The 57,671-nt window shown below is 73.4% G+C and carries 45 protein-coding genes (2 of these 45 cut by a window edge); 32 read left to right on the top strand and 13 right to left on the bottom strand.

Annotated elements, in window-relative coordinates:
• Nucleotides 1-1,311: the 5' portion of a PAS domain S-box protein gene (locus ACSRUE_RS22830; protein WP_441292846.1), read on the bottom strand. Its footprint begins 1,224 nt before the window's first position; the window shows 1,311 of its 2,535 coding nt (coding positions 1-1,311); it begins with the start codon at nt 1,309-1,311; its stop codon lies off the left edge, out of view.
• Between the two features lie 327 nt (nt 1,312-1,638).
• Between ACSRUE_RS22830 and ACSRUE_RS22835 the strand changes: the two genes are divergently transcribed.
• The gene (locus tag ACSRUE_RS22835; protein ID WP_441292847.1) at nt 1,639-2,142 is read left to right on the top strand and encodes a hypothetical protein; all 504 of its coding nucleotides are present in this window, start codon (nt 1,639-1,641) and stop codon (nt 2,140-2,142) included.
• An 8-nt stretch (nt 2,143-2,150) separates the two neighbouring features.
• Here the strand turns inward: ACSRUE_RS22835 and mug are convergent, their stop codons facing one another.
• Nucleotides 2,151-2,663 carry a G/U mismatch-specific DNA glycosylase gene (gene mug, locus ACSRUE_RS22840; RefSeq protein ID WP_441293118.1) on the bottom strand — a complete coding sequence of 171 codons (513 nt, stop codon included), beginning with the start codon at nt 2,661-2,663 and terminating at the stop codon, nt 2,151-2,153.
• A 241-nt stretch (nt 2,664-2,904) separates the two neighbouring features.
• Here mug and ACSRUE_RS22845 point away from each other — a divergent pair, with 241 nt between their 5' ends.
• From ACSRUE_RS22845 to ACSRUE_RS22890, 10 genes are all read left to right on the top strand, one after another.
• Nucleotides 2,905-6,081, top strand: a complete 3,177-nt coding sequence (locus ACSRUE_RS22845; protein WP_441292848.1) for a hypothetical protein — start codon at nt 2,905-2,907, stop codon at nt 6,079-6,081.
• 163 nt (nt 6,082-6,244) lie between these two features.
• A complete protein-coding gene (locus ACSRUE_RS22850) occupies nt 6,245-7,687 on the top strand; it encodes a sigma 54-interacting transcriptional regulator (RefSeq protein ID WP_441292849.1) in 1,443 nt (480 codons plus the stop codon).
• Between the two features lie 59 nt (nt 7,688-7,746).
• A complete protein-coding gene (locus tag ACSRUE_RS22855; RefSeq protein ID WP_441292850.1) occupies nt 7,747-10,971 on the top strand; it encodes a hypothetical protein in 3,225 nt (1,074 codons plus the stop codon).
• Between the two features lie 346 nt (nt 10,972-11,317).
• Nucleotides 11,318-11,704: a Uma2 family endonuclease gene (locus ACSRUE_RS22860; RefSeq protein WP_441292851.1), complete on the top strand. Its 387-nt coding sequence runs from the start codon at nt 11,318-11,320 to the stop codon at nt 11,702-11,704.
• An 841-nt stretch (nt 11,705-12,545) separates the two neighbouring features.
• Nucleotides 12,546-13,424, top strand: coding sequence for a hypothetical protein (locus ACSRUE_RS22865; protein WP_441292852.1), 879 nt, complete (start codon nt 12,546-12,548; stop codon nt 13,422-13,424).
• A gap of 19 nt (nt 13,425-13,443) precedes the next feature.
• The gene (locus tag ACSRUE_RS22870; protein ID WP_441292853.1) at nt 13,444-16,776 is read left to right on the top strand and encodes a hypothetical protein; all 3,333 of its coding nucleotides are present in this window, start codon (nt 13,444-13,446) and stop codon (nt 16,774-16,776) included.
• Nucleotides 16,777-16,834: 58 nt separating this feature from the next.
• On the top strand, nt 16,835-17,437 hold the full coding sequence (locus ACSRUE_RS22875) for a hypothetical protein (RefSeq protein ID WP_441292854.1): 603 nt from the start codon (nt 16,835-16,837) through the stop codon (nt 17,435-17,437).
• Between the two features lie 137 nt (nt 17,438-17,574).
• Nucleotides 17,575-18,498, top strand: coding sequence for an MYXO-CTERM sorting domain-containing protein (locus tag ACSRUE_RS22880; RefSeq protein WP_441292855.1), 924 nt, complete (start codon nt 17,575-17,577; stop codon nt 18,496-18,498).
• Nucleotides 18,499-18,694: 196 nt separating this feature from the next.
• A complete protein-coding gene (locus tag ACSRUE_RS22885) occupies nt 18,695-20,164 on the top strand; it encodes an alpha-amylase family glycosyl hydrolase (protein WP_437766324.1) in 1,470 nt (489 codons plus the stop codon).
• Nucleotides 20,165-20,208: 44 nt separating this feature from the next.
• Nucleotides 20,209-21,051: a glutathione S-transferase family protein gene (locus tag ACSRUE_RS22890; RefSeq protein ID WP_441292856.1), complete on the top strand. Its 843-nt coding sequence runs from the start codon at nt 20,209-20,211 to the stop codon at nt 21,049-21,051.
• 50 nt (nt 21,052-21,101) lie between these two features.
• Here the strand turns inward: ACSRUE_RS22890 and ACSRUE_RS22895 are convergent, their stop codons facing one another.
• Nucleotides 21,102-22,142 carry a phosphatase domain-containing protein gene (locus ACSRUE_RS22895; RefSeq protein ID WP_437766326.1) on the bottom strand — a complete coding sequence of 347 codons (1,041 nt, stop codon included), beginning with the start codon at nt 22,140-22,142 and terminating at the stop codon, nt 21,102-21,104.
• Between the two features lie 502 nt (nt 22,143-22,644).
• Here ACSRUE_RS22895 and ACSRUE_RS22900 point away from each other — a divergent pair.
• Both ACSRUE_RS22900 and thpR read left to right on the top strand, forming a co-directional pair.
• Nucleotides 22,645-22,872: a M2 family metallopeptidase gene (locus ACSRUE_RS22900; RefSeq protein ID WP_441292857.1), complete on the top strand. Its 228-nt coding sequence runs from the start codon at nt 22,645-22,647 to the stop codon at nt 22,870-22,872.
• 27 nt (nt 22,873-22,899) lie between these two features.
• Complete coding sequence (gene thpR, locus ACSRUE_RS22905; protein WP_437766328.1) at nt 22,900-23,487, top strand: RNA 2',3'-cyclic phosphodiesterase; 588 nt, start codon at nt 22,900-22,902, stop codon at nt 23,485-23,487.
• Between the two features lie 64 nt (nt 23,488-23,551).
• Here thpR and norR read toward each other — a convergent pair whose 3' ends face one another.
• Entirely contained in the window at nt 23,552-25,129 is a 1,578-nt protein-coding gene (gene norR, locus ACSRUE_RS22910) for a nitric oxide reductase transcriptional regulator NorR (protein WP_441292858.1), read from the bottom strand.
• Nucleotides 25,130-25,460: 331 nt separating this feature from the next.
• On the opposite strand from norR, the gene ACSRUE_RS22915 reads away from it, so the two are divergent.
• On the top strand, nt 25,461-25,919 hold the full coding sequence (locus tag ACSRUE_RS22915) for a globin domain-containing protein (protein WP_441292859.1): 459 nt from the start codon (nt 25,461-25,463) through the stop codon (nt 25,917-25,919).
• Between the two features lie 28 nt (nt 25,920-25,947).
• On the opposite strand, the gene ACSRUE_RS22920 is transcribed toward ACSRUE_RS22915, so the two are convergent.
• Nucleotides 25,948-26,361, bottom strand: a complete 414-nt coding sequence (locus tag ACSRUE_RS22920; protein WP_441292860.1) for a secondary thiamine-phosphate synthase enzyme YjbQ — start codon at nt 26,359-26,361, stop codon at nt 25,948-25,950.
• Between the two features lie 64 nt (nt 26,362-26,425).
• Complete coding sequence (gene pdxH, locus ACSRUE_RS22925; protein ID WP_441292861.1) at nt 26,426-27,013, bottom strand: pyridoxamine 5'-phosphate oxidase; 588 nt, start codon at nt 27,011-27,013, stop codon at nt 26,426-26,428.
• 226 nt (nt 27,014-27,239) lie between these two features.
• On the opposite strand from pdxH, the gene ACSRUE_RS22930 reads away from it, so the two are divergent.
• The 9 genes from ACSRUE_RS22930 (at nt 27,240) to ACSRUE_RS22970 (ending at nt 40,154) form a co-directional block, all read left to right on the top strand.
• Nucleotides 27,240-28,790, top strand: coding sequence for a serine/threonine-protein kinase (locus ACSRUE_RS22930; protein ID WP_441292862.1), 1,551 nt, complete (start codon nt 27,240-27,242; stop codon nt 28,788-28,790).
• A 128-nt stretch (nt 28,791-28,918) separates the two neighbouring features.
• Nucleotides 28,919-29,962 carry a hypothetical protein gene (locus ACSRUE_RS22935; protein WP_441292863.1) on the top strand — a complete coding sequence of 348 codons (1,044 nt, stop codon included), beginning with the start codon at nt 28,919-28,921 and terminating at the stop codon, nt 29,960-29,962.
• Nucleotides 29,963-30,875: 913 nt separating this feature from the next.
• Nucleotides 30,876-32,369, top strand: coding sequence for a PQQ-dependent sugar dehydrogenase (locus ACSRUE_RS22940; protein ID WP_441292864.1), 1,494 nt, complete (start codon nt 30,876-30,878; stop codon nt 32,367-32,369).
• Between the two features lie 245 nt (nt 32,370-32,614).
• Entirely contained in the window at nt 32,615-32,806 is a 192-nt protein-coding gene (locus tag ACSRUE_RS22945) for a hypothetical protein (RefSeq protein ID WP_441292865.1), read from the top strand.
• 41 nt (nt 32,807-32,847) lie between these two features.
• On the top strand, nt 32,848-35,025 hold the full coding sequence (locus ACSRUE_RS22950; RefSeq protein WP_441292866.1) for a hypothetical protein: 2,178 nt from the start codon (nt 32,848-32,850) through the stop codon (nt 35,023-35,025).
• A 167-nt stretch (nt 35,026-35,192) separates the two neighbouring features.
• Nucleotides 35,193-36,701: an FAD-binding oxidoreductase gene (locus ACSRUE_RS22955; protein WP_441292867.1), complete on the top strand. Its 1,509-nt coding sequence runs from the start codon at nt 35,193-35,195 to the stop codon at nt 36,699-36,701.
• Nucleotides 36,702-36,705: 4 nt separating this feature from the next.
• On the top strand, nt 36,706-37,245 hold the full coding sequence (gene ruvC, locus ACSRUE_RS22960; protein ID WP_441292868.1) for a crossover junction endodeoxyribonuclease RuvC: 540 nt from the start codon (nt 36,706-36,708) through the stop codon (nt 37,243-37,245).
• A gap of 295 nt (nt 37,246-37,540) precedes the next feature.
• A complete protein-coding gene (locus tag ACSRUE_RS22965) occupies nt 37,541-38,239 on the top strand; it encodes a LolA family protein (protein ID WP_441292869.1) in 699 nt (232 codons plus the stop codon).
• A gap of 481 nt (nt 38,240-38,720) precedes the next feature.
• Nucleotides 38,721-40,154, top strand: a complete 1,434-nt coding sequence (locus ACSRUE_RS22970; protein WP_441292870.1) for a PrsW family glutamic-type intramembrane protease — start codon at nt 38,721-38,723, stop codon at nt 40,152-40,154.
• 48 nt (nt 40,155-40,202) lie between these two features.
• On the opposite strand, the gene ACSRUE_RS22975 is transcribed toward ACSRUE_RS22970, so the two are convergent.
• Nucleotides 40,203-40,760 (bottom strand): serine O-acetyltransferase, encoded by a 558-nt coding sequence (locus ACSRUE_RS22975; protein WP_441292871.1) that lies wholly within the window; start codon nt 40,758-40,760, stop codon nt 40,203-40,205.
• Nucleotides 40,761-40,978: 218 nt separating this feature from the next.
• Here ACSRUE_RS22975 and ACSRUE_RS22980 point away from each other — a divergent pair, with 218 nt between their 5' ends.
• The 6 genes from ACSRUE_RS22980 (at nt 40,979) to ACSRUE_RS23005 (ending at nt 47,397) form a co-directional block, all read left to right on the top strand.
• Nucleotides 40,979-41,686 (top strand): response regulator, encoded by a 708-nt coding sequence (locus tag ACSRUE_RS22980; protein WP_441292872.1) that lies wholly within the window; start codon nt 40,979-40,981, stop codon nt 41,684-41,686.
• Between the two features lie 177 nt (nt 41,687-41,863).
• Complete coding sequence (locus tag ACSRUE_RS22985) at nt 41,864-42,640, top strand: energy transducer TonB (RefSeq protein WP_441292873.1); 777 nt, start codon at nt 41,864-41,866, stop codon at nt 42,638-42,640.
• Between the two features lie 57 nt (nt 42,641-42,697).
• The gene (locus ACSRUE_RS22990) at nt 42,698-43,408 is read left to right on the top strand and encodes a MotA/TolQ/ExbB proton channel family protein (protein WP_441292874.1); all 711 of its coding nucleotides are present in this window, start codon (nt 42,698-42,700) and stop codon (nt 43,406-43,408) included.
• Nucleotides 43,359-43,820 carry an ExbD/TolR family protein gene (locus ACSRUE_RS22995; RefSeq protein ID WP_441292875.1) on the top strand — a complete coding sequence of 154 codons (462 nt, stop codon included), beginning with the start codon at nt 43,359-43,361 and terminating at the stop codon, nt 43,818-43,820. The genes ACSRUE_RS22990 and ACSRUE_RS22995 overlap by 50 nt, the downstream gene beginning before the upstream one ends.
• A 10-nt stretch (nt 43,821-43,830) precedes the next feature.
• Nucleotides 43,831-44,262: an ExbD/TolR family protein gene (locus ACSRUE_RS23000; protein ID WP_441292876.1), complete on the top strand. Its 432-nt coding sequence runs from the start codon at nt 43,831-43,833 to the stop codon at nt 44,260-44,262.
• Between the two features lie 252 nt (nt 44,263-44,514).
• Nucleotides 44,515-47,397 carry a carboxypeptidase regulatory-like domain-containing protein gene (locus tag ACSRUE_RS23005; protein ID WP_441292877.1) on the top strand — a complete coding sequence of 961 codons (2,883 nt, stop codon included), beginning with the start codon at nt 44,515-44,517 and terminating at the stop codon, nt 47,395-47,397.
• On the opposite strand, the gene ACSRUE_RS23010 is transcribed toward ACSRUE_RS23005, so the two are convergent.
• On the bottom strand, nt 47,387-47,746 hold the full coding sequence (locus ACSRUE_RS23010; RefSeq protein WP_441292878.1) for a hypothetical protein: 360 nt from the start codon (nt 47,744-47,746) through the stop codon (nt 47,387-47,389). The two genes, ACSRUE_RS23005 and ACSRUE_RS23010, sit on opposite strands and share 11 nt — an antisense overlap.
• 10 nt (nt 47,747-47,756) lie before the next feature.
• Here ACSRUE_RS23010 and ACSRUE_RS23015 point away from each other — a divergent pair, with 10 nt between their 5' ends.
• Nucleotides 47,757-48,911, top strand: a complete 1,155-nt coding sequence (locus ACSRUE_RS23015) for a T9SS C-terminal target domain-containing protein (protein WP_441292879.1) — start codon at nt 47,757-47,759, stop codon at nt 48,909-48,911.
• A 129-nt stretch (nt 48,912-49,040) separates the two neighbouring features.
• Here ACSRUE_RS23015 and ACSRUE_RS23020 read toward each other — a convergent pair whose 3' ends face one another.
• Complete coding sequence (locus ACSRUE_RS23020) at nt 49,041-49,688, bottom strand: hypothetical protein (RefSeq protein WP_437707773.1); 648 nt, start codon at nt 49,686-49,688, stop codon at nt 49,041-49,043.
• Between the two features lie 206 nt (nt 49,689-49,894).
• On the opposite strand from ACSRUE_RS23020, the gene ACSRUE_RS23025 reads away from it, so the two are divergent.
• Together ACSRUE_RS23025 and ACSRUE_RS23030 are read left to right on the top strand one after the other, a co-directional pair.
• Nucleotides 49,895-51,283 carry a sigma 54-interacting transcriptional regulator gene (locus ACSRUE_RS23025; protein ID WP_441292880.1) on the top strand — a complete coding sequence of 463 codons (1,389 nt, stop codon included), beginning with the start codon at nt 49,895-49,897 and terminating at the stop codon, nt 51,281-51,283.
• Nucleotides 51,284-52,244: 961 nt separating this feature from the next.
• The gene (locus ACSRUE_RS23030; RefSeq protein WP_437766350.1) at nt 52,245-53,549 is read left to right on the top strand and encodes a GRAS family protein; all 1,305 of its coding nucleotides are present in this window, start codon (nt 52,245-52,247) and stop codon (nt 53,547-53,549) included.
• Nucleotides 53,550-53,668: 119 nt separating this feature from the next.
• Here ACSRUE_RS23030 and ACSRUE_RS23035 read toward each other — a convergent pair whose 3' ends face one another.
• From ACSRUE_RS23035 to gltB, 4 genes are all read right to left on the bottom strand, one after another.
• A complete protein-coding gene (locus tag ACSRUE_RS23035) occupies nt 53,669-54,079 on the bottom strand; it encodes a hypothetical protein (RefSeq protein ID WP_441292881.1) in 411 nt (136 codons plus the stop codon).
• Nucleotides 54,080-54,239: 160 nt separating this feature from the next.
• Nucleotides 54,240-55,235, bottom strand: a complete 996-nt coding sequence (locus ACSRUE_RS23040; protein WP_441292882.1) for an MDR/zinc-dependent alcohol dehydrogenase-like family protein — start codon at nt 55,233-55,235, stop codon at nt 54,240-54,242.
• Nucleotides 55,236-55,244: 9 nt separating this feature from the next.
• The gene (locus tag ACSRUE_RS23045) at nt 55,245-56,684 is read right to left on the bottom strand and encodes a glutamate synthase subunit beta (protein ID WP_441292883.1); all 1,440 of its coding nucleotides are present in this window, start codon (nt 56,682-56,684) and stop codon (nt 55,245-55,247) included.
• On the bottom strand, nt 56,677-57,671 hold the 3' end of the coding sequence (gene gltB / locus ACSRUE_RS23050; protein WP_441292884.1) for a glutamate synthase large subunit. 3,613 nt of this gene lie beyond the right edge of the window; only the last 995 of its 4,608 coding nucleotides appear in the window; its start codon lies off the right edge, out of view; it ends in the stop codon at nt 56,677-56,679. The genes ACSRUE_RS23045 and gltB overlap by 8 nt, the downstream gene beginning before the upstream one ends.

Genomic DNA, 57,671 nt, shown 5'->3' on the forward strand with positions numbered 1-57,671 from the left:
ATGCCGGCCCGACTCGGCGTGCGCGAGCGTGATCGCGCCGAGGACGCGGCCGCGCGCCGCCAGCGGCACGACCAGGTACGACCGGAGGCCGAGCTCGCGCGCCATCCGGAGGTGCTCCTCGTCCCGCGCGTTCTCGACGAGCAGGGAGTCCGGGATCTCGGACGCCCACTCGACCTCGCCCGTCCGGAGCACCTTCGGCACACCGCGGCTCGCCGCGGGATCGACAGGATAACTCTGCTCGATCCGGCGGACGAGCTCCGCCTTCCGAGGGTCGGTGTGCTGGACGGCGACGCGCTGGATCGCGCCGTCCTGGCCCTGGATGTCCACGGCGCACCAGTCGGCGAGCAGCGGAACGACGAGCCGGGCGAGCTGCCCGAGCGTCTCGCGGAAGTCGAGCGAGGACGAGAGGATCTCGCCCGCGCCGGCGAGGAGGCTGACGTTGGCCTCGGCGCGCTTGCGCTCGCTGATGTCGAGCACGTAGGTGAGGTTGCGCCGCTGCGTCTCGATGCGGGCGGACCCGACGAGGACCGCCACGCGCTTGCCGTCCTTGCGGATGTACTCCTTCTCGAACTGCCTCGTGACGCCGTGGAGGCTCAGCTCGTTGATCGCGTCGTGGTGGACATGCTCGTACTCCGGCGGGGAGAGCTCCTGCCAGCTGAGAAGCCCCGCCCTGAGGTCCTCGCGGGTGTAGCCGATCATCGAGAGGAAGCAGTCGTTCGCCTCGATGACGCGCCCCTCGTAGTCGCTGAAGAGCAGGCCCATCATGCTGGTGTCCATGATGCGCCGGAACACCTCGTCGCTCGCCTGGCGCTCCAGCTGGCGGAGCGCGGCCTCCTGCCGCTTGATCTGTTCGGCCCTCCGGTGCAGCTCGACGAAGACCGCCACCTTGGCGCGGAGGATGTCGGGATTGAACGGCTTGACGACATAATCGACCGCGCCCTCGCGGTAGCCGCGATACCGTCGGTCCTCGTCCTCCGGCAGCCCGGAGATGAAGATAATCGGCGTGTGCCTCGCCCGATCGAGCCCCCTCACGCGGGCGGCCGTCTCGAAGCCGTCGATTCCGCGCATCTTCACGTCCATGAGGATCAGCGCGAACTCCTCGCGGTTGAGGTGCTCCAGCGCCTCCTCGCCGGATTGCGCGGTGACGAGCCGCTGGCGCAGCGGATCGAGCACGGCCTCGAGGGCGAGGAGGTTCGCGCGGTGATCGTCGACGAGCAGGATGCTCGCCACGGGCTCGGACGGGAGGGGAGCGCCCGGCTGGACCGAGGACTTCACCTGAAGCGGGCTCAGCCCTGGCTTTCGGTCGGGCATGACGAAGACGGTTAACGGCGCCCGGACCTTCTGGCAAGCGAAAGCGGCGCGCGCGCGGCGAGGGCCATTCTCCGCCATTCTCCTGCTCGAAGCGGGTATCTCCGGCTCGCCGCGGCACCTCCAGCGCGCAGCGACAACGCCTCCAGCGCGCAGCGACAACGCCGCCAGCGCGCAGCGACAACGCCGCGTGGGATCGGGCTCCGCGCCGCCACGCTGTGGCGATCCGTCACGCGCGCCGAACGGAGCGGACCGTCGTGGATGCGACGCCGCGGCCGGCGGCGCATGGCTGGCATGGGGCCTGCTGGACGTGCCGCAGAGGGAGCACGTATGCGATTCGGACTCAAGCTGGCTTCATTCGTGGGAGCGCTCGCGGGCGCGCTGCCGTCGCCGGCGGCGGCGGCCGACGGAGCGGGGCTCTTCGCGCTCCCGCCGAGCCGGCTCGACGCGGCGGACGGCGCGGGGGTGCCGACCTCCGAGCCGCCTGTGATGTCCGGAGCGACGTTCGTCCATCGGATGGCGCGCGCGATGATGGCTGTGCTGTCGCCGCCTCCGTCGGAGCTCCGCGTGGCGCCCCTCGTGGGCCGAGGCGGCGGCGGAGGGCTCCGCCTCGTCCTGCCCGTGTGCGAGGACGGCTGTTCGCGTTACGCGTCCCGCGCCGTCCTCCTCGTCGCGCAGAGCGCGCCCGACTCGCCGTTCGCGTGGCTCGCCGCGGTGACCAACCGCGGCGGGCGATCGCCCGAGGGGCCGCCCGGCCTCGCGGCCGTCCGGGAAGAGGCCCGCCGCGCGCGCGCGAAGGTGCCTCAGGAGGAGGCGAGCGCGCTGCCCGAGTAGGCGCCCGCTCACCGCGAGGCCCGGGTCGACGTGACCGCCTCGTGGAGGGCGCGGAACATCGCCGCGAGCCTGTCCGGCTGGTAGCTGGCGTTGAGCCCGCTGGGGTTCGGCAGCACCCAGAGCCGCGTTGCGCCGAGCGTCTCTGGCTGGGGGCCGGGCGCGGCGCGGGGCCTGCCGAAGGCGCCTCGATAGGCGCCGATCCCGAGCACGGCGAGGAAGCGGGGGCGGTAGCGCCGCACCGTGGTCTCGAGCCGCCGCCCGCCCGCGGCGAGCTCCTCGGCGGACAGCTCGTCGGCCGACGCGGTCGCGCGCTCGACCACGTTGGTGATCCCGACCCCCAGCTCGAGCAGCTCGCGCTCCTCGGACGGGGAGAGCACGCGATCGGTGAATCCGCCGGCGTGCAGCGCCGGCCAGAACCGGTTGCCGGGGCGGGCGAAGTTGTGCCCGACGGCGGCGCTGTAGAGGCCCGGGTTGATGCCGCAGAAGAGGACGTCGAGGTCCGGGGCGAGGACGTCCGGCACCGTCTTGCCGGCGGCGGCGACGAGCTCGTCGCGGGTGGGTCGTCGGGGGCGGGGAGGGGAGTGCACAGGCTTTCCGGGCGGGCGCCGGGCGCCGCGGCTGCAGCTTACGACGCCGCCGCGCGAAGGCGCGCGGGAGCCGGGGACGGCGGGCGCGGCCGCCGTGGGGGGAGGGCGCGGGGGCGAGAACGTGGATCGACGCTGGACGGGGGCGCGACAACGGATACCGTCGTGCTTTCCCCGGATGCTGGTGCGCTCGCTCGGTCTGATCTCGGCTCTCCTCGCGGCCGCCTGCGCGCGTGCGCCCGAGCCGAGCCCCGCGAGCGGCGCGGGGGCTGCGCGGGCCGCGCGTGCGCCGGGCGCGGCCGGCTCCGCCAGCGCTGCCCCGGCGGGGGCGCGTTATTTCCTGGCGCTCTCCGAGGGCGTGTTCCGGGCAACGCACGACGGACCGGCCGCGGCCGTCGCGGCGCGCGTCGTCGCGGAGGGCGCGCGGCTCGAGCTCGGCGGAGACGGGCGCGTCGCCGCGGCGGCGTGGGAGGCGGATCTGTGGGCGTCCGGCGAGCCCGTCGTCGGATCGCTCGCGATCGCGCCCCACCTCGGCGGGGGCTTCCTGCACTGGACCCGGCGCAGGGCGTTCCGCTCGCGCGGCTTCACGGGGCCGCTCGCCGAGGTGGCGCTCGGCGGCGGCGGCGGCGCGGTGCGGGGCGCCCGCAACGGCCTGCGAGGCGTCGTGGTCTTCACGGAGCGGGGACCGCGGGAGCTCCTGCCGGGCGAGGCTCGGGGCCGGGCGCTCGACATGCCGGCCATCCAGGATCTGGCCGCGCTGGACGCCGCGCGCGCGGCGCGCCTCGACGTCTTCGGCCGCGCCGCGACGACGGCGGACGGCGGCAGGACGTGGATCGACGCCGGCCAGCGGCTCGGGCTCGCCGCGCGCGCCCTGAGCGTCGCCCCGGACGCGCTCTCGCTCGACACGGCGCTCGGGCGCGTGGCCGTCCTCCCGGACGGCTCGCTCGGCCGGCCCGACGGCGACCTCCGCTCGAGCTGGCCGAGCGGGTCGTTCCAGCTGCTCTTCGCGGGCGCCCAGGCCGCCTCGCGCGACGCCCCCGTCCTCGACGATCTCGCGCCGCTCGCGGCGGCCGTCTCCGCGGGCGCGCTCTTGCCCGACGGGACCGCGCTCGGGGTGTTCGAGGGCGGCGTCGCGCGGATCGACGTGAGCACGGGCGCGGTGCGCGAGCGGTTCTCCGGCTGGCTCCCGGACGGGCTGGGCTGCGTGCCGGTGCCCGCGAAGGAGGGGCCGCTCTTCCTCTGCGTGTGGGACGATTACGACGGCTACGGCAGCTACGTCCTGCGCTCCGAGCGCGGCGAGGCGCCGCGGATGGAGCGCGCCTTCAGCGACGAGGGGTTCTTCGTGGCCGACGACGGCGGCGCGCTCGGCTACGTCGGCGGCTGCGCTGCGTCGCCGCGGGTCGCCAGCGACGAGGAGCGAGATCGCCGCTACGGCGAGGTCGTGATCCACCCGAGGATCTGCGTGCGGCGCGGCCCGGACGACTGGGTCGAGCACGCGGTCGAGCTCGGCGAGTCGCAGGCGCTGGTCGGCTGGGCGCCGCGCCGGGACGGGAGCGCGATCGCGCTGCTGAGGGGCGAGCGCGACGCGCGGCTGCCAGCGCCCGCCGGGGCGCCGCGGGGCCGCGACGAGGGGGGCGCGCGGGTCGTGGAGCTCCGCGGGCACCTCCCCGGCTGGTACTGGACGCCGCCCCCGCGCGACGGGACACGGGTGCTCGTCGACAGGCGCTTCCGCGCGCGCGAGGACGGCGGGGTCGACGGGTGGCTGTCGTCGGTCGAGTGGTCCGATGCCGTCGGGCAGGGGAGCCAGGGCGTCACGATCGCGGACGACGGGACGGTCTCGCCGCACGCCCTGCCGCCCGATCCGGCGGGGATGGTGGTGACCGGCGACCACGGCGTGCTCGTCACGGCCGGCGCGGAGCTCTACGAGACGCTCGATCACGGCCGCACGTGGCGCGCCGCCGGGCGCTCGCCGGTGCCCCCGCCGTCGTTCCAGGGCGGGTGCTCCGCGCTCGGCTGTGCGTTGAGCGGCGTGGTGCGGCTCGGCTGGGGCGCGGGCGAGCCGTCGCCGGCCACCGCCGCCGCGCCGGGCTGCGGGGCGGCGGTGGCCGGCCGCGCGGGCGCCGCCGGGGTGGACGCGGCGGCTTGCCCGGGCGGCGTCGGCCCGATCGACGGGCCGCCGGAGGCGCTGCCGTCGCTCTCCTGTGCGCCGATCGAGCTGCCGGCGCTGCGCCCGCGCGCCGCGCTCGAGGCTGGCCCGGGGCGATGGACCGTGCCGACGTCGTATGGCGAGACGCTCGATGTCGTCGCCGACGCGCCGGCGCCTGGGCGCGCCGCGCGGCCGGCCGAGGAGGCGCCGCCCGCCGAGGAGGCCGCGCCCGAGGAGGCGCCGCCCGGCGGCGCGGCGTCGGGCAAGGGCGGCGCCGCGCCGGGAAAGCGAGGCCCGAAGGTCGCGGCGGTCCGGACGCACAGCGTGCTCTACCTCCCGCCGTTCGATCTGCGCGGCGAGGCGCTGCGGCTGAACGCGACCGAGCTCGCGCCGAGCGGCGGGAAGCGCAGCGCGTCGATCCCGCTGCTCGCTGCGAGCGGCGAGGTCGGGCTGCTCGTCCTCGCCGCCGAGGGGGGCGAGCTGCTGCTCGGCCCGCAGGGCGCGCGGGCGCTCCCGGCGTTCGAGCCGCGCCGAGGTTACGCGGACTCCGCGCCGGGGCGGGCCCCGGGTCTCCTGCTCGGTCCGGGCCGCGCGCTCGTGCTCGGTGAGCTCCGGCGCCGCGTGGCCGTCGAGGAGCACACGCCGGAGCCCCGGCGGCCTGCGCGCCTCGTGGCGCTCGACCGCGAGGAGCTCCGGGGCCGGCCGATGACCCTCGCGTGGCGCGACGACGGCGAGGCCGGCGTGCTGGTGCTCGACGGCGCGGCCCCCGAGATCGCGGGCGCGGCGGTGCTGGACCGCATGGGGGGGACCGTGGGCGAGGTGGTCGCGCTCGCGCCCTGGGCGACGCTGACCGCCGCCAGCGACGCGCGCTGCCGCGCCCAGCGGGGCGCGTGGCGCGCGCTCGTGGCGCTCGATCCGGAGCGCGCGCTGCGCCTCGATCCGAGGGCGCTGCCCGCGATCGCGCTCGGGAACCAGGGCCTCGCGCAGGTGCGCTGGGGGCGCGAGCGCGTCTGCCTCGAAGCGCTGCACCTCGCCGCCTCCGACTCGAGGCGGCGCGGTGAGCGCGCGGAGGACGCGGCGCTGATCGCGCGGTGGACGGCCGCGCGGGGGCAGGGGGCCGGCGCCGGCGCAGGACAGGGCGCCCTGCGAGCGCAGGCGACGACGCAGCGCCTCGTGTGCTCCGTGGGCGCGCGGCCCGAGGACGGCTGAGGCGCGGCGTGGATGTGGGTCAGCCGCTCCGAAGACCCCTCCGCGAGCACGATCGGCTCGGACGAATGATGCGCCCGGCGGACGGATAGGTTGGTACCATCACCATGTCCAAATGCACGGCGACGGGACAGAGCGGTCGAAGGACATCGATAGTACAGCGTCAATGCAATTTCGTGCTCCGTTCTCCCGGCAGACCAGCGCCGGGGCGGGGCTCGTGTTGCTCTACGCCGACAACTACGAGCAATTTCGTCCTGCGTACCCCGTGCTCGAGCAAGGCTCGGTCCTCGGCCGCGATCCGACCGCGGATGTGTCCGTGCCGACGCGCAGCGCTTCGCGCCATCATGCCCGGATCGAGCGGCGGGGCGGCGTCTGGCGGCTGACCGACCTCGGCGGCCGCAACGGCACGCTCTGCAACGGCGAGTTCGTCACGGAGGCGCCCATCGCGCACCTCGACCAGGTCCGGGTCGGCGACGCCATCTTCAAGTTCGTCGAGCGCGACGTCGAGAGCTACGCCCGCTACCGCATCGACGGGGCCTACGTCGAGGCGCCGGGCTCGCAGGAGGGGCCGCCGAGCTTCTCGATGGGGCGGATCGTGGGCGGCTACCAGACCCGGACCCTCGCCCGCAGCCTGTACGAGATCGCGCGCAGCGAGCTCTCGGTGCTGATCCGCGGTGAGAGCGGGACGGGAAAGGAGATCTTCGCCCAGCAGCTCCACGACTGGAGCGGCCGGCGCGGCCCGTTCCTGGCCATCAACTGCGCCGCCATCCCCGCCGCCCTCGTCGAGGGGGAGCTCTTCGGGCACCGGCGCGGCGCGTTCTCGGGCGCCGACCGCGACAGGGCGGGCATCCTCCGCGCGGCCCACGAGGGCACGCTCTTCCTCGACGAGATCGGGGACATGCCGGCGGAGGCCCAGGCGAAGCTCCTCCGGGTGATCCAGTCGAAGGAGTTCACGCCGCTCGGCGGGACGCAGGCCGAGCGGATCGACGTGCGGATCGTCGCCGCCACGCACCGCGATCTCGACAAGCTCCAGCAGACGGGCGCCTTCCGCGCCGATCTGTTCGGTCGCCTGAACGAGCACAGCGTGACCCTGCCCCCCCTTCGCGAGCGCAAGGAAGACATGTTCTTGCTCTGCACCGCGCTCGCGGCGCGCCACGGCCGGTCCGAGATCCGGCCCAGCATGGTCTCCATGGCGGCCCTGCTCCACCACGATTTCCCCTACAACGTGCGGGAGCTCGAGGCGCTCCTGAAGCGCTGGGCCGCCGCGGATCGCGGCGCCGAGTTCGGCATCCAGGATCTCAGCGACAGCATCCGCGATCGGATGAAGACGTACGGGGCCCGGGGCGCTTCCCTCGCGGGCCCGCTCGCGGAGGATTCCCGCGCCACGGTCTACCCGCAGTATGACGAGGAGCCCGCGGAGGACGTAGCGTCCGCGCCGGGCGGGCCGCTGCCGCCGAGGACCGCCCCGGAGGAGAGCGTGCTCCGGGAGCTCCTGGCGAGGCACCAGGGCAACGTCGCCGCCGTGGCGCGCGTGCTGGGGAGGGATCGCGTGCAGGTGCACCGCTGGATGAGGCGGTACAACCTCAAGGCCGACGCGTTTCGCGGGTAGCATCGCGCTCGGCGCCGCGCAGAGCGGCTAGACTCGCGCCCGCCGAGGCCCGCACCCGCATGACCGCCGAAGACGTCGTGGCTCCTCTCCTCGCCGCGCTCGCGCTCGCGGCGTGCGGCGCGGCCGAGCCGGCGGCCGCGCCGCCCGGCGCGGCCGAACCGCCTCCCCGCGCCCCCGCGACCGTCGCGCTCGGCCCGGCCCGGTACGTCGCGCAGCCCTACCTCGTCGGTCTTGTCGAACGCGTGGTCATCGACGGCCGGGAGGTCGACAGGGCGATCGTCAACGGCCAGCGCGCCCAGCTGCACGGCCTCGAGCGGCTCGAGCCGCTGGGCGCGGACCGCGTGGCGCTCGCCGGCGGCGCGGCGTTCCCCGCGTGGGCCCGGCCCGGCGCGCGCGCGGTCGGCGTCGCGCGCGTCGCGCGCGCCGCGCGCTACCTGTTCTGGAGCGGCGGCGACCTCTACGCCGCCGAGAGCTTCGGCGGGGAGCTCCGCAAGCTCGCGACCCTGCCGGGCGACGTCGCCGGCGCGTTCCCGTGGCTCGACGGCATCGGGCTGCTCACCGCGGCCGGGAGCTTCGTCGTCCAGGGCGCGAGCGGCGCGCTGCGGCCGCTCGGCTCGCCGTCCCTCGTCGCGGCCGCGGCGGCCAGCGAGCGCCGCGCGCTCGTCCTGACCGTCTTCGGGCGCGCGCTCCTCACGCTGGACGCGGGCGCTTCGTACCGCGACGTCACGGCGGAGCTCGGCGATGCGATCGCGCTCGACGTCCGCGGCGAGGAGATCGTCGCCTCGCTGGCCTTCGGCCTCGAGCGCGCCGTCGAGCCGAGCGGTCGCCTCGGCGAGCCCCGCGCGCGGCGCGCGCCGCCGGCGGCCGGCGTCGATCCCGGGTGGCTCGGCCGCTCGCCCTTCGAGCAGCTCGCGGACGCCGTCGCCTCGGGCCTGCCGCTCGCCGACGGCGGGGCCGCGCTCGCCGTGGACGGCCTCATCGGCCGCGTCGACCTCGCCACCGGCCGCGCCTCGTCCGTCGCGCCGCTCCCGCCGGGCAGCGGCGAGTGCGCGCCGTTCCGCGCGGGCGACGCGCTGCTCGCCGTCTGCGCCGGCCCGGAGCGCGCGAGCGTCGTCGACCTCTCCGGCGACGCGCGCGCGCTCCGCGTCGAGCGCTCGTTCGAGCTCCTGCTCGAGCCGGCGCGGGCGACCGATCGCTTCGTCGGCGTCGACGGCGAGGCGCTCGGTTACGTCGGGCCATGCGAGGGGCCGCCGAGGCCGCGGATCGATCTCCGCGCGCTCTCTCAGGGGGCGATCGCCGGCGACGCGACGCAACAGAGCGCGGTGTTCTGCGTGCGGCGCGGGCCGGGGGACTGGGTCGAGCACCGCCTCGACGCGGCGGACGCGAGCGACGTCCTCGCCTGGATCCCGCGCCGCGGCGGGGGCGCGGTCGCCCTCATCGCGCGCCCCGGCACGTTCCTGCCGGACGGCGAGCGTGTCGAGGTGCGCGGCGCGCTGCGCGTCGTGCGGATCGCGCGGGGCGAGCCGCCGCTCCTCTGGCCTCCGTACGGCGAGGAGCGGGCGGAGCTGCTCTCGCGCGCGCTCGCCGTGCGCGCGGACGACGCCATCGAGGGCTGGCTCCCCGTGCACGGCTACGCGGCCGATCCCGCGCCGATCACGATCGACCCCGCCGGCCGGCTGCGCCGCCACGCCGTGCCGGCGCGCGCGCGCTCGATCGCGGCGTCGGGCCCCTTCGCGCTCGCCGAGACCGAGGACGGCGGGCTCTTCGAGACGATCGATCGAGGGCAGCGGTGGGCGCCCGTCGCGCCGCCGCCGGGCGGCGGGGCTGCGCGCCTCGACGCCTGCTCGGCGGTGGGCTGCAGCCTCGGCACGCTCCTCCGGCTCGGGTGGGCGTCGGCCCCGCGCTCCGGCGGCGGCGGCGGCGCGCCGGGCGCCGCGTCGCCGCCCGGCGCGGCGGTGGCGGAGCCGCCCCCCGCGCCACCCTGGCCCGACCGCGACAGGGCGGCGCGGCCCCCGGCGCCGCAGCCCCTCGCGCGGCTCGCCTGCAGCTTCGCGGGGCCGCTCGACGCCGCGCGCGTGCCGGAGTCGTCCGGGTTCGGCGCCGTCGCCGCGCCGTCCTCGCGCATGGCGGGCACGCTGCGGCTCGGCACCCTCGGGATGCTGGCGCTGCCGTCGTTCAACGTCGGCCTGCCGGGCAGCGTTGCCCGGTCGGGCAGCGGCGGCCTGCCGGGCGCCTCCTTGGCCGACGCGGAGCTCGCCTGGATCGCGCCGCTCGACCTGCGCGCCGAGATCCGCCGCGCCACCGTGCCGCTCGCGAGCGCCGGGCTCCAGCTCGCGTACCGGCCGTACGAGGCGCCGCTCGGGCTCGTCATCGATCGCGACGGTCGCGTGGCCCCGGTCGCGGCCGGCCCGGCGGATGTGTGCCTCGCCGGCCTGCTGGACGCCGCGCGCGTCACGCGGCCGATCGGCGGCTGTGCCCCCCAGCCCGCGGTGGGCGTCGATCTCGGCGATCGGGCGGTGTTCCTGAGCCCCCGGCACGACGGCCTCGCGGTGAGCTCGGTCGATTTCCGCGGCGCGCGCGGCGAGGCTCCTCTCGCGCGGCCCGCGGGCGGCCGGCCGCCTCCGGCGATCCGGGAGCTCCACGTGCAGCGCACCGCGCGCGCGACGGCGGCGCAGCGGGCGCGCTTCGCCTTCGGCGCAGGCGCTCGCGCGGGCGCGCCCGTCTTCGTGGCGGTGGCCGGAGACGGCGGCGCGGTGCTCTCGGCGGTCGACCCCGTGCTCGGCACCCTGGGGCCCGAGGAGGCCCTCGCCCCGCTCGGCGCGCTGGGCGCGGGCGGCGACCCCGCCTGCGCGCCGCGCGCCGGAGAGGCGCGCGTGGTCCTGTCGTTCGACACGGAGATCGGCCTCGTGCCCGGCGCGCTGCCGGGGATCACCGCGGCCGGGACGGCCGGCGTCGCGGTGATCCGGTGGTCGCGCGAGCGCGCGTGCCTCGACGCCGTGGAGCTCGTCGTGCGCGACGAGCGCTACGAGGGCGGCTTCGGCTTCTACGAGCCGCCCGGCGCCGTGAAGAAGCTCATCGCGCGCTTCGCGGGGCCGACGCCCGCGGCGCCGCTCGGCGCGCACGGCGGGCCCGTCGATCGGCGCGGGCGCGGCGGGCTTGGCCCCGCGGCGGCGCGGCGGAGCGAGCCGGCGCAGGGCGCCGGCGGCGGCACGCTCGTGCTCGTCCTGTACGGCCAGGAGAGCCGGCAGCCGGTGCAGTGCAAGGCGGTCGTGGGCGGGCGCTGAGGCGCGTGCGCCAGCGGCGAGCGCGACGAGGTGCTCGCCGAAACCTCCGAAGAGCCAGCCGACGAAGCAGGCGTCCGGCGCTGCGGTACCCCACGGATCGTGTGCACCGAAAACGGCACCCACAACGTGGTTGCTATCGGCGCGGGGGGAATCTCGGTGCTCAAAGGCTACTTCGTAGGACCTGTTTGCAAGGCGCCGTAGGACTGAACATGGGCGAAAAAGATAGGGAAGGAAACATGCCGGGCTCCGGCACGGAGGGAATGAGCGTCGCTTCGGCCCCGCGCGCAGGCGCAGGCGAGATGCCCGCCGTCGAACCTCTCCACACGGGCCCGGGCACAAATTGGTCGTGTCCAAGCTCGGGGGTCGCAAACCGGACATCTGCGTCTATACGGCTGGCGAGCTGCCCGAGGCCGACGCCAACCTCTCCGGTCGCCCCCCGGCGCTGGTGGTCGAGGTGGTGTCACCGCGGGAGGTCGACGAGTGGACGGATTTTGAAATCAAAAATCGCGAGTACGCGCGTCACGGTGTGCGCCGGTACTGGCTGGTGGAGCCAACACAACGCTTCATCGTTTGCCTGGAGCTGGGCCCGGAGGGACGCTACACCATGTTCGTGAGCGGGAGGGAACAGGTCGAGATACGGGTGACCGGGCTTGACGGTCTCGCGCTCGACCTCAGCGACCTCTGGGCACAGGTCGACCCGTCCAGACCCGGCGCACAGGGCGAGATATCCTGAATGAGCCGCAACAACGTGCCGAGGACGAATCAATTGCTCATAGAACGTCCCAAGGATCCCTCGCGGCCCCATGCTCCGGACAGCGGCAACTCCCTGGGCTGATACGACACGCTAGAGCGACAAACGGGTTGAAACCCCGAGAAAAAGCAGGAATTTCACAGGGAGGCGAGGAGTCGGGGAGCGAGAGACGGCGAGAAGGAGAGATTCTTTTTTTTTTCTTCCTCCCCGCCTCCTCGCCTCCCTGTGAAATTCTCCGGGTTTCAACATGATTGGTATTCTAGGACGCCGATCACGTTGCTCGAGCGAGAAATTAGCCGCCAAGGCGCCAAGGACGCCAAGGACGCCAAGGACAAAATACAATCTTGGCGTCCTTGGCGCGCTTGGCGGTTCAAATTCCTGTTCTTTTCTGGGGTTTCAACCTGTTTGTCGTTCTAGGCTGGTAGGACACAGCCGTCCGGTGGTCGCGGCACGGTCGTGAGCCCTCGCGAGACCGCAATGCGCCGGTCCCGGTGAGGCGGCGTACCTCCGCGAGACCACCGTGCGGTGGTCGCGGCAAGGCGGCGGACCTCCACGAGACCGCCGCGCGGTCGTCCCGGCAAGGTGGCGGATCTCCACGAGACCACCGCGCGGTGGTCCCGGCAAGGTGGCGGACCCTCGCGAGACCGCCGTGCTGCGGTCGCCGCGGCGCCGTCCCCCACCGCTCGGATGCGCCGGGCCATGGATGCGGTGCGGTGTGCGCAGGCGGAAGGCGCGCCCTGGCTGCTCGCACGGAACCTCTTCCCGGCCCCCTCGCCCAGCGCGTACTTTACAGTCGAGGACGCCCACCCAGCGAGGAGATGCGATGCCGAGAGCACCCGCAAAGAAGCAGCCCGCCGGCAAGAACAGCGACAAGAACAACCAGAAGACGCCCGCCGCGGCGCCTGACCGCGAAGGCGGCGCGCCCGCGCTCCCGGGCTCGGCCGAGGCAGCCGCCGAGTTCATGGAAGAAGCGCGGCGCATCCCCGCGCGCGAGATCCGCCCGCTCCGCGCGGACGTCGCGCTCGTCCACCACAACGTCCGCGCGGGGCTCGACGCGGTGGGGCCGCACGAGGCCGAGCTGCTGAAGCTGCCCGCTCCCTTCGACCTCGGCGCGATGAAGTCGCTCGGCCGGCTCGCCCTCGGCCTGGTCTATGCCGCGGCGCAGGTGGACCGCTCGTCGCCGGGCACCACGAAGAAGCTCCTCCAGCGCGCGCACGAGCTCCGCGACCTCCTCCTCAGCGCGGCGGTGGCCCTCATGAAGGCGGGCGTCCTGCCGGCCCAGCGGGTGAAGAAGATCATGGCAGGCAGCGGCGCGCGCGACATGGTGCAGGACTGCGTGGATCTCGCCCAGCTCTTCCGCGATCACGCCGCGCAGGTCAAAGGCAAGACCGCGATCACCAGGGCGCAGATCGACGAGACCGCGGCCACCGGCGATGAGCTCCTCTCGCTCCTCAAGCCCAAGGGGGCCAAGGCCAAGGCGCCGGAGCCCGTGAAGAGCGCGGTGGAGGCGCGCGATCGGCTCTGGACGCTCCTCGGCCGGCGTCACGAAGAGCAGCTCCGCCGCGCCGGCATGTGGCTGTGGATCGGCGAGGTCGACGCGCACGTGCCGCCGCTGCTCGCGCGCACCGCGCGCAAGGCGAAGAAGCCGAACGGCAGCGGCGCGTCCGGCAGCGACCGAGGCGGCGCGCCGGACGAGGGCTGATCCCGGTGCGGGCCAGGAAGTGACGCCCCGCGCGCTCGTCGCTGTCCTCGCCGCCGTCCTCGCCGCGTGCAGCGCCGCCCCGGAGCGCCCTCCGCGCCCTGCGCAGGCGCGGGCTGCGGCGCTCGCCGACCCGCTGCCGCTCTCGCCCGCGCGCTACGTCCTCACCGAGGACCTCGGCGTCCTCCTCGACGCCGCCGCCGGGGCCGGCGAACGCGCGCCCGCGCCCCGCCCGGAGCCCGCGCTCTTCGAAGGGCGCCGCGTGCGCCTCGACGGCGGCGTCGTGCTCGCCGACGCCCCCGCGGCCGAGCTGCTCCGCGGGTTCCGGTCGATCCCGGCGCGCCTCGGGGGCGGGTTCCTCCTGTGGTCCGAGGGCCGCGTCTACCGCGCCGCCGACTTCCTCGGCGAGCTCGCGCCCATCGCCGACGTCGGCGCCCCCGGCGGCGCGCGGCCGTACCTCGACGCGATCGTCCTGCGCAGCGATCGGGGGCTCCTCGAGATCGATCCCTCCACGCTCGCCGTTCGCCGCTTCGGCGCCGCGGGCGTGGTCGACGCGGTGGCCGTCGACGCGCGCCGCGCGGCGCGCCTCGACCTGTTCGGCCGCGCCTCGGTCACCCTCGACGGGGGCGCCACCTGGATCGACGTGCTCGAGACGCGCGGGCTCGCCACGTCGCTCCTCGAGGAGCAGGACGGCGGCAGCGCTGTCGCGCTCCTCGGTCCGCTGGGCGGCGCCGCGCTCCGCGTGAGCGCCGCCGGCCTCGTACCCGCGGCGCTCGCGCCGCCGCCGGCCGGGCCGAGCGCCTCGCTCTCGCTCCCGCCTGCGCGGGACCCCTCGCTCGGCGCCTCCTCGGTCCGCGCGCTCGCTCCAGCGGGGCTCGCGCTGGCCGCGGCGACCGGCGCGCTCCTCCCGGGCGGCCGGCTGCTCGTCGCTCGCGACGGCGGCCTCGCCGTGTTCGCGGCGGCGACCGCCCGGCCCCTCGCGGAGGCGGAGATCGAGAGCCTCGACCCGAGCTATGCGCGCTGCCAGCCGTTCCGGTCGGGCGGCGACGTCTTGCTCGCGTGCGCGCACGAGGCCGCCCAGGTGCTCCGGCTCGAGACGACGCTCTCCGCGCCACGCCTGGAGGCCACGTTCCCGCCCCGCAGCCGAGGCCCCGATCCGATCGCGAGCCCGCCGGGCGCGTTCGTCGGCGACGATCGCGGTCGCCTCGCCTTCATCGGCCGGTGCGGCAGCGTCCCCCCTGGGCTCCACGACTTTCCGGAGAGCCCGGGAGACGCCGGCCCGACGGACGACGAGGCGCCGTGGCCCCCGCGCTTCGCGCGGCTTTCGCCGGACGAGCCGCGAGAGGACGCCGCGCGCCGCGAGCCCGCGGAGGAAAGCGTTGCGCGCGTGTGCGTGCGCGTCGGCGGCGGCCGCTGGGTCGAGCGCCGGATCGAGGGCGAGGACGCCGACCGCCTCTACCGCTGGATCGCCGGCGAGCGCGGGACCGTCACCGCGCTCGTGCTGGAGGCGCCGGAGGGGCCGCGGCCGCGGGCCTCCGAGGAGGAAGAGGAGGAAGAGGAGGAAGAGAGCCGGACCTCCGAGGGCGAGGAGGAGGACGGCGCGCCGCGGAGATCGCCTCTCGGCCCCCCCGCGCGCGGGCGCGACCGTCGTCCTGCGGGTCCACCCGAGGGCGTCCGCGTGGTCCGCGTGCGCGATCGCGACCCGGCGCTCGCGGGCGGCGCCTTCCCGGCGCTCGCGGGCGGCGTCTTCCCGGGGTCCGCCGGCGCCGCATCGCCGCGCCTCGTCGACACCGATTTCTGGGAGGACGACGACGGCGCGGTGCGCGGCTGGCTGCACCTGCCCGAGGAGGCCGACGGCGTCCCGCCCGCCCGCGAGGCGCTGCCGGAGGCGGGCTCACCCGCGCGCGCCCGTCGCGCGGAGCGGCTGCTCTCGCGCCGCCGCGGCGGCCGCATCGCCGGCCTGCGCATCGACGCGCGCGGCGGTGTCACGGTCTTTCCCCTCCCGGCCGGCGTCCAGAACGTCGTCGTCGGCGGGCGGTTCGCGCTCGCCGCCACCGGCGACGACCCGCCGGCCTTCTTCGAGTCGACCGACGGCGGCCGCTCGTGGCGCCCGGCCGAGGGCCCGCCCGCACGCCAGATCGAGCCTCCCTTCGACGAGGGCGCCCCCTTCGCCTGCTCCCCGATCGGCTGCGCGATGGGTGAGCACGGCCTCGTCCGCCTCGGCTGGGGCGGCCCTCCGCCGTGGCCGCGCAGCGCGCCGCCGCCCTTCGCTCCTGCGGTGAACCCGGCGCTCCGCGCCGCGTCTCCGCCGCTCATCTCCTGCCGCCTCGACGACGACCCCTCGTCCTTCCCGCCGCCGTCGGCCGCCCCGGCGCCGCCCCCCTCGGGTCGCCGCGCTCCCCGGGGCACGCCCGCGGCAGGGGGCGAGCCCGCGGCGGCCCGCCCGACCGGCGGCGCGCCCCCCGTCGTCTCGCTGTCGACCGCCCCGTCCTCGCCCCTGGGCGCGCTCCGCGACGGGACCTTCACCGCGAGCGTGCTCCTGCCGTTCGCGCGCGCCGGAGCGCCGCGCCGCCTGTCGCTCCGCGACGGCTCGCTCGGCGCGACGTCCGGCGACATCGTCCCCGTGCTGCTCGCGCCCGGCGCCAGGGCGCCCGCGGATCTGCTGCTGCTGTTCGACGCGAGCGGCCCGCACGGGCGGCGCGGCCTCCGCGTGCGCGCGGGCGCCGAGCCCCCGGCGCTCCTGCCGTTCGACCACGCCGGCACGATCGCCGCCGCGGTCGAGCTGCCGGGCGGCGAGCTGCTCGCCCTCGACGCCGGGAGGCGCAGCTTCGTCGTCGCCGTGCGGCAGGGCACCTTCCCGGCCTTCGGGCTCGCGCGTGTCCCCGAGCTCGCGGGCGCCCGCCTCACCCTGGGCCGCCGGCTCGACGCCCCTTTCGTGGCCCTCGTCGGCTACTCCGTCGCTTCCGGGGAGGTGGTCGCGGGGCCGATCGACGTCGCCCGTGGCCAGGTCGGTCCGCTCGAGCCGCTCGGGACCCTCGCGTCGCTCGCGGAGGTGGGCGCCGGCGGCTGCGGCGGCGCGCGACCGTCGCACCGGTTCATCGCCGAGCTGCCCGCCGCGCTGCGGGTGGCCTCGAGGAGCGGGGCGCCGCTGTTCGAGGGGGACGCCCCCGCGTCGGCGCTGCTCTCCGGCGGCGGCGGCGCCCTGTGCGTCGAGGCGATCGAGATCCGCGCCGCGGCCCGGGGCGGGCTGGACCTCGGTGTGGTCTTCGGCCCCGACGGCGCCGCCGCGCTCCGCGACGGCGGGGGCGGCGGCGGCGTGAGGCTCCGCTGCGAGCTCGTACGAAACCGGCCATGACGGGCGGCGAGCATCCGGAGATTCCGCGTCGGCGGGCCTCTCGTGCTAGGGTCCGCCAATGCCCGCCCTTCGATCCTTGGCTCTGCCGATCGCGGTGGCCGCGTCGATGCTCGCGCTGAACGCATGCTCTGAGCGGCCCACCAGCTTCCCCGATCGCGACGGTGTCATCGCCGCCCAGGCCGAGTGGTGCTCCGCGCTCGCCAAGCTCCAGCGCGCCGGTGCGTCCTGGGAGCACCTCAACGCGTGCAAGGCCGCCTACCCGACCTCGTCGCCCACGTACCTCCGCGCGATGACGAGCTGCTTCTCGCGCCGCATGGAGGCCGCCACCGAGAGCTCGCCGGACCGGAGCCAGATCATCCTGGAGTGCAACGACGAGGTGGCCGTCAAGCTCAACCCGGACGAGCCCACGGCGGCGCCGGTCATCGAGTCCCGCTGCGCGCGCATGGCCCGCTGCGAGAGGGTGCCCGTCCCCGCGTGCAAGAGCGCGTTCAGCAAGCTCGAGGGGGCCCAGCGCGCGATGTTCACCACCATCTACAACGCCGCCGGCCGCTACGAGATCGTCGACTGCCTCGAGAACGCGAGCTGCACCGACAACGAGGAGGCGGGCCGCCAGGCCTGTTACAAGCCCACCTCCGACGCGCTGCTCTGGTTCCCGGACTGAGCCCCGCGCGCTCGCGGTCGTCGCCTCGTCCACGCTGGCGGTGATCTTCTCGTCCACGTCGCTGCTCCTCTTCGTCCGTGCCGCCGGCCCTCTCGTCCGCGTCTCGTTGCCACGAAATCCCTGGTAGCGTGCCGCGCATGCGAACCGCCCGATCTCGAACCGGTCCCCTGTCTCAGCTCGGCGCGCGGCGTCCGCGCGCCGAGCGTCCCCACGCCCGCCCCGCCGCGACCCGGCCCGGCGCGGCGCGCCGCCTCTTCCTCGCCGCGCGCGTGGTCGCCGCCGCGCTCGCGCTGATCGGGGCGTGGCTGCCCGCGAGCGCCGCGCACGCGGCGGGCACCGTCACCATCGTCGACCGCTCGCCCAAGGAGGACAGCGGCCGATGGAAGCTCAAGATGACGATGAACTACGGAGGGATGCCGCACCTCGGGCACATCCCGATGCTGTTCTCGTTCACGCCGACGGTGCACTACGAGCGAGCGCTCACCGACAAGTCGCCCGAGACCCCGGTCCTCGTCCGCATCCCGCTCCAGAACCAGCAGTCGATCAACGAGAGCATGGACGTCGGCTTCTCCGACGGCAGCGGCAAGGTCTTCGCGATCACCAAGTTCGACTTCGTCCTCCGGCGCGATCGTGGCTTCGAGGCCGGCGAGTACGAGCTCGTGATCAAGCGCGCGAGCGACGGCGTGCAGATGGGGCAGAAGCAGAAGATCACCCTGCAGGGCGACAACCCCGTCATCGATCGCCGCGCGATCGTCTTCAGCGGCGAGAAGAAAAAGAAGGACGAGAAGGCGGACAAGGCCGAGGCCGGGAAGAGCGACGAGCCCGCCCAGGATGAGGCGTCCGAGGGCGCGCCCGCGGAGGGCGCCGACGAGGCGGAGGCGCCCGTCGACGACGCGCCGCCGGACGAGGCGCCGCCGCCGGTGGAGCCCAAGCAGGGCGGCTGCGGCTGCCGGCTCTCGCCCGACGAGGCCGCGACGCCCCTCGCCCTGCCGCTCGTCGCCCTCGGCGCGGCCGCCGCGCTCGCGCGAAGGCGCGGCGAGCGCCGCGCGCGCCGCGCCTGACGGCGCCCGCGCCGCGAGCGCCCGGGATCGGGCGAGGCGGCCTCTGTGCTGGACGTTTCGCGCGCGGCCTGGGCCGGCCGCGCCTGCAGCACATCGTGATCGCGCTTGCAGGGACCACCCGAGCGCGCAGACAATCCCCGGCCGACGCCCGCTGTCCGCGACTCCCTCGCGGGCCCCGCCGTCCCCAATCCAATCGATGAGCTCCCTAGTCCCTGCCCACCAGCACCCCCTGCTGTACGCGATCTTCGTGCGCGTGTGGCTCCACGAGCTCTCGCGCGCCGCCAAGGCCAGGGTGACGCTCGCCAGCGTGCCCGACGCGGCGCTCGACCGGCTCGCCGCGCTCGGGGTCGACTACGTGCACCTGATGGGCGTCTGGACGCTCGGCGAGGAGGGCCCGCGCCGCTCGCTCACCGATCCCGACCTGCGCGCCGAGTACGACCGCGTGCTGCCGGACTGGACCGAGGCCGACGTGGCCGGCTCCCCGTTCGCTGTCGCGCGCTACGAGGTGAACCCCGCGTTCGGCGGCGACGCCGGCCTCGCGGATCTGCGCCGGCGCCTCGCGGCGCGGGGCATCGGGGTCATCCTCGACTTCGTGCCCAACCACGTCGCGCGCGATCACCACTGGGTGAAGGAGAAGCCCGAGTTCTTCATCGCCGGCGACGACGGCGCCCCGCTCAGCGGGCGCGACCCGTACATCCCGCCGTGGCCCGACACGGCCCAGCTCGACTACCGCCTCGCGGCGACGCGCGCCGCGTCCGTCGAGGCGCTCCGCGGCGTCGCGTCGCGGTGCGACGGCGTCCGCTGCGACATGGCGGTGCTGGTGCTCGACGACGTCTTCCGGCGCACGTGGTCCAAGCGCCCGCCGGTGGAGCGAAAGGCCGAGGCCACCGGCGAGTTCTGGGCCGAGGCCATCGACGCCGTCCGCCGCGACCACCCGAGCTTCGTCTTCATCGCCGAGGCCTTCTGGGACCTGGAGTGGCGCCTGCAGATGCTCGGGTTCGACTACACCTTCGACAAGAGCCTTTACGATCGGCTGAGCCACGCCTCCGCGTCGTCGGTCCGCGGCCACCTCGCGGCGACGCCCGACTACCAGCGGCGGAGCGTCCGCTTCATCGAGCACCACGACGAGCCGCGCATCGCCGCCGTGCTCCCCCCGGATCGGCGCCGGGCCGCCGAGTTCATCGCGGCGACGGTGCCCGGGATGCGGTTCATCCACCACGGCCAGCTCGAGGGGCGGACGGTGCGCGCCTCGCTGCACCTCGCCCGCGCCCCCGAGGAGCCGGTCGATCAGGCCTGCCTCGCCTTCCACGAGCGGCTGCTCGCGGCCGTGCGCCGCCCCATCCTGCGCACCGGGAGCTTCGCCACGCTCACCGCGCGCGGGCCGGGCGCCGACGCGTTCGTCGCCTACCGGTGGGAGCCGCTCCCGGCCTGCGGCGCGCCCCGGAGCGCGGCGCCCCTCGTGGCCGTGATCAACTTCGCCCCGTCGCGCAGCGGGTGCCGCATCCCGCTCGACATCGCCGGCATCGCCGGCCGCAAGGTCCTGCTCGCCGACCTCATGACCGGCAACGAGCACCCGCGTGACGGCGACGAGCTCGTCGATCTGTCGCGCGGCCTCGGCGTCGAGCTCCCCGCGTACGGCATCCACCTCTTCGAGATCCGGCACTGAGGCGCGCTTCGCGCCCGGGTCGTCCAGGGCTCTTGGAGATCCTGATGTCCGGTCCTGGCGCGGGCGCGCCCCTCCGCCTCATCACCATTCCCTGGAGCCACTTCTGCGAGAAGGCGCGGTGGGCGCTCGATCGCGCCGGCGCGCGGTACCGGGAGGACGCCTATCTCCCGCTCGCCCACGCGCTCCCTTCGCTGAGGGCCGGCGGGCGCCGCTCCGTCCCGGTGCTCGTCTCGCCGGCGGGCGTGCTCGCCGACTCGACCGACATCCTGCGCTACGCCGACACGCTCGTGCCGCCGGAGCGCGCGCTCTTCTTCCAGGGTCCCCGCGAGCCCGACGCGGGCCGCGCCGAGGTCGAGGCGCTCGAGCAGCGCTTCGACGCCGACCTCGGCCCCGCGACCCGCCGCGTCGCGTACTTTCACCTCCTGCCCGACGCGGAGGGCGCGTTCGCCCTGATGGGCGGGTCGTTCCGCTCGCTCGAGGGCGCCGGCGCGGCGGCGCCCTGGTGGTTCGGGCGCGGCACCTTCCGCGCTTACTACCCGGTCGCGCGGGCGGTCATGAAGCGCGTCATGCGCATCGACGCCGCGTCCGCCGAGCGCTCGCGAGGCAAGCTCCGCGCGGTCTTCGACGCGGTGAACGAGCGCCTGCGCGACGGGCGCCCGTACCTCGTCGGAGAGCGCTTCTCGGCCGCCGATCTCACCTTCGCCGCGCTCGCCGCGCCGCTGCTCGCGCCCGAGCACCACCCGTCGCCGCTCCCGCCGCCCTCCGAGCTGCCGCCCGAGCTCCGCGCGCTCGCCGAAGGGCTCCGCGGCGAGCCGGCCGGCGCCTTTGCCCTGCGCATGTACCGCGAGCACCGGCGCGCGAGGCCCGGGCGAAGCGCCGGCGGGTGACGCTGGACGCCGCCGGGCCGCGGGCCGGCGCGCTCGCGCGAGCGGCGCGCTCACGCGAGCGCCGGCACGCCGGCGATGAGATCCCGCGCCGCAGGCCCTGCCTTCAGCGGGTCGCGGTGCGCGCCGAAGTGCCGCGCGTGATCCCGGATCGCGCCGATCGCGGCCTCGGGGGCGAGGCCGTGCCGGGCGCGCAGCCACGCTGCCAGCACGACGCCGGCGCGGCCCGCGCCGGACGCGCAGTGCACGACGGCGGGCGCGCCGCTCGACTCGGCGCGCCTGAGCGCGTCGAGCGCGCGCTCCAGCGCGCCGGGCGAGGGGAGCGCGCCGCCGTCGAGCGGCACGTGCGTCACCCGGAGGAACTCGCGCTGGTAGCGGCCAAGGAGCGGGATCCGGTGGAGCGCCAGCTCTCCCTCGTCGAGCAGGCAGAGCACCTCGCGCATCCCGTGCCGCGCCATGAAGGCGAGCCACGCCTCGACGGGCGCGTCGCTCGGATCCGGGTGAGCTGCCGGGCTCGGCGGCGCGACCACGGACGAGCGGATCCCGGAAGCCGACCAGCTCGCCGTCCCGAAGCCGGGCCGCTCCGCGCCGTGGACGATCCGGTCGAGCGGCGACGCGGGCGCGAAGTTGAAGGGGGCCGGCGTCGCCTGCTCGTGCGCGCTCCGGTAGAACAGCTCGAACTCCGCGACCGACGCCTCGAGCTCGGGGTCGTCGATGGAGCCTGGCCGCACGCGCCGCACCTCGGCGATGGCCTCGGCCGCCGGCCTGCCGAGCGACACGAGGCGGCACGCCAGCACGACGCCGGTGCGCCCGACGCCGCCCTCCCCGTGGACGGCGATCGGCCGCGGCGCCCGGTCGAGGAACGCCACGGCGCGGAGGAGGTCCACGCTCGGGATGCGCGTGAAGTCGGCGAGCGGGCAATGCAGGTGGATGAGCGGGCCCACCGCCGCAGGCGGCGGCGCCCGACGAGAGAGCGACACCAGGCTGCGGAAGCCGAGCTCCGCGAGCTCCTCGACCGCCTGGGGCGCGTGGGGATAGGCCATGCCGGCGAGCTCGCCGGGGATCACGAACGAGAAATTTTCGAGCTCACTCATGGCCGTCGCTCGGTGCGCAGGGGGTCGTGGCGCAGGAGGTCGTGGCGCGCGCGTCGGGGTGGGGCATCCGTCTGCACCTCACCTCGAGGTCGCAGCTCGTCGCAGCGCTTCGCCGCCTCGCGCTGCGAGGCGACCGGGAGCGGCCACTCCGGGCCGTCGGGCGGCGACCGCTCGTCCGTCCTGCGGGCGAGCGGGGCGCCGGGCGGGCGGCGGCGGCGAGGCCGAGGACCGCCGAGAGCGTGGGCCTGGGCGCAAGGGCATTCCTCATGGTGGGTGAGCATTGTAACGGCAGTTCACCGCCGCATGGCAGCCGTCACCGCGGGGCGGTTCGCCCAGGTAGCGCCGACCCGTGCGAATCGCGGACGGTACGGGTGAATCGCGGACGGCGCGGGGAGCTGGATGGTGCGGCTGACTCCGGAGGGGCGGCTCGCCGGGGCCGCGCCCCGACGATCACACGTCGCTCCTGGTTCCCTCGGCACGGTCCGGCGTGTATGAAGGGCCCGTGGTCCGCTTTGCCCTCGCCCCGACGGCCATCGCGCGTCCGCCGATGCTCGTCGCGCTCGGGCTGGGCGCGGCGCGCAGCGGCGCCATGCGCTCGCTCGGCGCGAGCCGCCCGCGGCGGGCGGTGACGGGGGAGACCGCGGCCGATCCGGGCGCCCTGCTGGAGTGCTTCGAGCCGCTCCGGAGGTGGCTCGAGGAGCAGAACGAGCGTGAAGTCTGTGGGTGGTAACTGAGCGTGGGTGAGCGTAGGTGAGCTGTGCGCGTCTTCGTCGCCGTTGATCCGGGAGCCGAGCTCCTCGCCAAGGTCGGAGATCTCCTGCGGGAGATCTCGCCGCGGGCTCCGTCCGCCAAGTGGGTGGAGCCTGCCGGGCTGCATATCACGCTCGCCTTCATGGGCGAGATCGGAGAGGAGCGCCTGCCGCTCGTCATCGCCGCGGCCGGGAGCGTCGCCGCGTTCCACAGGCCGCTCACGTTGCGCATCGAGAAGGGCGGCGCGTTCGGAACGCGGCGTCGCCCGCGCGTGCTCTGGCTCGGCGTGGGCGGCGCGGTAGGCGCCCTCACCGCGATCCACCGCGACCTGGAGCAGACGCTCTCGATGTCGACGGGCTACGTCCCCGAGGACCGGCCGTTCGAGCCGCACCTCACCCTCGCCCGCTCGCGCGATCCGCGCGGCGATCCGGCGCTCGACGCCTGCGCTCAGGCGGTCGGCAGCGTCGACTTCGGCGAGACGCGGATCGAGGAGATCATCGTCTACCAGAGCGAGCTGACGCCGAAGGGGGCGCGCTACACGGCGCTCGCGCGCGTGCCGCTCGAAGGGATCGGCGCCCCCGAGCCGGCGCGCTGAGCGTCGTCTCCGTGGAGGCGCTGCGCTCCGTCCCTCGAGGAGGACGGCGTCTCGCTCGGGCTCCTCAGCGCTTGCGCGGCCCGGCCGGAGGGATGAGCCCGAGGCGCACCGCCTCCTTGTAGGTGAACGATCGGCTCAGCCCGAGCAGCCGTCCGGCCGTCGCCGCGTTGCCGCCTGCTGCCCGGAACGCTCGGGCGAACGCCTCGCGGCGGGCCCTCTCGAGCGCCTCTGCCAGCGGCTCCACAAGCTGCCCCGGCGGCGCGTCCGCGAGCCGCAGCCGCTCCCCGGGGAGCTCGATCCGCGGGGCGAGCGGGCGCTCCGGCGCGGCGCCGTCGATGGCGTCGAGATCCTCGCGCCGCACGACGAGCGCCCTGCCGGCCGCGCTCTTGCCCTCCGCGATCGTCCGGCGAAGCACGGCGCGCTCCACGGCGTTCTTCAGCTCGCGGACGTTGCCCGGCCACGCTCCCTGCGCGAGCGCGCCCAGCGCCGCCTCGGTGAAGCCCACCCGCCCCGCGCCGAGCTCGGCCGCGAGCTCGGCGGCGAAGCGCTCGCAGAGGGCGGGGATGTCCTCGCGCCGCTCGCGCAGGGGCGGCACGCAGATCGGGTAGACCCAGAGCCGATGGAACAGATCGGCGCGAAAGCGCCCCTCGGCGACCTCCCGCCGGAGATCGCGGTTCGTGGCCGCGACGACCCGCGCGTCGACGCGGCGCGCCCGGTCCTCGCCCACGGGCTGGATCTCCCCCTCCTGCAGCGCGCGCAGGAGCTGCGCCTGCGCCGAGAGCGGGAGCTCGCCGATCTCGTCGAGGAAGATCGTCCCGCCGTGCGCCGCCTCGAACCTGCCAGCGCGCGCGGCCGTGGCGCCGGTGAACGCGCCTCTCCTGTGGCCGAAGAGCTCCGATTCGACCAGCTGCGCGGGGAGCGCCGCGCAGTTGACGATCACGAGCGCCCGGCTCGCCCGGGGCGATCGCTCGTGCAGCGCGCGGGCGACGAGCTCTTTCCCCACGCCCGTCTCGCCCGTGACGAGCACCGGCACCGACAGCGGGGCGAGCACCGCGATCTCGCGCTCGATCCGCTGCATCCCGGCCGGGCGGCTCGCCGGCGCGCTGCGGCTCGACGCCGGGCCGATCGCGCGGCGCGCCTCCGGGCCGGCGTCGAGCAGCCCGGCGCCGGCGTCGAGCCGCAGCGCGCCGGCGCAGAGCCCCGCGAACACGCGCGCGTCCTCGTCGCGCAGGCCGCGGAGGCCGTGGGGATCGCAGGCGTCCAGCGTCAGCAGCCCGGCGAGGCGGCCCTGCACGTGCAGCGGCACGGCCATGCAGGCGTGGATCGGATGGATCTCTCCGGGGTTACCGAGCAGCCAGCCGCTGTAGGGGTCAGGCTCGCTCGGGTCGAGGAACCGGATCGGCCCGGCCGCCTGCGTCGCCCTGTGGAGCCGCGGGTGCTCCGCGGGCCGGAAGCTCATCCCCAGGGCGGCCGGCGACAGCCCGATCTGCGCGGCGACGCCGACCGAGCCGTCCTCCGCCGCCGTGAGCACCGAGAGCGCGTCCGCCGCCGTCACCCGCGCGAGCGCGCGCAGGATCCGCTGCAGCGCCTCGTCGCGGGCGGGCGCTTCGGACAGGCTGAGCACGGCGTCGAGCAGGGTCACGCGGGTTCCTCGAGGAGACGGAGGCGACGGAGGTTTCCTGTCGGAGACACCGGCAGGAGACACCGTGGGGTGCAGCGGAGCAAGGCGCGCGTCGGGGCGGCGCGCGGGTCGGCGCCGCCGGAGCGGCAGCCCTCGGCAGCCGGCGGCGGTTTCCCACGGGAAACCGCCGCCCGTCGCCGGGCGCGCCGACCCGGCGAGGATCGACGCGATCCTCGGAGAAACGCCCCTGGCACGGCCCGTGCGAACGTTAACGTTCTGGCGCGCGCCGATGGGCGAATCGACCGCCGACGACGGGTAGCACGGGCACGGCGCCCGTGCCTGGAGGTTTGTCATGGGATTGAACGTTGGCTTGCTGCGGGAGAGCTTCGAGCTCGTGATCGAGAGGGCGCCCGACCTCACGCACCGTTTCTACGGGATCCTGTTCTCTCGGTATCCGCAGGTGAAGCCGCTCTTCGGGCGCAATAGCCAGGAGCAGCAGGAGAAGATGCTCACCGAGGCGCTCGCCGCGGTCATCGACCGGCTGGAGGACGCGTCGTGGCTCGAGGAGAAGCTCATGGCGATGGGGGCAAAGCACGTCGACTACGGCGTCACGGACGCGATGTACCCCTGGGTCGCCGACGCGTTGATCTCCGCGATGGCCGAGGTCGCGGCCGCGGACTGGTCCCCGGCGCACCAGGAGGCCTGGACCGACGCGCTCGGCGCGATCGCCTCGCTCATGCAGCGCGGGGCGAGGGAGTACGGCGGCGCGAGGCCCGACGCGCCGCCCCCCGCGGCGCACGCGGGCGGCTAGCTCTACCGCGGGAAGTCGGCCGGCGGCGTCACTCCCCCATCGCCTTCACGACGACGCGCTTGCGCCGGCCGCCATCGAACTCCGCGTAGAAGATCTGCTGCCAGGGCCCGAGATCGAGCTTCCCCGCGGTGATGGGCACGATCACCTGGTGGTGCACGAGGATCGATTTGAGGTGAGCGTCGCCGTTGTCCTCGCCGGTCCTGTGGTGCTTGTAGTCGGGCCCCTCGGGGGCGAGCTGCTGGAGCCACGCCCAGATGTCCTCCCAGAGGCCCGGCTCGTGGTCGTTCACGAACACGCCTGCGGTGATGTGCATGGCGCTCACGAGGACCATGCCCTCCTGGATGCCGCTCGCGGCGACGACGGCCGCGACGCGCTCGGTGACGTTGATGAGCTCGCGCCTGGCCTTCGTCTCGAAGTAGAAATAGTCGGTCTTCGACTTCATGGCTTCTCCCCGGCGCGGGTCACGGAGCGTGACGGAGCGCCTGTGATCGACGATCGCGCCGCGCTCAGGGGTAGAGCCGCTCGACGCGCCAGCCGTCGCCGTGGCGGACGTACACCACGCGGTCGTGCAGGCGGTTCTCCTGGCCGTACCAGAACTCGACGCGCTCCGGCACCACCCGGTAGCCGCCCCAGAACTCCGGCCGAGGCACCGGCCGGCCCTCGAAGCGGCGCTCGATCTCGCGCACCCGTTCGAGGAGCGCCTCGCGCGAGGGCAGCGGCGCGCTCTGCCGGGACGCCCACGCGCCGATCTGGCTGCCCCGCCCGCGGGTCTCGAAGTAGGCGTCCGACTCCGCGTCGCTGACCCGCTCGATCCGCCCCTCGACGCGGATCTGCTCCGCGGCCTTCGCCCAGTGGATGCACAGCGCGGCGAACGGGTTCGCCGCGAGATCCGTCGACTTGCGGCTCTCGTAGTTGGTGAAGAACACGAACCCGCGATCGTCGATGCCCTTCAGCAGCACCATCCGCGCGGAGGGGCGCCCGGACGCGTCCGCCGTGGCCAGCGTCATGGCGGTCGCGTCGGTCGGTTCGGTGGTTTGCCGCTGCTCGAGGAGCTCGCGCGCGAGGACGAACGGATCGGTCGGCTCGGTGATCATGGTGAAACGGTGCTCATGGTGAAATTGCGTCATGCATATACAAGCAGAGCGCGCCGCTGGCGAACCCGCGATGCGTGCGAGCAACGCGCGCGAGCTCGGGTGGCCGTTGGCCGGGTGACTATGGCGGCGCGGCGGCTTCCCTTGCCCCTCGCTGATTTCCGGGAAAGCTCGCGTTGTCGCGCACGCGCTGTTTTGATACTAGCGGAGGGGCGGATCGAGGGCGTGCATGGTCGTACCGGTGAGCGTGGGGGACGTCCTCGCGGAGAAATACGAGGTCGAGCGCGTCCTCGGTGAGGGCGGGATGGGCGTGGTCGTCGCCGCCCGCCATCTCCTGCTCGGCGAGCGGGTGGCCATCAAGTTCCTGCGGCCCCAGGCCCGCGAGCGCGCGGACCTCGTCGCCCGCTTCCTGCGCGAGGGGCAGGTCGCGGCGCGCATCCGGAGCGAGCACGTGACGCGCGTGTACGACGTCGGCACGCTCGCGCACGGCGAGCCTTATCTCGTCATGGAGTACCTCGAGGGGACCGACCTCAAGGCCGTCTTGCTCGATCGCGGGCCGCTCCCGGTCGCGCTCGCCTGCGACTACCTGCTCCAGGCGTGCGACGCGCTCGCGGAGGCGCACGCGCTCGGCATCATCCATCGGGATCTGAAGCCGGGCAACCTGTTCCTGACCCAGCGGGCCGACGGCAGCCCGCTCATCAAGGTCATCGACTTCGGCATCTCCAAGATGGCCCTCGCGGCGGAGGCGACCGCGCCCAAGGCGCACGACATGACCGAGAGCTCGACGATGCTGGGCTCGCCGTTCTACATGGCGCCCGAGCAGATGGTCTCCTCGAAGAGCGTCGATGTGCGGGCCGACATCTGGTCGATGGGCGCCATGCTCTATCAGCTGCTCACGGGCGCCGTCCCCTTCCGGGGCGACTCCGCGATGGCCATCTACGACCGCATCCTGGAGGGGCCGCCGCGGCTCGACACGCAGCGGTCCGACGTGCCCGAGCGCCTCGGCTGGGTGGTCCAGCGCTGCCTCCAGAAGAGCCCTGCCGATCGCTTCGGCAACATCGCCGAGCTCGCCGCCGAGCTCGCTCGGTTCGCGCCGCCGCACGCGCAGCACCTGGCCGATCGCGCCGCGCGCGTGCTGCAGATCCGCCTCGACGCGGGCGCCGAGGCGGGCCGCGCGCCCGGGCTGCCCCGGCGCTCGAGCTCCGCGTCGCCAGGGCCCGCCGGCGGGACGCCGTCGTCCAGCGACCCGGATGGGAAGGGCGTGGCGGCCAGCTCCGCGTGGGCTGGCGCGCCCACGGCGCTCCTCTCGGACGGCGCGGCGACGGATCGCTCCTGGGGCGGCACGCGCGCCTCGTCGGGCCAGGGCGGCCGGGCGCGCGCCCTGGGGATCGCGGCGGCCCTCGCGGCGGCGCTCGTGGGCGCCGCGGGGCTCGCCTGGCTCGTGTGGTTCGCGCTCCGCGTCCCCGCGTCGGGTGGGGCGCCGCTCGCCGCGTCGGCGCCCTCGGAGGCGCCGCTTTCGCCGGAGGCACCCTCGCGCGACGCGTCGGCGCCCGCGGCCGATCTGGCTGCGGGCAAGGCGGCCGAGCTCCTCGACGGCGGCCCTGCGCCGCCGCCTGAAGCGCCCGTGTCCGAGGTCGCTACCGCGCGGCCGACCGCGAGCGGGCCCGCTGCGCCGCGGCCGCCGGGGTCGTCGAAGGGCGCGCGGCCGTCGGGGCGGCCCCCGCCGCCGACCCGCCCCACATCGACCGCGCCGCAAGACTTCTTTTCCGATCCGCGATGACGTCCCGTGAGCCCAGGAGAGGTGCCGTCTTGCTTTCCCATCGTCGTCTCTCGAGCCCCTGTCCGGCGTCCGGCTGCCCTGCTGCGGTCTCCCGCGCGCCGCTCTCCGGGTCGGGTCGCCGTCGAGCGGTGGCGCTCCTGTCGGCGCTTGCTGCGCTCGCCTCGCTCGCGCCGGCCGCGGGCGCCGCCGAGCCGACCCGGGAGGAGCGCGCCGCCGCGGTCGCGCTGTTCGACGAGGGCCGCGCGCTGGTGGCCGCGGGGAACCACGCCGAGGCCTGTCCGAAGTTCGCCGAGAGCCATGCGATCGACCCGGGCATCGGCACCCTCTTCAACCTCTCCGACTGCTACGAGCGCACCGGCAAGCTCGCGACGGCGTGGATCGGCTTCCGCGACGTCGCGGCCGCCTCGCTCTCGGCCGGGCAGACGGAGCGCGAGCGGGTGGCGCGCGCCCGGGCCGCCGCGCTCGAGCCGCGGCTCTCCCGCCTGCAGATCGTGGTCCCGCCGGCGTCGTCGATCGCGGGGCTGGGCCTCACGCGGGACGGGGTCGCCGTGGGCAGGGCGCTCTGGGGGACGGCGGTGCCGCTCGACCCGGGCGAGCATCGGATCGCCGCCGCCGCGCCTGGGTACGAGCCCTGGGAGCTGAAGGTCACGATCGACAAGCCGGGCGTGGTGAGCGTCACGGTGCCGGCGCTCGAGCGCGCCACGGAGCCGGCCTCCGCCCCGGGATCGAGCGGCGCGCCGCCGCCTCCGGTCCGTCCGCCGGCGAGCGACCCGCCTTCGGCGCAGGGCGGGAGCATCCGCAAGCCGCTCGGCATGGTGGGGGTCGGGCTCGGCGTGGTCGGGCTCGGCGTCGGCACGGCGCTCGGCTTCATGGCAAAATCGACGTTTGACAAGGCCACCGACGGCGGCCATTGCGACGAGGCGGGCCGCTGCGTCGATCAGACGGGCCTCGATCTGCGCGACGACGCGGTGGCGAAGGGCAACATCGGGACGGCGGTGTTCATCGCGGGCGCGGCCCTCGCCGTGGGCGGGGCGATCCTCTGGATCACCGCGCCGTCTGCGCCTGACGCCGCGGCGGCGTCCGCGCGCGGCCGCGGGCCGACGGCCTACGCCCCCTGGAGCGCGCGCGTCGGCCTGGGCCCCGGGAGCGTGTGGATCGCGGGCACTCTCTGAGCGGAGCGCCACAGGAGCAGGAGAGGCGTCGTCGCGGCGGGGGAGCTCGCGGGACGCCCTACGGCGTCCGGCGTCGAGCCGGGTGAGCCGACTGGCACCGATGACAGAGGAGAGCCGGAGTGAGCGAGGGCGCCCGGAGATACCGGCGTTCAGCGCGGCGCCTCGATTGACACGGATCCCCGCTCCGACAGGGCGCCGTGCGGCGAGCTGACCGATGATGCCGAGTCGGCCGGCATCGATTGCGGTGCACGGGTGAACCACAGCACGTCTCTCCGCCGGCGCTCGTCCGGCGCGGTGAGCCAGGCGCCGTCGCGCCATGGCGCGGCGCGGCTGGCCTGCTGGTGACGCTGCGCGCCGGCCAGCGAGCGCCGGCGGCGAGGGCGCTGCGGGCGATGATCCGTCGCAGGCGATGATCAGAAGGGGCCTGGACGGGAATATAGCCCCGGCCCCGAGTGGACCTCGGGGACTCGCACGTACCGCCCTGTTTTAAATATTCACCTCGACGAGTGAGCAGCGCATCGATGGCCCACGCTGGCCGTGCGCCAGGCGCATTTCATCTGAACGGCTGATCAAATCATGGGCAATGCCGCTCGACACCGCTCGAGGGGCGCTGTTCTCCCATGGCTCGATGGCGGTGGCGACCGGGCGAGCGAGCCTGTTGAATGCCCTTGAGCCCACCGGCCCTCGGGAGAAGAGGGCCGCCGGCGCCTCCGAGCTCGCATCGCGCAAACGTGCGCCGTCGGCCGGCCAGCCGAGCGCGTGTTGACGTCCTGCGGGCATGATCCGTCACCTGCTTACCCCGGGCTCCGATGTCCTGTTCTTTCGCTCGGCGGTAGTTCATGAGTGCGCCACGGCGCTTGTCATGTATAGAATGCGTCTCATGACGAAACAGCGTTCAACCTTGGCTTTGTGGATGACCTTCGCGCTGGGTGGCGGCGCGTGTCTCGCGCTGGGCGCCGGCGCGTGCAGCGACGACGGGGCGACCAGCTCTGGCGACACCGCGACGAGCGGGGGAAGCCAGGGCTCCTCCGGTGCGCAGACGGGGACGGGGGCCGGCGCTGGCTCCGCCTCCAGCTCCGGCGCAGGCGCCGGCTCTGCTTCCGGCTCCGGCTCTGGTTCCGGCGCCGGCGCCGGCGGTGGCAGCAGCACCACGTCGTCGTCCGGGGCCACCACGGGACAGGGCGGCTCTGGCGCCGGCGGCGGCGACCCGGTGGCGTGTGATGCCAGCGCGGCGCCCGACGTCGGGAAGCTGGCGCTCGCTTCGGTCGTCGCCGGCGTGGACAAGCTGGTTTACGCCGCTCAGCCGAAGGGGTCGAGCGACTGGTATCTCGTGCTGCAGACCGGGCAGATCCGCGTGTTCTCCGGCGGCCAGCTGCGCAGCGGGGTCTTCCTCGACGTGAGCAATCAGATCTTGCTCAGCTCCGGGGGCTTCGACGACGAGCGCGGGCTCATCAGCATGGCGTTCCCGCCCGATTACGCGACGAGCGGCAAGTTCTACATCATGATGACGGCGACCACGGGCACGAACATGAACCGTGACATGGTGGTCGAGTACAAGCGGTCCAGCGACCCTTACGTGGCGGACGCAAACTCGGCGAAGACGATCGTGCGGCTCGACGCGTCCGCGGTGAATCACAACGGCGGCCATATCGTGTTCGGGCCCGACGGCATGCTCTACGTCGGCACGGGCGACGGGGGCGGGTCCTGCAACAGCGACAAGCCTGGCGGGTCGCAGGACCCGGCCTCGCTGTTCGGCAAGATCCTGCGCCTCGATCCGAATGCCGCCGAGCCGTACGCCGCGGCCGGCAATCCCTTCGACGGCACGGCGTCGCGGGTCTGGCACTATGGTCTGCGCAACCCGTATACCTTCACCTTCGACCGGGGGACGGGCGACCTCTTCATCGGCGATGTCGGCCAGGATAGCTACGAGGAGGTCGACTACGTTCCTGCCGGCACCTCGGGGCTGAACTTCGGCTGGCCGAAGTGGGAAGGCACCCACGCGGATACCTGTCAGGGGCGCACCATGCGCACGGGCGATACGCACACCCCGCCCATCGCCGACATGGATCGGCGCCAGAGCGCGACAGGGCCGTACCGCGACTACAAGTCGGTCGTCAGCGGATTCGTGTACCGGGGCAGCCAGGTGCCGCAGCTCCGGGGCGTCTACCTGTTCGGCGACTACACCGGCGGGAAAATGGGCGCGCTCATGCAGTGCGGGGCGCAGACGTCGCCCATCACGGTCATCAACAAGAACCCCGATCCGAACGCGCCGAACGCTCCGGCATTCGCGCGTCAGGGCAGCCTGCCGACCTTCAACGCGCTCACCGCGATCGTCGAGGACAACGACGGCGAGCTGTACTTCATCGCGAACCGCAACAGCCTGGTGAAGATCGTTCCCGGGACCTGACCAGGCCGCCCAGGGCGCGGGCGCCGGAATCTCGCGCCCGGCCCTGGATCCAGCGCGCGAGCTCCCGCACGCTTCTGCATGTTCTTGCACGCGGGCGGCCACGCGCGCCCGCTCCGCCTCCGCCGACGCAGCCAGCCCCGCGCAGCCGCCGTCGCGCCGCCTCCGATGGCAGCGGACGGCGCGCCCCCCTTCCGAGCGCCCAGCGGATGTGCTTCGCTTGCCCCCGCTCGTTCAGGAGGAGTCCCATGAAGAATGTCTTGACAGTGCTTGTTGCGCTCGGCGCCTTGTGTCTCTTCGGCTGCGAGGGCAAGCCCCAGGCGACGCCCGAGGCGAAGCCCGCGGCCACGACCGAGGCGGCGAAGCCCGCGCCCAAGGCCGAGCCGGACAAGGCGGCGCCGGCCGAGACCGCGAAGCCGGCGAGCACCGGCGGCTGGTGATCGGCGCGGCGGCTCGGCCCGCTGCCCTGCGGCGCAGGCGCGTGGCCGCAGTCCGCCTCGCGCTCGCGTTCTCGCTCGGCCTGGCCGCCGCGGCGTGCGACGGCCGCCCTGCGCCCCCGGTCCACGGCGGCGGCCCCGATCCGGACCCGCTCGAGCCGCTGCGGCGCTTCGAGGCGGCGCGCCGAGCGGAGGCGGATTTCTCCCGCGCGCCCAGCTCCGACCGGCTGTTCGGGCCCGACCCGATCGCGCTCCGCCCCGTGGATCCGCTCGGCCGCCCCGCCGCGCCGGGCGCGCCCGCGCTGCTCTCTCCGCTCCGGGGCCGCGACGCGCTCGTCCTGCTCGACGCGTCGCTTCGCGAGCTCTCCCGCGCCTCTGCGCCGGCCTCGCCGACGGGGGTCGCGGTCATGCCCACCGGCGAGGTCTTCGCGAGCGGCGAGGCGTCGCCCTCGCTCTTCCGCTACGCCGTCCGCGGCGCGTCGCTCGAGCCCGCGGGGCGCATCGAGCTCGCGGGTCTCCACGGCGTCCGGGACGTCGCGGCCGGCCCCGAGGGCCTCCTTTACGCGCTCGACGAGCGCGCCGGCACGCTCGTCACGCTGCGGCCCGGTCACACCGGCGCGGACGGGCGCATCGAGGTCGAGCGCTGGGACGAGCCGATCGGCGCTGGCCCGTTCCGCGTCATGCGCCTCGCGCATCACCTGATCGTCGATTGCCTCCTCGACCAGACGCTCGTCGTGCTCCCGGTCGGCGCCGACGGCCGCCCGCTCCCGGGCGGCGCGGCGCGCGTCCGCCACGACGGCCCGATCTGGAGCTTCGACGCGCTCGAGACGGGCGGCGCCGCGGGCGCGCTCCTGCTCGCGGCTGGCGGGGTCGAGGATCACCCGCTCGACCGGACCGGCGGCTCGTTCGGATACATCGACTCGTTCGTCTTCCTCTACCGCGTCGCGGCCGGCGCTCGGCCCGAGGTGACGAGGCTCTCGGCCGTGAACGTCTCGGAGCTCGGCGTCCTCACCCCGAAGGCCGTCGCGCTCTCGGCGATCCCCGGGTCGAGCGGCGTGCGCTTGATCGCGACCGGCTACGGCGGCGATCGCCGGGCCGAGCTCCTCTTCCGCGCCACGGACGCCGGCCTCGCGAGCGCGCCGGAGGTCTCCACCCGCCCGCTTTCCCCCGGCGTGGCTGCCATGGCCGCGCTGGGCGGCGGCGCCTTCGCCTATGCGAACCCGTTGCTCGACGCGTGGATGCTCGACGCGGGCGACGGCGCGGTCGTGAAGCAGCCGGTCCGGGACGGCGGCGAGGACGCCCGCTCCGACGAGATCCGTCTCGGCGAGGCGCTCTTCTTCACCTCGCTGATGGCCCCGTGGAACAAGGCCGACGGCCCGCTCAGCCGGTTCACGTGCGAGACGTGTCACTTCGAGGGCTACGTCGACGGCCGCACGCACCACACGGGTCGAGGCGACGTGCGCGCCACGACCAAGCCGCTGCTCGGTCTGTTCAACAACCGCCCCCACTTCTCCCGCGCCCTCGATCCGGATCTCACCGCGGTGGCGGACAACGAGTTCCGCGTCGCCGGCGCGCTGAGCGGCCACGACCCATGGTTCTCGATCTCGAGCGAGGGCGCGCCGTGGCTCGCCGATCTCGGGCTCGCCGACGCCGGGCGCGCCGCGCGGCCGCCCGAGGCGCTCCGCCGCGCGCTCATGAGCTTCCTCATGGCGTTCTCGCACCGCGCGAACCCCGCCGTCCTCGGCCGAACGAGCTTCACCCCGCTCGAGCGCGACGGCGCCCGGGTGTTCCGGGACCGCTGCGCTCGCTGCCACGCGCCGGTGCTCCGCAGCGACGACCCCGGCTCCGCGGCCCCGTTCGAGCGCTGGGAGGCGCTCGTGCTCGCGCCCGAGGGCCCGATCGTGTGGGGGAGGGCCGGCTACGAGAAGACCGGCGTCGTGCCGTACGTGCACGAGGACGGCGCGCGGGTGCCGTCGCTCCGGCGGCTCTACAAGAAGCGGCCCTACTTCACGAACGGCTCCGCGAAGACGCTGCGCGATGTGCTCGAGCGGGCGCGCTTCGAGGACACGGGCGGCCGCGCCGCAGCCGATCACCTCAGCACGGCCGCCGCCGCCGCTGCGCCGGGCGCCTTCTTCCACGACGGCGCGCCCGCGGGCGAGGGCCTCGTCGCGCTGGACGCCGGCGCGATCGAGGCGCTCCTCGCCTTCCTCGATCTGCTCTGATGGCGTCTGATGGCGCGGCGCGCCCGCTCGCCCGCGGGCAGGCAGACCGTGGGCGCGCCGCGCGCCGCGCGCGTGTCCGCGTGGACCCGATCCCGGCGGCGGCGAGCCCTGAGCCCGCCCGCGCGGATCCCCCAGCATCGCCGTGCGATCCGCGGTAAAAGGGGGAGATGCGACAGCACCCCACGTTCCCCCGCCCGTCCGCGTCGGCCATCGACAAGGCGCGCCGGCTCCTCGAGCGCGCGCTCGGGCCGTCGAAGGTCATCACGTCGGCCGACGGGTGCGCGGCCTACGGGAGCGACGAGTCCGATCAGCCGCCGGTGAGCCCGGACGCGGTCGTGCTCGCGTCCTCGGCGGCCGACATCGAGAAGGCGGTGCGGGCGGCGAGCGAGGCGGAGGTGCCGGTCGTGCCGCGCGCCGCTGGCAGCGGCAAGTCGGGCGGCGCGGTGCCGGTCGGGGGCGGGATCGTCATCGCCACGATCGGCATGAACTCCATCAAGGAGATCAGCCGCGAGGAGCAGATCGCGGTCGTCGAGCCGGGCGTCATCCTCGCCGACCTGCACGCGGCCGTCGAGGCCGAGGGGCTCTTCTACCCGCCCGATCCGAACTCGCTCAAGATGTGCGCGCTCGGCGGCAACATCGCCGAGAACGCGGCCGGCCCGCGCGCCTTCAAGTACGGCGCCACGCGCGAGTACGTGCTCGGGCTCGACGCGATCCTCATCGACGGCACGCGCCTCCGCACCGGCCGGCGCACCGTGAAGGGCGTGACGGGGTACGACGTCACGGCGCTGCTCGTCGGCAGCGAGGGCACGCTGGCGATCACGACGGAGGCGACGCTCCGGCTCATCGCGAAGCCCCCGTCGGTCATGACGCTGCTCTGCCTGTTCCCGGACGTGCGCGCCAGCGGGCGCGCGGTGAGCGCCCTGGTCGCCGCCGGCGTCGTCCCGCGCTGCCTCGAGCTGCTCGATCGCCCCACGCTCGACGCGGTGCGCGCGCGCGGCGTCGGGGTCGACGAGCGCGCGGGCGCGATGCTGATCATCGAGGTCGACGGCGAGCCCGCGGACTGCGAGGTCCAGGCCGAGCGGGTGGGGGAGGTCTGCATGGATGCCGGGGCGCTCGACGTGCTCGTCGCGCAGGACGAGGCGCAGCGCGAGCGGCTCTGGGAGGCGCGCCGCCAGCTCTCGCCCACGACGCGCGCCATGGCGCGCTACAAGATCTCGGAGGACGTCGTGGTCCCGCGCGACAAGATCCCGGCGCTGCTCGACGAGGTCGCGGAGATCTCGGCGGCGACCGGCGTCCGCATGCTGACGTACGGCCACGCCGGGGACGGCAACCTCCACGTCAACCTGCTCTGGAACGACCCGGATCTCGTCCCCCAGGTGGAGACGGCGCTGTCGCGCCTGTTCCGCGCGGTGATCGGCATGCGCGGCACGCTGAGCGGCGAGCACGGCATCGGGACGTCGAAGGCGGACTTCCTCGCGCTCGAGCAGTCGCCGGAGCTCATCGCGATCGAGCGCAAGATCAAGGCGGTGTTCGACCCGAAAGGCCTGCTCAACCCGCACAAGATCTTCCCGCGGCGGACGCTCGAGGCGGCCGAGCGGGGCGATCGAGACGGGGGGGCCGAGCGCGCGCCGGGCTTCCCGACCCACGTCGTGGCGCCCTCTCACGGGGCCTGCTGAGCCGATGCGGGTCCTCGGCATCGATCCCGGCTCGCGCCACCTCGGCTGGGGCCTGCTCGTGCGGCACGGCACGCGCATCGAGCACGTCGCGCACGGCGTCATCGACATCGACACGAGCGGGACGTTCGCCGCCCGGCTCGTGGAGATCGACGACGAGCTCGGCAAGGTGATCGCGTCGCTCGCGCCCGACGCGGCCGCGGTGGAGAGCCTGTTCTTCGCCAAGGACGCGCAGAGCGCGGCGAAGCTCGGCCACGCGCGCGGGGTCGTGCTGCTGCGGCTGGCGCGCGCGGGCGTGCCGATCTCGGAGTATCCGCCGGCGCTGGTGAAGCGGACCATCGTCGGCCGGGGCGCGGCCGAGAAGGCGCAGGTCGCGCAGGTGATGACCGCGGTCCTGCGCCTCGCCGCGCCCCCGCGGCCGGACGCTGCCGACGCGCTGGCCATCGCGATGACCCACCTCAGCGCCGCGGGCTTCGCGGCCGCGCTGGCGGCGTCGGGCGCGACCGCCCCGCGCCGCGCCCGGCCGCGGCGGGCGCGCCTCGGGTGAGCGTGGGCCGGCGCGGCTCCCTGGTTGCGCATGGGGACGAAAGGCGCGGCGCCTCGGTGGACTGCGTGGCTGCGGGCCGGCGGGCGCGGCCCTGGCGGTCCTGGCGCACATCCCGTGTGCTATGGAGCCTGCATCGGACGCTCCCGCGCCGCGTCCAACATGAAAATGTGCGGCGCGCCCCGGCTTCAGCGAGGGGGCGGCTGCCAGGGCACGGAACCGGCGGCGCACCGCCGGCGCCCCCGTCGCCGACGAGCGGGGGCGAGACGCCTCTGGACATCAAAGGAGATCGGGAAGGATGACGCGAACCTCACTCAACCGCCTCGCCGCCGCGTGCCTCATCGGGCTGACGGCGCCCCTCACGGTCGTGCTCGCGACGCTCGCGACCGCCGGCGAGTCCCAGGCCGCGGGTCCCACCGCCGAAGAGCTCGGCAGGCGCGTCCAGCAGTTCTACGACTCCACGAAGACCTTCAAGGCGAGCTTCACCCAGACCTACACGATCAAGGTCCAGGACGTGAAGAAGGTCTCCACCGGCAAGGTGACCTTCGAGAAGCCGGGCAAGATGAGCTGGATCTACGACGCGCCGAACGGAAACCGGGTCGTCTCCGACGGCGTCACGATCAAGGTCTACGAGAAGGACAACGAGCAGATGTTCGAGACCCCGGTGAAGGGCTCTCAGTATCCGGCGGCGCTCGCGTTCTTGATGGGCAAGGGGCAGCTCACGAAGGATTTCTCGCTGCGCCTGCTCGATCCTGCGCAGATGAAGTTCGAGGGCGGCTATGTCCTCGAGGGGACGCCGAGGGAGGCGACCCCTGCGTATCAGAAGATGCTCCTCTACGTGGACGGGCAGACCAACCAGGTCCGCCGCGTGCTGATCCTCGACGCGCAGGGCAACCGGAACCGGTTCGATTTCTCGTCGCCGGTCGTGAATCAGCCGGTCGGGAAGGCCGAGTTCGATTTCACGCCTCCGCCGGGCACCCGCGTCGTCCGCCCCTGACGTCCTCCCGCCACGTTCCCGGCGCGGAGAAGCCGCTGCCGCTTTACCCCGCCGACCCCCGACAGCTCGCGGAACCCGTGGAAGCGGAGCGTCACAGCCTCCGCGCTCCTCGCCGGCAGCGCGCCGCGGCGAAGCTGCTTGGATATATGCCCGGCGCGTCCGTGCCGTGGTAGAAATATTCCGTGATACTTCGATCCCACGGGCGTGAGCGACAGCTCCGAGGCTGGCGTCGCCCGCCGCGGATCGTCACCGCTGCTTTCGGCTCCACGCGCGCGGCGGGGATTCGCCTCGGCTGAACGGTCACCCGCTGTCACGAGGCTTTCGCGAGAGCGCTCGATCCATGAACAACCCCCACGGACATCGTCCCGATTCCCCCGGCGTGCCGCAGCAACCCCGGCCGGCGGAGCGCTTGAGCGAGCGCGCGCAGGGGGGCGGGCAGGGCCCTTCGGGGTATCCGGCGCAAGGTGCGGGGCAGAGCTCCATGGGGCAACTGCCGCACGGGCAGCAGGGCCACGGGCAGGCGCCGCAGGGGTACGCGCACGCGCAGCCAGCGCAGGGCTACGGGCAGGGGCACGTATATCCCCACCAGGGGCCGCAGGGCTATGCGCAGGGGTCGCAGGGCTATGCGCAGGGGCCGCAGGGCCACGCGTACGCGCAGGGGCCGCAGGGCCACGCGTACCCGCAGGGGCCGCAGGGCCACGCGTACCCGCTGGCACCCCAGGGCTACGCGCGGGGGCAGCAGGGGCACGCGTACGCGCATCACCACGCAGGCTACCCGCCGGCCGTTCGGAGGTTCGACCCGGACCGGCGGCTGCGCATCGCCGGGCTGTGGCTGTGGGCCATCGGCCTCATCGCGGGCGCGGTCCTCAACGTGCTCTTCACGCTCCTCGGCGTCATCGAGTCCGGGGGGAGCATGCTGAGCGCCATGCTCGTCGGGGCGCTCTTCGCGTTCCCACCGCTCGTCCTCTACCTGTTCGTCCCGATGATCATCGATCGGTACGATCCCGAGCCGTGGTGGTGCCTGCTGATGGCGTTCCTCTGGGGCGCGCTCGCGGCGACCGGCTTCTCGATCCTGATCAACACGGGCGTCCACATCGGCGTCTCGAGCAACTTCGGCGAGCCGGCCGGCGAGCTCGTCAGCGCATCGGTCAGCGCGCCGTTCGCAGAGGAGCTCTTCAAGGGGCTCGGCGTGTTCGGCTTCTTCTACTTCCTGCGCCGGGAGTTCGACGGGATCGTCGACGGCATCATCTACGCCACGTTCTGCGCGCTCGGCTTCGCCGCGGTGGAGAACGTGCTCTATTACGCGCGCGCCTCGATGCAGGGCAGCGACGTTCTCGCCGGCACGTTCGTCCTGCGGGGCGTCTTCACGCCCTGGCTCCACCCGCTGTTCACGTCGATGACCGGCATCGGCTTCGGGCTCGCCCGGGAGTCGTCGAAGACGTGGGTTCGCGCGGCGGCCCCGATCGGCGGCTACCTGCTCGGCGTCGCGCTGCACGCGGTGTGGAACTTCCTCCCCACCGCGCTGGGGCGCGCGATGGGCGACATCTTCATGCCGTGGCTCCTGCTCTGGTTGTGCTTCGTCGCGTCGTTCTTCGGGATCATCGTGGCGCTCGTGATCCGCAAGGGCTGGGTGATCCGGGATCATCTGCGCGACGAGGTCGCGCTCGGCATGCTCACCCAGGACGAGCTCGAGCTCGTCTGCTCGCCGATCGGCCGGCTCCGGTGCACCCTGGGCTGGCGCGGCGCCACGGGGCGGAGCTTCATCCGGGCCGGCGCGCGGCTCGCGCTCAGCAAGTGGCACACGGCGCGCGCGCTGCAGGGCCGGAACCGCACCCTGAGCGCCGATTTCATCGGCCCGCTCCGGCAAGAGATCGCGCAGCTCCGGCAAGAGCTCCTCGCCCGAGCGCCCTGGTAGAGCGGCGGGTGACCGCCGCTCTGGAACCCTCGATCCGCCGTGCGCTGGTCAGCTCTGCGAGGTGTTCGTCCCGTCCGCGGCAGGGCGCGCGGCGCGGTCCTCGCGCCGCTGCACGGGCTTCGCGGGGATGCCCACGACCGTGGTGTTCGGCGCGACATCGTGCACGACCACGGCGTTGGCGCCGATCCTGGCGCCGTCACCGACCGTGACCCCGCCGACGATCTTCGCACCCGCGCCGATGAAGAGGTCGCTCCCGAGCACCGGTGTCTGCCGCCGATCGGCGCCGATGGTCACCTGGTGCTCGATGAGCACGTTCGATCCGCCGCGGACGTTGCCGTTGATGACAACGCCGTTCGAGTGGATGAGCACGAACCCGGGCCCGAAGTCCGCGCCGCGCCCGATCACGCAGCCGCCGGCCAGGTTGGTCGCCTTGTTGAGCACCATCTCGAGCACCGGCATCCGGTGCGCTCGCGCCGCCTGCGTGAACCTGTAGAGGACCATCGCCGCCGTGCCGTCGGTCGCCAGCGTCTTCAGGAGAGTCGGCAGTGGATCGCTGCCGTAGCACCATGTGGCCTTCTGGCGCACGTCGGCCGCGATGAGTCGCAAAGTCCGCAGCATCCCGGCGAGACTAGCGCATCTCGCCCCGCCCGTGCGACCTTTCGCGCCGCGCTCACGTGACCTTTCGCCGTGCCTGCGCTCCCCTGCTACATCCCGCCGTGCGTCCGCCGCGCCTGCGTGCCAGCGCGGTCTTTTCGCCGCCGCACCGCCCTGTTGCCATCCGGTCATCGGCCCGTCACATCGCTCGGGTACACGCGCTCTTCACCATGGCGCGGATTTTGGTCATCGAGGACGAGCCGGCGCTCCAGAAGGTGCTCGATTACAACCTCAGGCAAGCCGGGCATGAGGTGCTCCTCGCGGGGCAGGGCGGTGAGGGGGTCCGGCTGGTCATGGACCAGCGGCCCGATCTCGTCTTGCTCGATCTCATGCTGCCCGACGTGCCGGGGACCGAGGTTTGCCGTGCTCTCCAGCAGAGCGATGGCGCCCAGCGGATCCCCGTGATGATCGTGTCGGCGCGCGGGGACGAGGTCGACCGCATCGTCGGCTTCGAGCTCGGCGCCGTCGACTACATCGTCAAACCGTTCAGCGTGCGGGAGCTCGTGCTGCGCGTGCAAGCCGTGCTCCGCCGCGCGAAGTTTTCCGGGGACGGGGAGCGGAGCATCGAGTTCGGGTGCCTGCGGATCGACGAGGGCGCTCACCGCGTGTGGGTCGAGCGCGAGGAGGTCGAGCTGACGCTCCTCGAGTTCAAGCTCCTCGTCGCGCTGTACGAGGCGCGCGAGCGCGTGCAGACGCGCACCGCGCTCCTCGATGGCGTCTGGGGCATCGACGTGAGCATCACGACGAGGACCGTGGACACCCACGTCAAGCGGCTTCGCGACAAGCTGCGCCGCGCCGGCGACTATATCCAGACCGTCCGCGGTATCGGCTATCGATTCGCCGCTTCGCCCGATCTCCCCGAGAGCCGCAGCGCCTGAGCGGCCTGCCGGGCGAGCACGACAATCGTTGCCCCACCGTCACCGGGCCGCAACGACAGCCAGTGTACCGTGCAGACGGTGATTCACATGCTGGGCGACCTTGTTGAAGCCTGCCGGTCCCTCTCATGAGGTCTGGCGGAGCTCCGGTGTCGTCGCCGGCGTGTGTCGGGAGCCTCGATGCATCTTGAGACGTGGAATGCTGGGGAGGCCGATCCTGAGCGGGCGAAGCGGCTCGCGATCGGGGTTGCGGCTGGGCTCCTGCTGTTCGCTGCCATCGCGCTCGCCGCCGCCCGCCTGAGCGGCGCGATCGCGCCCCCTCCGCCCGAGGAGGAGGTCGTCGAGGTCAAGCTCGCCACCCAGCTCCCCGAGGCGCCCCCCGTGGCCCCGGCGCCCGCGCCCGCGCCCCCGCCGCCGGCGGCGGAGGCTCCGGCGCCTCGCCCCGCGGCGCCCCGGCGCCCGGCGCTCGTCGCGCCGACCGCGGTGCCCAGCGAGGCGCCGGCGGAGGCGGACCCGAGCCAGGCCAAGGCGAGCGACGACGACACCTACGGTGAGCCGGGAGGCGTACCGGGCGGCGTCCCCGGCGGCGTCCCCGGCGGCACGGGGACGGCCGCCGTGGTTGCGCCCGCGCCGCCGCCACCGCCGCCCCCTCCTCCGCAGCCGAAAGGGCCGATTCACCTCCCCGAGAACGCCACGCCGCCTGTCGCGCTCTCCAATTCGCTCCCTCCCATCCCCGAGGCGGCGCGGAGCGCGGGGATAGAGGCCACCGTGGTCGTCAGGTTCGTGGTGACCGAGACCGGCGAGGTCACGAACGTCACCATCGTCCGTGGCCATCCGCTGTTCGACGACGTGGTGCTCGCGACGGTGAAGACGTGGCGCTACCGGCCGGCGATCCACGAGGGGAGGCCGGTGTCGACCTTCAAGACGGTCCGGATCCCGTTCAAGGCGAAGAGATGACGTCGAGCGCGCGGCCGCGGACGCGGCCTCTCGCGCGAGGAACGAAGGAGGTTAACCATGATGCAGTTTGATCTCGGGCACATCTGGGCGAGCATGGGGCTTTTGAGCAAGCTCGTCGCGTTCGCCCTCGTGCTCATGGCGCTGGCGAGCGTCGCCGTCGTGGTGGAGCGGCTCATCGCGCTCGCGCGTCAGGCGTCGGAGACCCGGCGCTTCGCGAGGGAGGCGCGCCCCGTGATGGAGGCCTGGGACACCGCGCGGCTCGTCTCGATCGCCGACGGGTACGGACGCTCCGCGCTCGCCCGGCTCGTCGGTGCTGCGGTGCGCCGCTTCCAGCGCGCCGTCGAGGCCGGCGAGGGCGGCGTGCCGCCGGTGGAGCTCGCGCGCCGCGAGGCGTCGCGGCGCCGGGAGGCGATCTCCGCCGACCTGCGCCGCGGCCTCTCGGTGCTCGCGACGGTCGGCTCGGTGGCCCCGTTCGTCGGGCTGCTCGGCACCGTCATCGGCATCATCACCGCCTTCCAGACCATCGCCTCGACCGGCTCGGGCGGCCTCGGCGCCGTGAGCGCCGGCATCTCCGAGGCGCTCATCGTCACCGCGCTCGGGCTCGCGGTCGCCATCCCGGCGGTGCTTTGCTTCAACTACCTCACCACCCGAATCGCCGCTGTGGAGCTCGCGCTCGAGCGCAGCGCGGGTGAGCTCATCGACGAGATGGAGAACGAACATGGGCGTTCGAGCGGAGAGCAGTCGCTCGGGTCGGCAGCAGCCGCCTGAGCCGGAGATCAACGTCACGCCGCTCGTCGACGTGGTGCTCGTGCTCCTCATCATCTTCATGGTGATCGCGCCCCAGATGGAGCACGGCGAGCGGGTCGAGCTCCCGGCGGTGTTTCAGCCGGATCCGAGGTCGAAATCGAAGCTCGACCCGATCTACGTGACGATCACCGGCGCAGGAGCCGTGTTCCTCGAGAAGGAGGCCGTCCCCGACCTCGGCTCTCTCGGCGAGCGGCTGCGGGCCATCCGCGCTGCCGAGCCGGAGCGCCGGGTGGTCATCAAGGGCGACTCCTCGGTGAGGTACGGCCGCGTGCGGGAGGCCTTCGCGCTGTGCCAGGAGGTCGGGTTCGCCGGGATCTCGCTGCAGGTGAGCCAGCGGGGCGGCGGGGCGTCCGCGGAGCCGGAGGAGGGATAGCGCCGTGGGGATGAGCGTTCCGCAGGGCCGGGGCAAGAAGGGCGGCGTCGCGCCGAGCATGAACGTGACGCCGCTCGTCGACGTGGTGCTCGTGCTCCTCATCATCTTCATGGTCGTGACGCCGCTGCTCGCCAAGCAGTTCTGGCTGAATCTGCCCAAGAAGGACGACACCGCGAAGCTCGCGCCGCCTCCCGTCGACGCCGACAAGCCCGTGGTGCTCACGGTGGATCAGCGCGGCGTCCTCCGCATCAACCAGGCCGAGGTGCAGCGTGGCGAGCTGAAGGAGCGGCTCGCGCGCATCTTCGCGGCGCGCTCGGACAACGTTCTTTACTTCGACGCGGATGACGAGGCCGTCTACGCGGTCGCCGTGGAGGCCATGGACGCCGCGCGCATGGGCGGGGCCAAGACGATCGCCGTCTTGACGGAGAAGCCCGCGCGCTGAGCCAGGGCAGAGGCCCGATGAGGTGAAGTCGAGGCGCGCGGGAGCCGCCGCCGCGTCGCTCGAGCGCGCGAGTGCGGCGGGGTGCGCGGGAGAGGGCGCGAGTTGGCCCTCCGCTCTCCTCATCAGACGGGCGCGCGTGCGCCCGGCCATCGAATCGAGAGTCGCGCCCGGGCTCGGAGCGCGCGGAGGGACAGGTGCATGAGTCGCAGAAGGATCTCGGGGGTAGTCGCAGCGCTGGTGACACCGCTTTGCTTGGGGGCCACGGCCTTCGCGCAGGGCGACCCAGGAGCCGCTGCGCCGCAGCCGGACGGCGCGGCGCCTCAGGCCGGCGGCCCTGCGGCGGAGGACGTCGGGGGGCTCGACGAGCCGAGCCCGTCGCGCCCGCCGCCCGAGGGGAAAGGCGTCGTGTGGGGCGTCGTCACGGACACCGCCACGAAAGAGCCCTTGCTCGACGCCCAGGTCTCCGTCGTGGGGACGAAGCTCAAGGCGATCGCCGACCTCGACGGGCGGTATCGCCTGGAGCTCCCGCCGGGCATCCATCAGCTGCGGGTCTGGTACGAGGCGTACAAGCCGCAGCGCGTGCAGGACGTACGTGTGACCGCCGGGCAGGTGGTCCAGGTCGATGTCGGCCTCGATCCCGATCAGCAGACCGAGGAGGTCATCGAGGTCGAGTTCGAGCCGGAGCGGGCGAGCGTCGCGGCGCAGCTGCTCATCCGGAAGAACGCGGCCCACGTGGGCGACGCGGTCGGCGCGAAGGAGATCGCGAAGACACCCGATCGCAACGCCGCCGAGGCCGCGAAGCGCATCGTCGGCGCGACCGTGGTGGACAGCAGGTACGTCTACGTCCGCGGCCTGGGCGAGCGCTACACGAACGCGCTCCTCAACGGCGCCCCGCTGCCGAGCCCCGAGCCCGACCGGCAGGCCGTCCCGCTGGACCTCTTTCCGTCGCTGGTCCTCAGCGACATCACCGTCGTCAAGACGTTCACGCCCGATCTTCCCGGCGACTTCGCGGGCGGCTCGGTCCAGGTCAACACGCGCGAGCTCCCGACCCAATTCCTCTTCCAGGCGTCCCTGTCGCTCGGGTTGAACAGCCAGGCGACGTTCCGGGATCGCCTGAGCTACGCCGGCTCGGGCACCGACTGGCTCGGGATCGACGGCGGCGCGCGCGCGCTTCCCGGCGAGATCCCCGACTACAAGGTGGTGCGGCTCGGCCCCAAGCCCGGCGGCGGCACCATCACGAGGGACGAGATGACGGCCTATGGGCGGGCGATCAACTCGTCAATGGCGACGACACGGTCGTTCACCCCGCCGAACGGGAGCGGCAGCGTGGTCGTCGGCGACACCCTGAAGCTCGGCGGCGAGCAGCGCCTCGGTTACATCGCCACCCTGAGCTATGGCCGGAAGTTCGGTCCGCGCGCCAAAGAGCGCGCCAGCACCTTCGAGCCCGATCCTGTGAGCGGCGAGCCCGTGCGCAAGAGCGATACCAGCACCGGAAGCATCCGTGATCAGGTGTCCTGGGGCACCTTCGCCAGCGTCACCTACAACCCGGACCAGAACCACAAGGTGACGATCACCGGACTCCACAGCCGCTCGTCGGAGGACCTGGCCAGCGAGATCAACGGGAACCCTGCAGACGGCAGCAGCGCGTTTCGCGACACCCAGCAGCGGTTCATCTCGCGCGCCCTCTCGTTGGGTCAGCTCCAGGGAGAGCATCGCTTCGGTGCGCTGGACGGCGGTAGCGTCGACTGGAAGGCGTCCATCTCCCACGCGTCCTCGGACGAGCCCGATACGAGGGAGACCGTCTACATCAGGGACGACACGAGCGGAGCCTACGCGTGGGACGAGGGCACGCTGAGCGGCGCCCATTTCTTCAGCGACATGACCGACACGAACTACGGCGGGCAGCTCTCCTATACCCAGCCTCTCGTCCGTGGGGACGCTCCGACCCGGCTGAAGTTGGGCGGTCTGTTCAACCTTCGAGAGCGCGAGTTCAACGTGCGCCGGTTTCGGTTCAAGCAGCGCCCGGGCTCGGATCCGACGATCCTGCGCCAGGAGCCGGGCCAGCTGTTCTCCGATGACAACATCGGCGCGGCGCTCGAGCTGGAGGAGATCACGCGCGAGACCGACTCCTACACGGCGAACGGCGATCTCTACGCAGGCTACGTGATGACCGACGCCGCCATCACACGATGGCTCCGCGCGGTGCTCGGCGCCCGGATCGAGGCCTCCACGCTGTCGCTGAGGGCGTTCGACAGGTACTCCTCGGCGAACCCCGAGATCAAGACCGAGAGTGACAAGGTCGATCTCCTGCCTGCGGCCAACGTCATCGTCAAGGCGAGCTCGATCTCGAATGTCAGGCTCGGCGTGTCCAAGACGGTGGCTCGACCCCAGCTTCGCGAGCTCAGCCCGACTTTGTACCAGGAGGGATACAGCGGGAGAGAGGCGCAAGGCAATCCCGACCTCGGGCGGACGAGCATCGTGAACGCCGATCTCCGCTTCGAGCTCTTCCCGACGGCCGGCGAGGTGGTCGCGGTCAGCGTCTTTTATAAGCACTTCCAGGATCCGATCGAGGAGATCATCTTCCCGAACGGCGGCAGAGGCAGGCTCAGCTACGTGAACGGAGACGCCGGTCATGTCGCCGGGGTCGAGCTCGAGGTCAGGAAGGGCCTGGGCTTCATCACCCCGCTCCTGAAGGAGGTCACGGCGCTTGGAAACCTCACGTTCGTGCGGTCGGAGGTGACGGTCGATCCAGAGAACACCGCGGGAGGGGTCACCATCCAGAGCAACCCGACGCACCCGCTCCAGGGACAATCTCCCTTCGTCGTCAACCTGGGACTCGACTATGCCAGAGAGTCGACCGGCACGAGCGCCCGGCTCCTCTACAACGTGTTCGGCGCCCGGCTCAAGCGGGTGGGCGCCAGAGGGCTGGAGGACGAGTACGAGCAGCCGCGGCACCACATCGATCTGACCGTGGCCCAGCGCCTCGGCGAGCACGTCGAGCTGAAGCTGGCCGGTGAGAACCTCATCGATGCGCCCGTCCGCGTCACCCAGGGGAAAGCGGATGATGAGGACAAGATCATCAGCCAGCACAGCGTTGGAACGACTGTGACGTTGAGCGCGGCGTTCAGCTACTGAGCACCTGCCATGCAATCGTCACGCGGCGCTCGTCCCGAGTTTTCCTACATGCGCCATGTTGGGGCAGGAGGTAGAATAAATTGCGTACATTCAAATTGGCCTTGATTTGCGCCTCGGCGCTGTCCGTCGCGGCGTTGGCTGCGTGCGGCGATGACGACTCGATCTCCCCGTCCTCGACCAGCACCTCGTCCGCGAGCAGCTCCGCCAGCGGCGGTGACGGTGGCGGTGGCGGCGACGGCGGCGGCGGTGGTGGTGGTGGTGGTGGTGGCGGCGACGTCAGCGCCGATTGCTCCTCTCCGGTAGAGGTCAGCGAGGCGATCACCGCCAGCACGAAGTGGACCGCCGACAAGTGCTACCTCATGAAGGGGATCCTCTTCGTCGAGCGCGGCGCGACCCTGACCATCGAGCCCGGCACGAAGATCATGGGCGAGAAGGTGAGCCTCGCCACGCTCGTCGTGAAGCCCGGCGCCAAGATCAACGCCAAGGGCACGGCGAGCAAGCCCATCGTTTTCACGAGCCAGGGCGAGAAGGGCGATCGCGCCGCCGGCGACTGGGGCGGCGTCATCCTGCTCGGCGAGGCGCCCGTCAACGTCGAAGGCGGCAAGGCCAGCGTCGAGGGCATCACCGGCGAAGGCACCGAGTACGGCGGCGACAAGCCGGCGGACAGCAGCGGTGTCCTCGAGTACGTGCGCATCGAGTTCAGCGGGATCCTCCTCTCTCAGGACAACGAGGTCAACGGCCTCACCTTCGCCGGCGTGGGCTCCGGGACGACCGTCGATCACGTGATGGTGCACCACACGCTCGACGATTGTTTCGAGTTCTTCGGCGGCACCGTCAACGCGAAGCACCTCATCTGCGCGCAGAACGGCGACGACGGCTTCGACTGGGATCTCGGCTACACCGGAAAGCTCCAGTTCCTCGCGCTCCAGCAGGACCCGTCCGTGGCCGACGAGACGAACGGCTTCGAGGGCGACAACGACGCCGACTCGTCGGCCAACACGCCCCTCAGCGAGCCGACGATCTACAACGCGACCCTGTGCGGCAAGAACAAGGACGTCGACAAGCAGCAGTACGGCATGCTGCTCCGCCGCTCGACGAAGGCCCACATCTTCAACACCATCGTGACCGGCTTCGAGGCGGGGGTGGATCTCCGTAACGAGCTCACCGAGGTCGAGCTCGCGAGCTCGATCTTCTTCGGCAACATCGAGGCGAACATCGCCTACGAAGAGACCGACACCGCGGCGGCGACCGAGTCGAAGCTCGACGACGACGACGACGCTGGCACGGACGAGGTCGCGTGGTTCGAGGGCGAGGCGACCAACAGCACCGAGGATCCCGGGCTCGCCGACTGCTTCGCCGCCACGCCCGACTTCCGGCCTGAGGCCACGCTGACCGAGAACGCGGCGACCCCGCCGGATGACGGCTTCTTCGACGCGGAGGCGAAGTACATCGGCGCCTTCAAGGCCGAGGACACCTGGGCGACGGGCGCCTGGGTCTCGTTCGACGCGAACTGACGCGGCGCCGTCCGCGCCGGCCCATCGCGGATGCGGCGGGCGGACCGGATCCGTGGCGAGAGTAATGACGAAGGCCGGCTCTTCAGCCGGCCTTTATCGTCTCTGGCGTCACGACTCCGCCGCAGGCGCTCAGCGCACCCGCGGCGTAAACCCGGACACACTGCTGCGATGCTCGCTGCATACGCCTCGCGCGTCCGCGGTCTCCTTGAATGACACCCTTCCGCACACCTCGCAGATGCACAGGTGTGCGCGATAGAACTCCCGGTCGAGCAGGATGTCGGCGGCGAGCAAGCTGAGCACAATGTCGCCGAGGAAGTCGATCTCGCGCGGCGAGGCGACCCAGACGGGACGGCCGCCGACCGCCGCCCGGCGGACCCTGCCCCCGTAGATCGCCGCGTTCAGGAAGCGATCGTCGGCGACGGGCGCGATCAGCCCCCGGAGGGCCGTGATGACGCGCCCGCGGGCCTTGTGGATGAGCTCCTCGAGGTTGCTGCCGCCGTCGGCCCGGGGATCGAGCATGACGGGCGTCGCGCCGGGCTCGCGCACGATCTGGGGGCGCTTCATCAGGCCCGGGGTCACGAGGTGGTCCACGAACCAGTCCTGGAGGTCCTTGGGCGTCCACTCGGACGCCGGCCACTCCAGGAACTCGAGAGCGCCGCGGAGGCCGCTGATGCTCTGGAGACCGGGGTGGGTGGGGAGGCTCGGCAGGGTGCGGGATGTGTGCAGACGCCGGGACGAGCGGCGGCTCGCCTCCTCGATGTTGCGGCCGGATCCCATGTTCACCTCGAGGGCAGACCCCCGGTCCCGATGGATGCGAGCTCTTGCGGAGGCCACCATGCCGAGGGAACAAGCACAACTTGTGCCGAACCTGGCGAACGGGGCGAGCTGGATTTGCTGGGAGTTCTGCCCGGAGAGCCTTCGCAGGCTGTTGGGATGGCCGGCCACTGGCCGGCCAGGTTCTTCAACGGGTAAGATTGCGCCCGATGGACCACTCCACCGTCCGCGTCTCGGTTTCACCGGAGCCCTCGGTCGCCGAGCCTGTCCCCGGCATCGTCCTGATCTTCTCGGGGGATCAGCCGCGCTGCGCTCCCATCCCGCTGGATCGTGGCTCCGTGGTGGTGGGTCGCGGAGGCGTCGGCGGCGTGCCGCTCATGGACGACTCGCTCATGTCGCGGCGACACGCCCGCATCGCGTACGACGGCGGCGCCTGGACCGTGGAGGACCTCGGCAGCACCAACGGGACGTCGGTCAACGGCGAGCCGATCCGCGGCGAGGTGCGGAGGGACGCGATCCAGGTCGTCGGCGCGGGGACGTCGGTGTTCCTCGCGCTCAGCGACATCCGGAGCTTCGCGCGCGGGGCCGTGCGCCTCGAAAAGGAGAGCGTCCTCGGGCCGAGGCTGCAGCTGATTTACGACACGATCCTCCGCGCCGCGGCCGGGGGAGACAGCCTCCTCGTGACGGGCGAGAGCGGCACGGGCAAAGAGCTCGCGGCGCGCGCCTACCACGAGGCGGGGCCGCAGGCGCGCGGCCCGTTCGTCGCTGTCAACTGCGCGGCCATCCCGGAGGGCCTGGCGGAGCGGCTCCTCTTCGGCGCCAGGCGCGGCGCTTACTCCGGCGCGACGCACGACACCGACGGCTATGTGCAGGCCGCCCACGGAGGCACGCTCTTCCTCGACGAGGTGGCGGAGCTCGACGCGGCCGTCCAGGCGAAGCTGCTGCGGACGATCGACACCCGGCAGGTCCTCGAGCTCGGCGCGGTCGCGCCCCGCCCGGTGCAGATCCGGATCTGCGCGGCGACACACGACCTCCGCGCCCGCGTCGCCCAGGGCCGCTTCCGGGATGATCTCTACTACCGTATCGGCCGGCCCGAGGTCCGGCTCCCGCCCCTCCGCGAGCGGACCGAGGAGATCCCGTGGCTGTTCGCGCAATGCGCAAAGGCGGTCGGCGCGGCCGCTCAAAGCGCGCCGCCGACGATCCATCATTCGATGATCATCGCGTGCGCGATGCGCCGATGGCCCGGGAATCTGCGCGAGTTCGTCGGCGAGGCGCGGCGCGCCGTGACGCGCGCGCTCGACGAGGGGCGGCGCACGGTCGAGGCCAAGGATCTGGATCCGCTCGCCGGCGTCGGGCTGAGCCCCGAGTCGATCGAGCCGCAGGCCCGGCCGGCGGCGAGCGATGTTCGACCGGCGCGCGCAGGACAGGCGCCGCCCGAAGACGAGATCGCCGAGGCGCTTCGCCTCGAGCGAGGCAATGTGTCTCGCGCGGCCATCAGGCTCGGAGTGCACAGGAATCGAATTCGACGCTGGCTCGAGAAGAATGGCGTCGATCGCTCCCACTTCGCCGAGGGAAGCGACCTGTCCGATAACGACTGAACCGCTGGCGCCCGCCGTCGCATGCACAGGTGCAGGAGTGCGTCAATGGCGCCGCCGCGTCGCTGGAGAGCGCTCGTCTTCCGGCTGCGTCGCGATGACGAAGTCGCTCCCGGCGTAGGCTGCTGAGCCCGAGGGGGCGGTCGTTCCATACATCACCTCCAGCAAACGCGCTGCGCCTTCCGAAGGCCTGAAGGCCGTCGCGGCGCTGTTTATCGGGCGAAGGAGCGCCCGATCGTCGCAGGGTTGCCTCCATCTGGCGACGTATAACGTGGGCTCGATCGACCGAACGCCCATGTATAGGGACTTTACAGAGCTGAATATGCGGGTTGTAATGTTGTGTGTAAGCCCCGTCCCCCGCGATGTGCTGTCACGACCACGGTCAATTCAACGAGCCCGGCGCGCGCTCGCCAGGTCGGAGCCCACGATGCGCCCTGAAGAGACCACCGGTGAAGTGTGCCCTGGCCTGCGCGTCGCGCGGCCTGCGTCATCGAGGCCGCGCTCCTCGAGATCCGCGCGCGCCGGGGCCGGCGGGGCTTCCGCCTGCGGCGCGATCTCGCGCGCCTCGCGGGACGCCTACGAGTGCCTACGTCTGTCGCCAAAAGACAGGCTCGGACGGCGCGCGGAACACGAGGACGGGGGCGCGACGCACAATGACGATCTTGGGCTTGACCGGGCGGGCGGCTTCATCGATGTACAGAGAGTTGTCTGTCGGGTCTCCCTGCGAGCTCAAGCCCCGTCGCGTCACGGGCGGGCGCCGCGCTTCGCGGCCTCGCCGCGGGCGCGCGGCCGCCGAACGCCTGCCCCTTGCTCGCCGTCGGGCTCTCCCTCAGCGACATCTGCAAACATTGAAACCCCTGGCTCCTGCGAGGTGGTCGACGTCATGCGTTCTCGCCTGAAATCGGCTGCCCGCGGAGAGCCCAGCCAGGACGGCGGGCTGCCTGGTTGAACAGCCCTGGACACCATGAACGCGATCCGTAGACACGTATCGGCCGAAGAGGCGCCTCTTAGCCTACGAGCGCACATCGAGGGGCCCACCAGCTCGACCGCGTCCAGCCCAGGGCAGCAGCCGAGCTCGGGGACCCGCCAAACCCACTCGCGTCGCCGCCCGTTCCTGAGCCGCCTCCTGGCGGCGGGCGAGGCGATCGACGCGGGGGATACCGAGCGCGCGAGGGCCCTCCTCGAGGGCATCCTGCGGGCCGAGCCCGATACGGGGGACGCGTCCGAACGCATCTCTGGCGTGTTTGGCCGGGCGCTGCTCGCCCGCCTGGACGGAGATCGCTCCGGCGACGGGAATCTGTACCTGCGCAGCGCTGGGCCGCGGGACATGCTCGCGGCGTTTCAGCTGCTCGTGCACGCGACGCCGCTCATCCGGTTCGGCTACCTCAGCGCGAACGCGGCCATCGTCGAGGCGTTCCAGGACGAAGGGGAGATCCACGTCATCGACATCGGTGTTGGCGGCGGTACGCAGTGGCCATTCCTGCTACACCGGCTGGCGACGCGGCCCGGCGGGCCGCCGCGGGTCCGGCTGACCGGCATCGATCTGCCGTGCCGGGGCCCCGATCCCGAGCAGCGGCTGCGCTGGGCGGGCGCGTTCATCGGGGGGTGGGCGGAGCGCCTGAAGGTCCCCTTCGAGTTCCACGGCGTCGCGTCCTCGGTGGAGCGCGTCGACTGGAGCCGTATCGCGTCCCGCTCCACGGCGCCCATCGCGGTCAATGCGGCGTTCGCATTGCACCACGTGCCGGATGCCTCGGTGCACGCCACCGCGAACCGCGACACCATCCTCACGAGGATCCGCGCGCTGTCGCCGCGTGTGCTGACGCTCGTCGAGCCGGATGTGGAGCACAACGCGCACCAGTTCCTCCCGCGGCTGTCGGAGGCGATCGGCCACTACTACGCGGTATTCCAGGCGCTCGAGGCGCTGCTCCCGCCGCACATCGCCGCGCGGGAGACCATCGAGCAGGTCTTCTTCGGGCAGGAGGTGATGAACGTGGTGGTGGGCGAGGGGGCCGCGCGGGTCGAGCGGCACGAGCGCCGGGGCGCCTGGCAGCGCCGCCTCCGCATGAACGGCTTCGAGCCGCTCCGCGTCTCGCCGCACGAGTCGCTTGTCCGCGGAGCGCTCCGTCTGAGCCAGGGGTTCGACGTCCGGAGCGACGAGCCCGCGCTCCTGCTCATGCGCAACGGCGTGTCCATCGTGGCGGCGTCGGCGTGGCGTCCGCGGCAGCTCCCGCCGCCATCGCGGTTCATGTCCGGCCTGTTCCGCCGCTAGGAGCGCGGCACAGCGCAGGTGAGCCCATAACGCACGAATCTGCGCCTCTCTACCAACAACCGCTTCCAACAACCGCTTCCCTGTCCGGATCACCTCCGGACGCGAGCGGCACCTCGCCCTCAGCGCCTCAGGAGGGCGAATGCCACCCAGAGCGCCAGCGCGCCGAGCGCGAGGCAGGCGAGGGCGATCCACAGGGCGCGGCGCTTGTACATTGCGATTTCCTGGAGGTCGCGCCGGTACTCCGGCGTGCGACCGCCCTCGGCCGCGGACCGGGGGTGGTGGAGGGGGAGAGGGCTCAGCCCTTCGCGCCTGACGAGCTCGAACAGCACCGAGCCGCGCGCCTGGGCCCGCGCGAGCTGCCCCAGCAGCTCACGGCGACAATGAAGGCAAAACGTCGACGCATCCTCTTCGATGCCGACGAGGTCGAGCTCCCGCAGCCGCTGCTGCTCCCAGCGCTCCCTGGCTTGCCGGGCCTCGTTGTGCGCGTCCTCTCGGCGGTCGTCGTGGTGCGGGCTATCCTTCTCGCTCATCGCAGCTCCTGATAGGGGGCGCGGCCTGCGTCCCCCTAGAAGGATCTATTCCGGCCAGCCGCGAGAAATTCTCACGCAATGCGCCTGGCGACCATGCCGCGCTGGCCGCAAGCGACCCGGACAAGCAGCCGAAAGCCGGCGAGCGGCGAGCTCGCCGAGCTCAGCGGGTGACGAGCACCTTGAGGGCGCCGGGCGCGGCGGCGGCCGCCAGCGCCTCTGCGGCGCGCTCCAGCGGGAGCCGCGCCGACACGAGGGAGCGGACATCGACGGTCCGGGCCTCGAGGGCGCGCAGCGCTGGCCCGAACAGCCCGCAGCGCGACCCGACGACGGTGATCTCGTTGATGACGAGCTCCGCGAGGTGGACGCTGGAGAGCCCGGCCACCGTGCTCTTGAGCACGAGCGTGCCCCTGGGCCGGGTCGCGCGGACGGCCCTCACGAACCCCTCGGCGGTGCCAGTGGCCTCGACCACCAGCTCGGCCGGATCTCCGGCCCAGGCGCCCAGGGGCGGCGAGGCACCGGCGTCGGCCTGGCCCGAGGGCTCCGGGCGAACGAGCTCGGTCGCGATGCCCTGCGCGCGCAGCAGGGCGAGCTTCTCCTCGTGTTTGCCGACCGCGAGGACGCGGGCGCCGGCCTGGTGGAGCACCTGCGCGATGAGCAGGCCGAGCTTCCCGTCGCCGAACACGAGCGCCGACGCGCCCGGCGACACACGCACCTGCTCCAGGATCGCGAACGCCGCCGCGAGCGGCTCCGCGAACACCGCCTCCTCGTCGTCGACCCCGTCGGCCACGGCGTGGAGGTTCGCCACGGGCACCGCGACGCGCTCCGCCAGCGCGCCGTCGGCGCCGACGATGCCCATGACCGTGCGTGCCGGGCAGTGCCTGCCCAGCCCGCGCGCGCAGCTCTCGCAGCGGCCGCACGCGAAGTTGATCTCGCCCACCACGCGGCGGCCGCGCCAGGCGGCCGGGCCCTCCACGACGTCGCCGACGAACTCGTGCCCGAGCGTGCCGCGGAAGCCCATGTAACCTTGGATGATCTCGAGATCCGTGTTGCAGATCCCGGCGCACCGCACCTCGACCACGGCCATGCCGGCCGTGGTCGAGGGGGGGTCGCGGTCGATGACGCGCGCGGCCGTTCCGTCCCAGACCAGCGCTCGCACGGTCGAGCTCTAGCCCGCCGCGAGCGCCAGCCGGCGCTTCGCCGGCTGCATCAGGTACGCGTCGACCGCGTCCGCGGCCTTGCGCCCCTCCGCGATGGCCCAGACGACGAGGCTCTGGCCGCGCGACATGTCGCCGGCGGCGAAGACGCCCTCCACGCTGGTGCGCCCGCCGTGGACCTTCACGTTGCCGCGCTGGTCCATCTCGACGCCGAGCTGCTCGAGCAGCCCCTCGCGCTCGGAGCCGACGAAGCCCATCGCGAGCAGGACGAGCTCGCACGGGATCTCGAACTCGCTCCCCGGGACCGGCACGAACTTCCCGCCTTCCAGCTTCACCCGCGTCGCCTGGAGCGCGCGGACGTGCCCGTGCTCGTCCCCGAGGAACGCGGTGGTCGACACCGACCAGTCGCGTTCGCCGCCCTCCTCGTGCGAGGACGAGGTGCGGAGGATGAGCGGCCACGCGGGCCACGGGTTCGTCAGCGAGCGCTGCTCGGGGGGGCGGGGGAGGAGCTCGAGCTGCGTCACGTGCGCCGCGCGGTGGCGGTGGCTCGTGCCGAGGCAGTCGGAGCCGGTGTCGCCGCCGCCGATGACGACCACCCGCTTGTCCGTGGCGAAGATCGCCTCGCTGTCGGGGATCACGTCGCCGGCGACCCGCTTGTTCTGCTGGGTCAGGAAATCCATCGCGAAATGGACGCCCTTCAGCTCCCGGCCGGGCACCGGCAGGTCGCGCGGCCGGCGCGCCCCGCCGCACAGCACGACGGCGTCGTACTGCTCGCGCAGGGCGTCGCCGGTGATGTCGACGCCGCAGTGGACGCCCGTGCGGAAGGTCACCCCCTCGGCCTGCATCTGCTCCATGCGCCGGTCGATGAGGTGCTTCTCCATCTTGAAGTCGGGGATGCCGTACCGGAGCAGGCCGCCGATGCGGTCGTCGCGCTCGAAGAGCGTCACGTCGTGGCCCTTGCGCGCGAGCTGCTGGGCAGCAGCGAGCCCGGCGGGCCCCGAGCCGACCACCGCGACCTTCTTGCCCGTGCGCTGCTTCGCGATGACCGGCGCCACCAGGTTCCGGTCGAACGCGCGATCCGCGATCGCGCGCTCGACGTTCTTGATGGTGACCGGCTTGCCCTCGATGTTCAGCACGCACCCCGCCTCGCAAGGCGCGGGGCACACGCGCCCGGTGAACTCGGGGAAGTTGTTCGTCGCGTCGAGCGACGCGATCGCCTCCGGGAGGCGATCGCGGAACATGTGATCGTTCCAGTCGGGGATCAGGTTCCCGAGCGGACACCCGTCGTGACAGAACGGGATGCCGCAGTCCATGCACCGCGCTGCCTGATCGCGCAGCTCGGCGTCGGGGACCGGGAGCTCGAACTCCTGCCAGTCGTTCAAACGCTCCGAGACGGGCCGCTTCTTGATGTCGACCCGCTGGATCTCGAGGAAGCCTCGTACCTTACCCATGGGCGGCCGACCTCTCTCCCGTGCTCAGGGGACCCGCGTTGGCGGGGATGTAACGTCCAGTGGAAACATAGGGGGTGGAAGGAGAAAGGAGAGACACGAGCCTGTCGGACCCGTCCGCCCCGTTCGTCGCGGGCGACGCCGCGGCCTCCAGGGCGCGGCGGTACTCGCTCGGGACGACCTTCACGAACTTCGACAGGACGGCCTGCCAGGAGTCGAGCAGCTCGATCGCCTTCCGGCTGCCCGTGCGCCGCACGTGCTCCTCGAGCAGCGCCCGCACCGACTCGGCGTCGGCGGTGGTCATCGTCTCGAGCTGCACCATCTCCTTGTTGCAGCGCGCCTCGAAGAGCGCGTCCTCGTCGAAGACGTAGGCGAGCCCGCCGCTCATGCCGGCCCCGAAGTTGCGGCCGGTGGTGCCGAGGATGATCACGGTGCCGCCCGTCATGTACTCGCAGCCGTGGTCGCCCACGCCCTCGACGACGGTGGTGGCCCCGCTGTTCCGGACCGCGAAGCGCTCGCCCGCGCGGCCGTTGAAGAACGCGCGGCCGCCCGTCGCGCCGTACAGCACGACGTTGCCCACGATGACCTGATCGTCCGGCCGGAACGGCGCCTCGCGCGGCGGCCGCACCGCGACCACGCCGCCCGAGAGGCCCTTGCCGACGTAGTCGTTCGCGTCGCCCTCGAGCTCGAGCGTCATGCCCCGCGAGGCGAAGGCGCCGAAGCTCTGGCCGGCGCTGCCGGCGCACTTGACCACGATGCTGTCCTCGGGGAGCCCGGCGCTGCCGTGGCGGCGCGCGATCTCGCCGCTCAGCATCGCGCCGAGCGTCCGATCCGAGTTCTTGACGCGGGTCTCGATGACGACGGGAGCCCCGCCGTCGATCGTCGCGCGCGCCTTCTCGATGAGCTTGAGGTCGAGCACCCGGTCGAGCTTGTGGTCCTGCAGCTCCACGCAGTGGGTCGGGCTCGTGAGCGCCTCCTTCGGGCGGTACA

It is taken from the genome of Sorangium sp. KYC3313, assembly GCF_052075895.1.
Lineage (GTDB): Bacteria > Myxococcota_A > Polyangia > Polyangiales > Polyangiaceae > Sorangium > Sorangium cellulosum_B.

Excerpts from the sequence above, each read along its gene's own strand:
- ACSRUE_RS22970 (WP_441292870.1), top strand. The coding sequence starts at position 38,721 with ATGGGGCAACTGCCGCACGGGCAGCAGGGCCACGGGCAGGCGCCGCAG.
- ruvC (WP_441292868.1), top strand. The coding sequence starts at position 36,706 with ATGCGGGTCCTCGGCATCGATCCCGGCTCGCGCCACCTCGGCTGGGGC.
- ACSRUE_RS22915 (WP_441292859.1), top strand. The coding sequence starts at position 25,461 with ATGGGATTGAACGTTGGCTTGCTGCGGGAGAGCTTCGAGCTCGTGATC.
- ACSRUE_RS22965 (WP_441292869.1), top strand. The coding sequence starts at position 37,541 with ATGACGCGAACCTCACTCAACCGCCTCGCCGCCGCGTGCCTCATCGGG.
- pdxH (WP_441292861.1), bottom strand. The coding sequence starts at position 27,013 with ATGATCACCGAGCCGACCGATCCGTTCGTCCTCGCGCGCGAGCTCCTC.
- ACSRUE_RS22940 (WP_441292864.1), top strand. The coding sequence starts at position 30,876 with ATGACCTTCGCGCTGGGTGGCGGCGCGTGTCTCGCGCTGGGCGCCGGC.
- ACSRUE_RS22885 (WP_437766324.1), top strand. The coding sequence starts at position 18,695 with ATGAGCTCCCTAGTCCCTGCCCACCAGCACCCCCTGCTGTACGCGATC.
- ACSRUE_RS23025 (WP_441292880.1), top strand. The coding sequence starts at position 49,895 with ATGGACCACTCCACCGTCCGCGTCTCGGTTTCACCGGAGCCCTCGGTC.
- ACSRUE_RS23030 (WP_437766350.1), top strand. The coding sequence starts at position 52,245 with ATGAACGCGATCCGTAGACACGTATCGGCCGAAGAGGCGCCTCTTAGC.
- ACSRUE_RS22990 (WP_441292874.1), top strand. The coding sequence starts at position 42,698 with ATGATGCAGTTTGATCTCGGGCACATCTGGGCGAGCATGGGGCTTTTG.
- ACSRUE_RS23045 (WP_441292883.1), bottom strand. The coding sequence starts at position 56,684 with ATGGGTAAGGTACGAGGCTTCCTCGAGATCCAGCGGGTCGACATCAAG.
- ACSRUE_RS22850 (WP_441292849.1), top strand. The coding sequence starts at position 6,245 with ATGCAATTTCGTGCTCCGTTCTCCCGGCAGACCAGCGCCGGGGCGGGG.
- ACSRUE_RS22880 (WP_441292855.1), top strand. The coding sequence starts at position 17,575 with ATGCGAACCGCCCGATCTCGAACCGGTCCCCTGTCTCAGCTCGGCGCG.
- ACSRUE_RS22920 (WP_441292860.1), bottom strand. The coding sequence starts at position 26,361 with ATGAAGTCGAAGACCGACTATTTCTACTTCGAGACGAAGGCCAGGCGC.
- ACSRUE_RS23020 (WP_437707773.1), bottom strand. The coding sequence starts at position 49,688 with ATGGGATCCGGCCGCAACATCGAGGAGGCGAGCCGCCGCTCGTCCCGG.
- ACSRUE_RS23000 (WP_441292876.1), top strand. The coding sequence starts at position 43,831 with ATGAGCGTTCCGCAGGGCCGGGGCAAGAAGGGCGGCGTCGCGCCGAGC.
- ACSRUE_RS22895 (WP_437766326.1), bottom strand. The coding sequence starts at position 22,142 with ATGAGTGAGCTCGAAAATTTCTCGTTCGTGATCCCCGGCGAGCTCGCC.
- ACSRUE_RS22865 (WP_441292852.1), top strand. The coding sequence starts at position 12,546 with ATGCCGAGAGCACCCGCAAAGAAGCAGCCCGCCGGCAAGAACAGCGAC.
- ACSRUE_RS22835 (WP_441292847.1), top strand. The coding sequence starts at position 1,639 with ATGCGATTCGGACTCAAGCTGGCTTCATTCGTGGGAGCGCTCGCGGGC.
- ACSRUE_RS22995 (WP_441292875.1), top strand. The coding sequence starts at position 43,359 with ATGGGCGTTCGAGCGGAGAGCAGTCGCTCGGGTCGGCAGCAGCCGCCT.
- ACSRUE_RS22985 (WP_441292873.1), top strand. The coding sequence starts at position 41,864 with ATGCATCTTGAGACGTGGAATGCTGGGGAGGCCGATCCTGAGCGGGCG.
- ACSRUE_RS22945 (WP_441292865.1), top strand. The coding sequence starts at position 32,615 with ATGAAGAATGTCTTGACAGTGCTTGTTGCGCTCGGCGCCTTGTGTCTC.
- ACSRUE_RS22890 (WP_441292856.1), top strand. The coding sequence starts at position 20,209 with ATGTCCGGTCCTGGCGCGGGCGCGCCCCTCCGCCTCATCACCATTCCC.
- ACSRUE_RS23035 (WP_441292881.1), bottom strand. The coding sequence starts at position 54,079 with ATGAGCGAGAAGGATAGCCCGCACCACGACGACCGCCGAGAGGACGCG.
- ACSRUE_RS22930 (WP_441292862.1), top strand. The coding sequence starts at position 27,240 with ATGGTCGTACCGGTGAGCGTGGGGGACGTCCTCGCGGAGAAATACGAG.
- ACSRUE_RS22980 (WP_441292872.1), top strand. The coding sequence starts at position 40,979 with ATGGCGCGGATTTTGGTCATCGAGGACGAGCCGGCGCTCCAGAAGGTG.
- ACSRUE_RS22855 (WP_441292850.1), top strand. The coding sequence starts at position 7,747 with ATGACCGCCGAAGACGTCGTGGCTCCTCTCCTCGCCGCGCTCGCGCTC.
- ACSRUE_RS22875 (WP_441292854.1), top strand. The coding sequence starts at position 16,835 with ATGCCCGCCCTTCGATCCTTGGCTCTGCCGATCGCGGTGGCCGCGTCG.
- ACSRUE_RS23015 (WP_441292879.1), top strand. The coding sequence starts at position 47,757 with ATGAAGGGGATCCTCTTCGTCGAGCGCGGCGCGACCCTGACCATCGAG.
- ACSRUE_RS22955 (WP_441292867.1), top strand. The coding sequence starts at position 35,193 with ATGCGACAGCACCCCACGTTCCCCCGCCCGTCCGCGTCGGCCATCGAC.
- ACSRUE_RS22845 (WP_441292848.1), top strand. The coding sequence starts at position 2,905 with ATGCTGGTGCGCTCGCTCGGTCTGATCTCGGCTCTCCTCGCGGCCGCC.